Here is a 57,671-nt window from a genome sequence, read left to right as displayed (position 1 = left end):
GTCTCTAGGTTATCGCGGATCAGTTGAGCAACCGCTTTGCAGGTTTTTTCCAGAAGCTCGCGTTTTGCTTGCGCAATTGAATCTGTAACTTGATCAATACCCTGGCTCGCACTTTCGAGTGCTCGGCCAATATATTGGATCCAACTCAGCGCAGGACTTTTTATAAAGTCTAAAGGATAATTGGCGCTGTTCAGTACAATGGCAGTGGGCTTGGACAGGTCAAATAGCGTCGCCAGCATCAAGCCGTCTGCACTGACGTGATCTTGAAGCCTCATCCACCCCAGTTTGGGTAGCCCTGGGTTGTAAGCATCGTTGCCTTTGCGGGTGCTGGCGTCGAGGCTAAAGTTGTTGTCGTCTCTGCGACCGTACGCAAGATCAATACCGCCAACGTAGCCAATCTTGTTGTCGATCACCACTGATTTTTGGTGATGGGAAAAGGCAACGCCCAAACCTTTCATGTCGCTTTGCTGGATAGCCGGTGTGCAAAAAGCTCTTGGTCCGCCTGCCAATCCAGCATTTAGCTGGAAAATGGTCAGCATTGTTTCAAAATCATAAGTGCCCATCGCCGAATTGGGACTCAGCCAAGGCATTACATAGACTTTCAGCGAAGTTGAACGTGTTAGCGCTTGATAAAGGCACTGCCAAAGGCTGCGTTTGCCATCAAGTAGTACGTCATAGTTGACCTGCCAGCCGGTAATGAAAATTGATTGAGTGGCTTGGTCAATTGCGCTTGCGAGGTTTTTGAAATAGTCCTCGCCCGTGGTAAAAAATTTAACCTCATTGCCCGTGCGCTTCGGGGCAAAAAGTCCTTGCCCTTTGAGGAAATAGTCCGGTGCGGAATACGCGATGAGCGCCTTGCCGTCTTGGGTATTAATTTGGCTAAGCTCTTTTGCTCGAACGCCATTGTAAGCAGGATTGGTCGCCATGATTGATTAGCCTTTGGATTGAAGGTGGGTGTAGAAATCAGTCGTACAGGCGGTGTCCTGCTTACTGCGTTCGTGATCAAGTAACGATGGCGTGCCTCGGTTTGGTGACACGCAGTCATTGAAGTCCAGCGCGCTAAGGGCATGGTGTTCGCTGTCCCACTGAGGCTGCTCAAGGAACAAACGCAAACTGACTTGCTGGCCTGGATAGGCGAGAAAAAGGCTTTGCGAGGCACTTGCATAGGCTTTGGACAGGGTGGTTTGTTGGTCTGAGTCGAGCACTATTTGCCCTTGCTCATTGGTTTGACCTTGCAACAATGCTTGCTCTTTTCCTGTTTGCAGAATACGCCAAGGAGTAAACGCTAATGGGAAACCGTCTTCACCTGGTACATCGCGCAACTCAATATTGAATACATAATCGCGCGGCTCAATCTGGTCGCGAGGTTGTAGCGTGCCAGGAGTGGCGTTCTTTAAAAGCTCTCCCGCCTTATCCATATCTGCCGGCAATGGGATTGCGGGTAATAATGCGGCAATCCCCGTCCCCTTACCCGGGGCGCCACCGGCGTTGTAGCGGATGATTGGGCCGACCATGCTGATGCCGCTTGGGTCGAGCTTGATAAAGCTGCCGCCTGCTTGCAGGGTGAGTTCAACGCCCGCTTCGATGACCATTTTCTGCCCGGCCTTGAGGTGGATTTCGCGTCCGGCTTTGGTTAGTTGGGCGGTGCCGAGTTGGGTGTGTTGGCTGACGCCGATGCTCAGGTGGTCGTTGGCTTTGGTTTCGACTTTGCGGTCGCTGGTAACGGTGATGTGTTCTTCGGCCTTGAACTCACTAAAGCTGTTGGCTTCGACTGTGTCGTGGCGTTCGTTGCCGATGTGGATTTTCTGTTCGTGTTCGATGTTTTCAGCGAGGTCGCGCTGGGCGTGGATAAATTTTTGTTCCTCGCCCTTTTTGTCTTCCAGGCGCACTTCGTTGTAACCGGCGCCGCCCGGTGAACTGAGGGTTTTAAAGGTGCTGCGGGTTTTGTTGGCGGGCAGGGCATAAGGCACATTGTTTTCTGCGTGGTACAGGCAGCCGGTGACCAGGGGTTGGTCGGGGTCTGCCTCAAGAAAAGTCACCACCACTTCCATGCCGACACGAGGGATGGCGATGCCGCCATATAGATCGCCTGCCCAGTTTGAGGCGACCCGCAGCCAGCAACTGGATTTGTCGTCGCCGCTGCCTTCGCGGTCCCAGTGGAACTGCACCTTGATGCGGCCGTATTGGTCGCAGTGAATCTCTTCGCCCGCCGGGCCGGTGACCACGGCGGTCTGGCTGCCCAGCACCTGCGGCTTGGGATGCAGCAGCGTAGGGCGGTAGGGAATGTCCCAGGGGGTTGCGACAAAGCTGTTGCGATAACCCTGCTGGAAGTCATCCGTGTCGCCAGTGTCATGGGTCATGGACTCTTCGAGCACTTGCGGCTGTTTGCCTTCATGGTGAACCTGATGAATCAACCATAAGTCATTCCACTCGCTGCGCGGGTGATCTGAAATCTCCAGGAAATGACCGCTGATCAATGCCGGTTGGTCACTCTTGCCCTCTGCCAGGCGATAGTCGCTGCGATGGCGCTCAAGCGCGCGTTGGCTCAGGTGCTTGCCGCGTTCGCGCTCGCTGAAGTGGCCAGGGTAGCTGTAGTCCTCCAAGTCCGGCAGCGCTTTGGCGTCTTGCTCCTGGGGCTGCTTGTAGGCCGCCTCTAGAAGCAGGCGCGGTGTTTCAAAGTTGTAGTCGCGCTGGGTAACACGGCTGCTGCGGGTGTGCTGGCGCATGGCAAAGCGGCGGATTGCCGGCTCATTGGCAACCATGCCGCTGCCGGGTAGATAGACGGTCGGCTGGCCCAGCTTGGGGAACACGCTCTGGTCGTCCCCGAACACCAGCATGTGGGCATCAGGGCTGTGCTGGAAGTGGTAATGGATACCTTCCTCTTCGCACAGGCGCTGAATGAAATGCAGGTCGGTCTCATCGTACTGCACACAATAGTCGCGGGGCGGATAGACAGTCGGGCCCAGCTGGAATTGGTAGCTATTGCTGAGAATGCCATGCTCTTCCAGCACGGTACTGATGATTTGCGGCACGTTCAGCGCCTGGAAAATACGCTGGTTGGTGCGCCGTGCCAGATAGCTGAGCTGGGGCGCGATATTCAACTGGTAACGGGTCAGACGCTTGCCCGACTCGCGCTGGGCAAAGCTTTGGATGATGCCGTGAATGCCCGCGCCTTGTGGGGTAAATGCTAGAAATACAGCCTTGCCAAGCAGGCTTTCAAGGTCGATATCGGGCTGCTCGCTGACCACCTCGACTTGAAACAGGTATGGCTGGCTGATGCGTTCAACACCCGTAAAGTTGAGTACCTGCAAATCGTGCGGCTGGTCTTTGATGTTCAGGCTGAAATGGGTCTCATTGGCCGGATTGAACATATCGGTTTCCTTGTGCAGTAATCATCCTTGGGTACCTTTTGACGAGAAATGATTAAGCCATCCCGTTCGTCTTGCAGGCTCGGGCCTTTGGAACGCATGCAGTAGTTCGGTGCAGCACTGGCTGCGGTGTTGCGGTTCGAAGGCTATCGCCTTGAGCAGCGCATCCCAGCAAAGTTGAGGGATCTTGTCGGGGCGTTGCAGTTGTTGATCAAGCTTTATGTTCATTGCCTGGCGTGCACTGAGGCGTTGGAACGGATGCTTGCCGTTGCTCAACTCAAGCAGTACACAGGCCAGGGCGTAGATATCGGCTGCCGGGGTGAGCGACTCGCCGTTGATCAATTCCAGGGCGGCATAGCGCGGCGTCCAGGCATTGAAGCGGGTGCGCGACAGGCGCGGCAGACCTGTTAGCAGGCCTTCCATCGGCTGCCCGAGACCGTAGTCGAACAAGCGCAAGCCATCATCGGCGAGCAGTACGTTGCTCGGTTTTATATCGCCATGAAGCACGCCTTTCTGATGCGAGTAGTGCAGGGCCTCGATCAGTGGAATGGCAATGCTGCGCAACTCATCCCAGGGTAAACCGTGGGGCTTGTCGCAGAGCAACTGATCCAGAGTCGGGCCTTTCAGCAGCTCAAGGGTGATGAAGGCCCGCTTGCTCGATATGTCTACATCAAAGTTGAATACACGCACCACATTTGCGTGTTGCAGCCGGGAAGTGAGGGCAAACTCACTAAACAACAGCGCATTGGCGTCGGGGTATTCAGCGAAGTCATCGCTTACGGTTTTGAGTGCAATGTAGGGATCGGGGTCGCCAAATTGCTCACGCAGCAGATCCCGCGCGCGATAGACCACGCCCATGCCGCCCACACCCAGCAGGCGCTCAAGCTTGTAGCGACTGCCCAATATCTCCGCCATCTCGCTTAACCCTTCTGGGGCTTGTGGCGGCGCCGATCTGGCGGCATTTTCAGCGAAGGCAAAGTAAGTCAGGTCGTTGGGCTCGTCATTGAGCGCCACTGGCTGGTCGGCGGCATTCTGGCTAGTCATCGAGCGTCCTCATTGGCGCACCAGTACGGCGCTGAGGTTGTCGCGGGCGGGACCATCAAGCACCTGGTCGAACATCCGGGAAATGGCCAGGTGCGGTGATGACAGGTTGAGCTGGGCGCTGATCGAGTCGGCGCTCAGGCTTTGGTAAAAACCGTCACTGCAGAGCAAAAACGCATCATTGGGAAACACGTCCAGCTCGATTGTTTCCAGTTGCAGGTCTTCATAGGCGCCAATGGCACGGGTCAGGGCATGTGAGCCGGGATGGAACCTGGCCTGCTCGGTAGTGATTTTTTTCTCGTCGATCAACTGTTGGGCGAGGGAGTGATCACGCGTCAGTTGGTAGAGCCGACTGCCGCACCACAAATAGCAGCGACTGTCGCCAGCCCAGACACAAGCCGCCCGTTCGCCATCAATCAGCAGCGCAACCACTGTGCTGCCGATTATGGCGTCGGGGCGTGCTGCGGTGACGGTCAGCTCCTGGCCGAGCCGTCGGTTCAATTCATGCAGGCATTTGCGTACATGCTTGAGACGCTCCTCCAGCGCGCACTCATGGGGTAGCTCGGCCAGTTGCTCGACAATCAGTCGGCTGGCCAGAGCCCCGTTCTGATGACCGCCCATACCGTCGGCGACCACCCACAGGCCACGTTCCGGCATGGCCAGGAACGCGTCCTCATTGCGTGCTCGCACTTTACCTGTCTCGGTCCGCGCCACGCTTCGCCAGCGGCTTGTTGCGCCCTGCATTAGAGCGCAGCCGGCAGTCTGAAACTGCGCAACATGTTGATGTCGAAAGGGTTTGGCGAGCGCTGGCTGTGTAGCAAATAGTTTGCGCGTAAGCCACCCAGGTCAGCTTTAGGCAACAAGACGTCGCGGCCGCTGTGGTAGTCGACACTCATCAGGTCAAGCAGGCGAAACAGTGACCAGGGCCCGTTGTTCTTCTCAATCCCAACACGGCGACCATCAAGTTCTTCAAGCACCAGGCTGGTGCGACCTTCGTTAGCCTGGGCTGGCCAGCTGAACGAGGTTTGCACTATTGGTCCGTGGCGATACTCGAGGTTTTCATCGCCAAAGCGGAAGTCGGCTCGTGCCAGGCTTGAGTCCAGTGAGTAAGGCTCCAGGGTAAACAGCACCTGAGGCTCGTTCGGATTCTCGGCAAAAAAGCTGCGGCGAATGGTTTGGGCATTGCCCATTTGACGCAGGAAGGATGCTGAAATCGGCATGCCTTGGTCATCGACTCGACGCAGTTGATACTTGCCGGCGCTGCCGCGAACAAAGGGTTTGAGGTAGCTGTCGAAGAAGTCCTGGGCAATACCACCGGCCTTGAAGAACTCCCGGAAGTCGGCAATTGCGACGTCGCTGTCACTGTCAGCGCTAAACGGATAGCGGTTGCGCAGTGAGTTGCGATAAGCACCGTACAGTTCGTTCTTGTAGCGCTTGTTGAGATAGCCGTAGGCCTCATTCAGGGTCAGCGTCCAACTGCCGATCGCCAAGGGTTGGATCCAGCCCTGGACGGGCATTGGCAAGCGTGCCGCGGCAGCTGTCACCTGGTCGATCGCATTCGAACGTCCGCCCATGCGGCCTTTGGCCTGCTCAAACGCCGATTGCTCCGGAGCGCTGGCATTGGCCAGGCTGTTGAGTTGGATCTGCAGCTCGCTCAACGCTTGCTGGGTCGCTGCCAGTTCAGGGCCGGGGCCGCCTTCCTTATCGAGCAGGCGATGCAGTGGCTCGAATTGGCGCTCGAGGGTTTTGCGCGCAGTGGCCGGCAAGCTGTCGGCCAAGGATGTCTTGGCTTGCTCTGCAGCGGCGGCAGCCAGGCGCGCGGCTTTACCAAGCTTACCGTTTACACCTTTGACTTTGCCTGCGGCGGCAACACCGTCTGCGACTTCGCCAAGGCCGGCAAAGCGGGTGTTGTCGCGAACTTCGACCAGCAGCTTGACCAGGGGTGAGTTGGCTGCGGTGAGTGCGGCCAGTTCTTGCGAGCCCTGCGTGGTGCCGGTGATGGGCTGTATGGAAATCTTCGCCAGTGCCTCGCTCCAGTAGTTGGCATAGTCGCGGAAGTACAGCTGTTCCATTTCGACCAGCAAGCGGCTCAAGTCCTTGCTGCTCAGCGTATCGGACTTGTCGTCGCCCAGGACCCAGTTGTCCTGCAAGATGTTGCGTACCAGGTCGGTGCCTTGAGCAACGAACATCTTCTGATAGCCCGTCTGGGTGTAGAAGCCGGGAATGGTGTAATCGCTGCCGATAAACAGTGGCGCTTGCGGGCCAAGATTCTGGCTTAAACGATACTCCGGAAGGCTGCGCGCCTGGTCGCGAAGCATGCGGTACACCACGTTTGCCAGGGATTCACTGCGCAGCATCTGGCGTGCTTGCGCAACCAGTTTGCTGTTTAGCGAGTAGGGCTTGAACGGGCCACTGAGCAAGCGTGCGAAGTGATCATTAAGTCGCTTTTGCGCGCTGCTGTTGCCTGAGTAGCTTACGGACCAGTCCGCGGCCATCCAGTCTTGCAGATACGCCGGATCACGGCGTGATTCCAGGTTGAGCATGAGGTAGGCGCGCAAGCTGTTGAGCAGCCGCTCGCGGTCGTTCATGTTGGCGCGGATTTGCGCTTCAAGCTGGCGTGCCACACGGGGCAGCAGGAGCTCTTCGAGTTCGGCTCGATAGGCGCTCTGCACCACCCGGCCTACCTCCTCGCCCTGGTACAAGCCGGTGCGCTGGAAGTAGGACACATCATCAATCGGCGGGAATACCCGGGTTGCCGCGTAGCTGTTATCAAGTGCTCCCAGGATGCGCAGCGCGTCGTCCTGGGGTGTGATTTCAGCACGTTGCTGGTCGAGATCCTGGGCAACGCTGCGTACTTGCTCCAGGCGTCCGTAGTTGGACGAGAAACCATTGGCCCAAAGGAAACCGAAAATGGCCAGACACGCAATAGCGCAGCCGTACATGATCCGATGGCCCCAGTCGATCCGGCGGATTTCGCGCTTATCCAGCCCCGCAAGATCTGACTCGGGAAAGATAACCCGGCTCAACAACTGGTTGATAAAGCGTGTGCGGCCTTTGCGGAAGGTCGGCAGGGCGCTGTTGATCAAGCCAAGGTTATCGCCAATGCTGGCGGTCGTGCCGTCCAGTTGGCTATCGAGCTCCGGCGCACTGGTGAAATAGAATCCACGCAGGCGGCTGGCGCGTTGGTAGCGGTTGCCGCTGAAGGCCAGTTCGATGAAAAGGCACAGGCGCTCGCCGACCTGACCAAGCTGGTGTGGGAAGTCGAGAATACGGCCCCGGCGCAAAGTATCGCGCTCTTGGTGCATGCGCAAAATGACTTGGCTGTTAAGGCGGGTCAGCAGGGCCTCGAATTCGCGGCGCACAACTGGGGTGTCGCTGCTATTTTGCCCCTTGCGGAAGCTGGCGCCGAGCACCTGGTCGCTTTCCTCGCGGGAGAGCTGGTCGAAGAACTCGTCGAAGCCGAGAATTTTATCGGCTTTGCTCACGGCCAGGTAAACCGGTACATCCGCGCCCAGGCGCTGGTGGATTTCCTGCAGGCGTTGACGGGTCTGGCGTGCCAGTGTTTCCAGGGCTTGCTCGGATTTGCCCTGCAGGTCGTCCAGCCCGATATTGATCAGAACCCCATTGAGCGGCCGAGCGCGTCGCTTGCGCAGCAAGTCGAGCAGGGTGGTCCAGGCGCTGCCGTCGACTTGTGGCTCAGGTTGAGTCAGGTAGCGTCCGGCGGTATCGATCAGCACGGCATGTTCGGCAAAGTACCAGTCCGCATAACGGGTCCCGGATACATTCTTGGTCATGCGCGAGGCGTCGCCACGGTTGAGTGGGAACTCCAGGCCGGAGAAATCCAGCAGGCTGGTTTTGCCGCTGCCTTGCGGGCCTATGACCAGGTACCACGGCAGGTCATTGCGCCAGCGTTCGCTACGGCCCTTGTACATGCTCGAGCGCTTGAGGGTGCGCAATGCATCTTTGAAACGGCGGCGCAATTCATGTTGCTCGTCGCTGATCTGGCCTTCGCGGCGCAAGCGCTCTTGAGCTTGTTCGTCGTTCTCGTCGGCTTTCTTTTGCGCAGAGGCTCGCCAACTGACGAATACCATCGTCAGGCCCCAGATCAGGAACAGCAGGCTGATGGTCAGCAGGCGGCTGGTGGCGGATGCCCAGAACTTGTAGTCGTTGACCGCAAACAATGGGCCTACGAACCAGACAATAAGGGCAATGAACAGAACCAGCAGCAGGCTCCAGACCCATGTTTTACGCAGGAATACGGCTAATTTTTCGAAAAAACTCTTCATTTAGGATCATCCATGACCGCAGCTGAGGTCGGTAGATTTTGCTGAAATGGCTCAAGCGTGGTGTCACGTTGTTCGCTCAATACCCAAGCGAAACCGCTGTACATGACACCCAGGCATATCAGGGTGAAAAGCGCGACCATCCACCACGGGACAATGCGTACCAGGCGATTGCGAGCATCCTTCAAGCCTTCCCAATGGGGTGAAATGTCCCGTGGGATGTCGCCGCGCAATTGACGAATTTGCCGGTAAAGGCTATCGCGCACCGCTTCGAGCTCAAGCATGCCGCGCGGTAGCACGCGGTACTTGCCTTCAAAACCGAGGGACAGGCACAGGTACATCAGCTCCAGCATCGGCAAGTGTTTGACCGGGTTGCGGGCGAGCCGCTCAAGCAGCATGAAGAACTTCTCGCCGCCGAAGGTCTCGTTATGGAAGCTGCTCAGCAGGCTCATTTTCGACCATTGGCTTTCATTGCCCCATGCCGTTGTAACCACCGCTTCGTCGACCACAGTGCACAGCACATAGCGCGCGGCCATGACCTGGCTGTTGTCAGCACCTTCGTTGAGTGATGTGTGCTCAAACAGGCGGATGGCGCTGCTCAGGCGTTGATGCAGGCTCGAAAGGTCTTCGTGTTCGTAGCTGTGCTTGAGCCTGACCACTTCGGAAAGCAGTGGCGAGGCAGCAGCCACCAGCGGATTGAGGCTGATGTTGAAGCTTTCCGAAGGGCGCAGGCGGGCGGCGTAGATCATCCGCTCCTCAAGCTGTTCGAATTTGGGCGCAGTGGCAAAGTCGGTCAGCGGACTTTGTGCGGGAGCGCCGCCATCTCGGCTCAGAATGACGGTCTGGTCACCCTGGCTGTAGTTATCATCCTTGTTGCTCATAATCAGTTCCTGATCGCCCAGAATTTCAGCTCAAGCTCGTTCAGCTCGCCGGAAACGTGAAACGCGAAGCCGCCAGAGCGCTCCAGTTGCGCACGTTCTTCGGTGGTCAATTCCAGTGCGAAATAAGTTTTGCCGGAGTGGAATGGAATCTGCCGTGGGGCCACGGAAAGTGGCTTAACCTTGATGCCTGGCAGATGCAGGTTTACCAGTTGGCGGATACGCTCGACCGGTGCGACCTTGAGGTGTGCAGGCAAGCGTCGGCGCAGTTCTTCGGAGTCACACTGGGCACTGGCTGCAAGTACGAACGACGAGCTGTTAAGCAGCTTGTGGTCGTGTAGCGGCGATACCTGAATGCCGTATTGACGCTGTTGCAAAAGCAATTCGATTGCGTGCTGCTCGAGCACCATCGACAGCAGCTGGCGCAGCGCATCCATCAGCTTGCTGAAGCTTTGTGCCTGGTCGCTGTGCAGGTAATAGCTGTCCAGCCGTGGGCGTTTCGTTTCGCCGGAGTAGGTTGCCAATTCGCCGAGCAAGGCCAGTAGTTCACGGTAGATATGTTCAGGGTGAACGTGCTCGATGTTCAGGTAATGGCGCAGCACCGGTTCTGCACGGTTGATCAGCTGCAGCATCAGGAAGTCACCAACTTCAGCGCCCGCGACCTTGCCCGACGCTCGAATCCGCTCAGCGAGGATGTCACCGCGATGGCCGAGCATGCTGATGACTTCTTTGAGGCACGACAGCAGGTAACCGGATGCCTTGAAATTGACATAGCTCGGCATGAACTCGGTGTCGAGGCTGATAACCCCGGCCGGGGTGCTGTCAAAAATCACGCACAACTGCAGTTTGACGAATGCCTGATCGCTTTGTTGGTCGCCCAACAGCAAGCGAAAGTCCGGACGCGCGCAGCTTACCTGGCTGCTGGCGGCATCATCGGCATTGGAGTCGGCCACATTTTCGACCACGGCGGTGTAGCGCGACAGTACATCCTGCTGTTCAGGCCGGCGGCTTTCGATGTGGTTGCCCGTGACCAGCGGCAGCGCGAGGTAAACCGGGGTATTGCCCGTGCTTGGTGGCACGTCGATGACCAGCGGTTCGCGCTCGTCGCCAAGGTCGAACAGGCTGCCGTCGGGCAGGACGCCGCTGGCCTTGCTCACTACCAACTTGCCCATATTGAGGAATTGGCGGTCGATCTCCAGTTCAAAGAAGCCCCAGGCATAGCTCTCGAGCTTTTGCGTGCGGGTCTTTAGCTGGTAGTCGTAGTAGCGGTCATTTTGTTGAAAATGCTGCGGGCGCAGCAGCATCCCTTCTTGCCAGACTACTTTATGTTGGCTCATGGTCAGTCCTTACCCGCAACTGCGTCGGACACCGCATGAATGCCTTGCTCATCAAGGCGCAGGTTGACCTGGTTGAGCGCTTTGTCTTGCAGCGGGATGATGAATTGCCACTCGGTTTCCGGCAGGTCACGGTAGGCTGCAAAAACCCCCACATAACGGCTGCCTTCATTGACTGTCAGCTTCAATTGACGGTTTTCGCCCGGACGTAACTCCAATTCTTCAAGCGCGACCAGGTCAGGCGAAAGCGCCTCTTTTGGACGTTCATAGAGCGAGAAGAAATCTGCATTCTCGAAGGCAACCGGGTGCTTGAGCTCCATCAGCCTGACCACGATTGGCGAAGGACGGTTGCTGATATCGGGGTTTAGGCCGCTGCTGCCCGACAGGTTCAGCTCCAACTTGGTGTAGTTCGAGTAAGGTGACAATGCCGAACAGCCTGCGAGGGACAACAGGGCGGCGATGACGAATAGGGAAATCAAGCGTTGCATGGAAATCATCCTTGGACGTCGTTGTTAAGTGTGGCGATCAGGCGGACCTGTTCTTCGTAGGTTGTGGAAAAGTCGCGGGCAAACAGGCGCTCGTTCCATTCATTGTTTTGTTCGAGACTGCTGTGCAGGCGTCGATACGCGCGCCAGCGGCTGCCCGAGGTGGCCACCAGCGGTTTGCGTCCGTCGCGTTCGAAGCGCAGGATCAATTGCTCGGGTGAAAGCTGCTCGAACACACCCTTTACCGCCGCGCGGCTGGCAGCCAGCCAAGCCACCTGGTGTGCCTGCAGGTCCCTAAAACCACGACCGATGGCTTGCTCGGCGGGCAGTTGCCCCGGCTTTTGTCCGCGCAGCAATGTATTCATCACTTCGCTGGTGTCGGTGCTGAGTTTTAGCGGGTTGTTACCTGCGCTCTGCACGGTGGTCAACGCCAGGCGCATTTCGTTTTTCAACTCACTGCGTGTGCGCAGGCTTTGCTGCAAGCTGCCAATGCTTTGCTTGAGCAGCTTGGCAGCCTTCAATGCCAAGGCTTCGCGGGCCGGCTCATCGAGGTCGTTGAGCGGAACCCCAAGTGCTTCGGAAAAGCGCTGCCAGAAATCGTTGGACATTGGCTGCGGGGTCGGTGCCTGGGCCTGACTGGTCGGCGCGGCCTGGGGTGTGACCAGCTCGGGAACCAGCAGGTTTTCGGTCTCGACCTGCGCGTAATCATGCTGCTGCACATCGGCCAGTTCTGGAACATCGAGGGCTGCCAGTTCGTCAGTTTGCAAATAGCCCTGTCTTTGCTCTTGCTGATCCATCGCGCTGAGCGGGTCCAGATCGAGAAAAGCGTCATCGGGAATGATGCTGCTGCCGGTTTCATACGGCCGGCCCAGGTCCGCCTCGAACTTGCTGGGGTCCTGGATCAGGCGTGCGCGCACCTCGAACTCACCAAGGCAATAGATGCTGCCGTGCTCAATGCGATGGGGCTCATGCTTGCGCAAGTTGGCGCCGCTGTCCTTGAGTTGAATGCCATTGCTGCTGATATCGGTCAGGTAGAAACCGCCATCGCGAAAACTGATCTCGGCATGGCGGCTCGAAAGCACGCGTTTACGGTCGGGAAGCACCCAGTCACAGGTCTCCGCACGGCCAATAATGCCGCCGGCTTGCTTGAAGGTTTTGCTGGTTGCAAGCCCTGGCAAAAATTGCTGGGCACTGACCACGTCGAATACCAGTTCCATGGTGCTAATACTCCTGAGATCAGTTACCGCGATCGTTAGCTTGCGGATCGCCCAGAGGGCGAAATTCATCGTCGTTAAACTTGTAGTTACCGGTGCAACCAGCAAGTGTCAGCACTACAGCTAGCAGTGCTATGGCCCATACATGCGGCTTCATATCGAGTCCCTCTTGTGTCATTGCTGGCAGTGCACAGCGGTTCTAAGTGGTGTGATTGAGTTATTTTCAAACGGCTCAAACATCGCCAGGGTTGATGTTCAAGCGCTCCATCCGGTACAGCAGGGTTCTTCGTGGCAGTCCAATTTCGCGAGCCGCCTTGCTCTGGTTGCCACGGTCCTTGCGCAGGCTGTCGAGCAAAAAGTTACGTTCGACCTGCTCCATGCGCTGGCGCAAGCTGGTTGCCGCGTCGGTGCCGGTTTCGCGATTGAGGTTGAAGTGTTCAGGCAACAACTCATTGCCTTCACAAAGCAGTACGGCGCGCTCGACCAGGCCCTTGAGCTGGCGCACATTGCCGGGAAAGCTGTATTGCGAGATAGACGCCAGGGTCTCGTCCGAGCAGGCACAGGGCTCACGCTTGAGGAATTCGCAGGTGTTATCCACAAAGTGCCGGGCAAGCAGCGCAATGTCGTCATTGCGCTCACGCAGCGGTGGTAATTCGATTGGGAAGTGCGACAGGCGAGAGAACAAGTCCTCGCGGAACAGGCCCTTTTCAACCTGGTCATGCAGGTCGAAATGGGTGGCGGCAATAATCCGAACATCCACTTTATGGGTATCGTTGCAGCCCAGCGGGCGAACCTCGCCTTCTTGCAGCACGCGCAGCAGTTTGGCTTGCAGGCTAAGGGGCATGTCACCGATTTCATCAAGAAACAGGGTGCCGCCATCTGCGGCATCAAACAGCCCTTTGTGATCGCGATCAGCGCCGGTGAAAGCGCCTTTGCGATAACCAAAGAGCTCACTTTCGAGAAGGTGCTCGGGCAGTGAAGCGCAGTTCTGGACGACGAAACTCTGGCTCCGGCGTGAGCCGCAATTATGAATTGCCTGGGCGACCAGCTCTTTGCCCGTGCCGGTTTCACCGGTGAGTAATACGCTCACGGGGTTGTGCAGCACCTTGCCGATCAACTGGTAGACATCGCGCATGGCCTGGCTATTACCGATCAGGCCATAACCGCTGGCGCAGGCCGGTTGCAGGCTTTCTGGTTGTTGCGTCTCGGTCTGCGACGGCTGCAGTCGATGCATCAGTTGCAATTGGTTGACCCCGAAGTTACCGAGTAGCCTCAGTGAATCGGCAAAACCGTTCAGGTCCTTGGCCTGGTAGCTGGCGCACAGTAGAAGACCGCTGACATGCTGCTGCTTGTCGACAATGGGCAGGCACAGCAAGCTGCGCCGTGACTGCTGTGTAACCGGTAGAAACTCGGTTTGATGCAGGCTGTTGTCGAGTTCGTTAAGGCTCAATACGCGGTTTTGGCACAGGCAATATTGCAGCAGCTGTTCGCCGTCGTAGTCACTTGGCAAGCTGTCTGCCGCACGTGGTTGCAAGACGCCATTGAGCCACTCGGCGGTGAGCGTCAGGCGTGTATGGGTGCTGTCCAGCAGGTATAGCTGGCTTAGCGCCGAACCCGTCAACTCAGCGGTCGCTGCAACCAGCCCATTGAGCAGGTTGTCGGCGTTGTTGGCTTGAACCAGGCTCGCCAAGCGCTGCAGCAGCCCTTCCGCATAGCGCAGTGGCTGCGGCACCTGGCCGAGAATGGATGGCAGGTTAAGCGAACTCACAAACCACAGCTCCGTGTTCATCAAGGGTGGCGTGGACCTTTTTCAAGGTTTCACCGTTGGCCATTGCCGCGAGCAGACGATCAACCACCAACGGCTGTAGATGCTGGTCGATCAAATGGTCGATCAGGCGTGCGCCACTTTCGCTATGGGTACAACGCGCGGCCAGGTTCTCGACCAGGGCCTGGCAGTGGCTGAACTGCAGTTGGCGACGTTGCAGGCGCTCGGCGAAACGCTCGAGTTTCAGGGTGGTCAGCTCATGCAGGACCTCGCCGCTCACCGGGTAGTAGGGCACCACGCGCATGCGCGCCAGCAGTGCAGGCTTGAAGTGCTGGCTGAGTATTGGCCTGATTGCCTGTTCGAGGTCCTCGGCTTCGGGGCGTTGGCCGTTTTGGCACAGTGAGTCGATGCGCTCGCTGGCCAGGTTCGAGGTCATCAGGATCAATGTATTGCGGAAGTTGATCTCACGTCCTTCGCCGTCGTTTGCCACACCTTTGTCGAAGATTTGGTAGAACAGATTGAGGATGTCCGGGTCGGCTTTTTCGACCTCATCAAGCAAGACCACCGAGTAGGGTTTTTGCCTGACCGCTTCGGTCAGCATGCCGCCTTCGCCATAACCCACATAGCCTGGTGGGGCGCCAATGAGCCGCGAGATGCTGTGCTTTTCCTGGAATTCCGACATGTTGATGGTGGTCAGGAAACGCTCGCCGCCATAGAGCAGGTCAGCCAAGGCCAAGGCTGTCTCGGTTTTGCCGACACCGCTGGGCCCGACCAGAAGGAACACACCGACCGGGGCATCTGGCCGGTTGAGGCCGGCAGCAGTTGCGCGCATGGCGCGGTCCAGGGCGCTGATGGCTTGTTCCTGGCCGCGCAGTCGCTGGCGCAAGTCCGCAGAGAAACTGATGACTTTGCTGTTGTGCTCACGGGCCAGTTGGCTGAGCGGTACGCCCGTCCAGTGGCTGATAACCTCAGCCACCAGGCGCGGACAGACTTCATAGCTGACCAGGCGCTGTTGGTTTTGCGCCGCGCTGAGCTCGGCTTGTGCGGCACGCAATTGAGCCTCGAGCTCTTCGAGATCGCTCGACTCGAAGTGTTCGTCCTGCTCCTCGGTTGCAACTGTGGCCGGGGTATTGAGTTGTTGACGAGCCTGCGCGCAGCGCATGCGCAGGCTGATCATGCGCTGGGCGAGGTCTCGTTGTATCGCCCAGCGGGTTTCCAGTTGCTCAAGCTCGGCGCGGGCCTCACGCAGGCGCTGCTCAAGTTGCTCGGCGGCCACATCATCGATGTTCAGGCCCGAGTCGCGATCGCGCTGCTGGGCTTGATCCTGACGCTCGCCTTCAGCGATTTCGTTACGCAGTTGCTCAAGGGCCTCGGGGGCGGCAGCAAGGCTGATACGTACGCGAGCGCAGGCAGTATCCAGTACATCCACGGCTTTATCCGGCAGTTGTCGACCTGCGAGATAACGCGCGGAAAGTTCAGCTGCGGCGACAACAGCATCGTCGCGCAGGTAGATGCCGTGGCTTTTTTCGTAGACCGGGGCGAGACCACGAAGGTTGGTCAGGGCTTCCGATACCGTGGGTTCGTGCAGCTGCACCGGCTGGAAGCGTCGCGCCAGGGCCGGGTCTTTTTCGAAGTATTTTTTGTACTCGCTCCAGGTGGTGGCTGCAATGGTACGCAGCTCGCCACGGGCCAATGCCGGCTTGAGCAGGTTCGCTGCATCACCGCTGCCCGCCTGCCCACCGGCACCGATCAAGGTGTGGGCTTCGTCGATGAACAGGATGATAGGTTTGGGTGAGGCCTTGACCTCATCGATCACCCCTTGCAAGCGCCGCTCGAATTCGCCCTTGACGCTGGCTCCCGCCTGCAGCAGGCCCAGGTCAAGGCACAACAGCTCAACGCCCTTGAGCACCTCAGGTACTTCATCAGTGGAGATGCGCAAGGCCAGGCCTTCGACAATCGCGGTCTTGCCCACACCTGCCTCGCCAACCACTATGGGATTGTTCTTGCGACGCCGGGCAAGAATGTCGATCATCTGCCGGATGGCTTCATCGCGGCACAACACCGGGTCAAGCTTGCCGTCGCGGGCTTGTTGGGTGAAGTTGTGGGTGAAGCGTTGCAGGTTCGACTCTGCACTGCCCGAGCTGTTTGCGCTGCTGGCCTGGGGTTGCTGCGATTGGGCAAAGTCACGCAACCGCTCGGCGTTGAGCTTGGCCAGCATGCTTTGATAATGACTGCCGGCATAGCGCATGGGATTGCGCAACAGGGCGAGAATCAGCGCCGCCTGATCAATTTGGCTGCTGCCCAACTCCAGGTTGGCGACCAGCAAGGCATCTTGCAACCACTGCACCAGCTCGGTGGAGAATACCGGGTTGCGCGTAGCGCTGTGTTCGCTGCTCGGTTGCAGGGCTTTGGCCAGCTCGCCAGCGTCAATTTCGGCATCGCTCAATGCACGCTGCAGCAGGCTTTCAGGGCGCTCCAGCAGGCCCAGCAGCATATCTTCCACAAGTACCTTGTTGCCGCCACGCACCACGCAACGCTCAGCTGCGATTTCCAGGTCGCGCTTAGTCTCGGCATCGAGTGCCTGCACCAGTTGTTGTAAGTCGACGTTTATCATTTCATCTGTCCTTAATGAGCTCTTTTGCCGAGCGTGACGATGCCATCGGCGTTGTCGCAGCCGAGCCAGCTGGTCCAGCCGAGACGGCACAAATTGTCATTGCCAATGCGCAGTTCTTTGATCTGGTCTTTGCGCAGTTGCAGGCGGATGTCGTAATCCATTGGATCACGCAGGGGGAAGCGGACCAATGCGCAAAGTGGGTTGTAGCCACTGCCCACGGGAAGAAATTGCTGGAACATGTCCCACTGCAGTTCGCGAATATGGACGCGGAACTTGCCGCCGCGATCGCGTACCCAGCCGCCCAGCACCAGGCTTTCGCCAAGCATGCTGTTGGCTGTACCGAGCTGGTTGCGCTGCTCGGCTAGGATCTCGACGCGACGCTCGATGAACTGCTCGATATACACATCGGAATGCTTGAAGTAGTAACGCAACACCGACTCGATCAGCGCTGCCGAGTGGGCACGCAAGCTGAGTAAGCCCAGGTACGGCAGCAGGCGTTTCCAGTTGAGTTCCGAGGTTGCGCGGATTTTTTCCCCACGCAAGCCGATCAATGAAAACAGCTGTTGCGAAAATTGATCCAGCGCCCCGGTCTTGAAGCGCGAGTGGTATCGGTATTTTTGCCAAACCGGCAGCAGCAAGCGCTGTAGACGGTTATTGAACAGGTCAAGAAAATCACGGGTTGGATTGCCGTCTTCACCGTCCCCCAGGGCTTGTTCGCCATAAAAGGCGGGCAGCGGCGAACCCGAGCCAATGAGGCTGACCAGGTTGATGCGCATGCGCGCTCGCAACTCACCGTTTTCCTCGATGAATTCAACGCGCTCGATGTCGCTCCCAGGGAAACCAAGGCTTGGGTTAGCCTGCAACTCAAGGTGCAGGTGCAAGGACTCCTCATCCAGCTCGGGATGCGCTTCTTGCAATCGTTTGAGCACCAACTGCACACCCTGGAACAGGCTGTACTCGCGGATGCCCCGGCTAAGCCGGCTTATAGCAGGGGCTGTAGCCCCATGCGTGGCGTCCCTGTGTAGACCTCTCCCTGAGTACTGTTTACGCGAAGCTCGTGGTAGGAATTCAAACTGGCGTAAAGGGCAAAAAATTCATTAAGTACCGATGCGAACAAAAACAGATCGCCTTCGCCGATGTAGCCATCTGGGTCGATGGTCATTTCGGTGCGCACGCCACGTATCGGCAGCCCGCGTTCCAGGCGGTCGACATGGGTGTGGCGAATGCTTTTCAAGCCATCAAGCAAGCGTTTGCTGACTTTCTCGGCGTGTTGGTCGTAGTAGCGCGGCAAGTCGTAGGTTTCGAGAATGACTTTCAGCGCCTCAACGTTGGCCAGTGACAAATAGTTGAGCGACATGTTGGAAATCAGCTTCCACAGGAAGTCGCGATTCAATGGCGGTGCGTAGCTTGGGGTCACGGCGCTGATGTTGCGAAAGTGCAGGAAACCCGGGGTTTTCTCGCTGGGTACGCAAATATCACCAAGGGCCAATTTGCTCGGCAGGCTCTGATTGGTGCAGGTCAACTCGATCGATAGTGTCTCGTGCTCGGCTTCATCGCGCAGGCCAAAACTGAGCCAGGTATCGGTGCCTTCCCTGAGCAGGGATGTTTCCTGGCGCACGCTGTAGTGGGGACGGGCGGTGCCGACATCGAAGCTTGCGTCGTGTTCGAAAGATTCGAAGGGCACATAGACCTCATAACCCTGGCCACCGGGTTTCCAGCCAGTCACCCGGTCAACCGAGAACACCCCGCAATGTTTGGTGCTTAGTTCGGCAGGCAGCAGCAGGTAGCGATCCTGTTTGCCGTCCAGGCGAATTGGTGTGGCGTCATGCTCGAACAGGTTGACCACCGGGGTGCAGTAGAGCCGCACGTTATCCAGGGTTGGACGAATTCGCTGCTCACCGGCCTTATTGATATCAAAACGCAACTCGATACCCCGGGCTTGCTCCATGACCTCCTGCGGAACCTGCTTCAAGCCGTCCAGGCCAAACAGATCAACAAACATGAACTTCTCTTGGAAAGCGAAATATTCCTGCAGGTAGCGGTAGCCGCGGAAGGTGTTGAGCGGATAGGGGATCAGTGCCTGGTCTTCGGCAAAACCAACCGGCTTGACCTGATTGGCGCTCAGGGTCAGGCTGGGCACCGCGACTTCTCTTGGGTCGCGCAGGATGGGCTTGCCTTTGTCGTCGAGCAGCACCACCTGGATGCTGCCCAAGTGATGTAGCAGGCTGAGGTACAGCATCTGGCTGATGTAGCGCTCGCCGGCCAGGTGCAGACGCAGCTTGGTCAGGTTCAGGTCAGCGATATTGCCGTCGGCGCTCATCTGCATTTTCAGGCTGAGCACCGCGCCCATTCCTTTGACCGAGTACTGCAGGGCGCTCATCGCCAGCGGTAACACATCGGTGTCGTAGGCTGTGCGGAATTGACAGGTAACACCCTCAATCGGCTTTGCTTCAACCGGTGTGTTACGCGGTACAGATTGAGCGGCGCCTGGACGTGTCAGGGGCTCGAACTGGAGCATGCTGAAACCCGGCAATGGGCGCATGTAGTTTGGCCACAGCAAGTGCATCAGCGAGTGGGTCAGCTCTGGCAGTTCATCATCAAGCTTTTGCCGCAAGCGCCCGGTGAGAAAGGCGAAGCCTTCCAGCAAACGCTCCACATCCGGGTCGCGACCGCTCTGCCCAAGAAACGGCGCCAACGCCGGATTGCGCTCGGCAAATCGCTTGCCCAGTTGGCGCAGGGCGGTGAGTTCGCTCTGGTAGTAGTGGTTAAAAGACACGGATCAATCCTTGATTGGGCAGTTAATGGAAAGGCGCTTCAGGGCTCTCGCGTCAGGGCGAGATTTTCCCAGTGGTGGTAATTGCCAATAATTTGAGCGCACCGCTTTTTCCTGCAAAAACCTGTACGAAGCGGATGTTGCGGCGCAGATAAAACAACATCGCGATTACTTGAACGTCGGTGACCGCAACCGTTATCTCCAAAATTACGCTGGGATACTTTGCTTTCGATCAATATCGCGCTTGTCTGGCCAAGGTATTAGCTGGAGGTATTGCCCTCCTTTGTGGCCATTTGCGCAGGCGCAATAAACTCCGCTGCTGTATGCGAACTGCCAATCACCACTGTGCCGGAGCCTGTTACGATCGGGTTGTTGTTATGGCTGGCCGTTGAGCCGAGCACCGCTGCGGGTTTGCCGTTGATCAGCACGTTCGGAATCACGGCGCTGCTGATCGCGCTGTCGCATGCGGTTTTGTCCCCGAGACGGGCGGCTCCCAGCCCATCAAACAGCACGTCGGAAGAACCTTCTACGATTGGGTTTTTGTTATGACCTGAACAGGCGGTCATATCGCTGATTCGCGCGGCGGGTTTACCAGACACGGGGCTCTCCTGCGTTAACGGTGACTTGGCCGCTGCCGTCCAGGCTGGCAGCGAAACTGACGCGGCGCTTGACGCCGGCTACTTCAAGCAGGCCTTCAATCGCGAAGGCCAAATTCAGTGGGTTATGGTCGCGCGGCATAGACACAACCTTGACCTCACGTAAACGGGGTTCGTACGCCTCGATAAAGCGTTCGATAGCGATACGCGCCTGTTGCAACGAGTCGTGCAATGACAAGCGCATATCGTTGAGATCGGGCAACCCGTAGTCGGCGAGCGTTTGCACGCTGCCGGCCCGGGTGCTGAGCATTTTTGCCAGGTGGGCAGCCACCGACGCCATGGCGCTTGCTTCACGCGTCCAACCGGCGCGTCGATCAAGTTCACCACCTATGCGTTCAAATAGACTGCCGTATGACATGGATGCTTATTCCTTATCCAGCTTGCCAACCAGCGACAGGGTGAAGTCCGCACCCATGTACTTGAAGTGCGGGCGCACGTTCAGGCTGACGCGGTACCAGCCTGGCTCGCCTTCAACATCGCTGACCACAACCTGAGCTGCACGCAGTGGACGACGGCCACGGATCTCTGCGTTCGGGTTTTCCTGGTCGGCGACAAACTGGCGAATCCACTTGTTCAGTTCCAGCTCGAGGTCGGTGCGCTCTTTCCACGAACCGATTTGCTCGCGCTGCAGCACTTTCAAGTAGTGCGCCAGGCGGTTGACGATGAACAGGTACGGCAACTGGGTGCCGAGCTTGTAGTTGAGCTCTGCGTTCTTGCCTTCTGCGCTGTTGCCGAAGAACTTTGGCTTCTGCGTCGAGTTGGCCGAGAAGAATGCTGCGTTGTCGCTCCCTTTACGCATGGTCAGGGCGATAAAGCCTTCTTCAGCCAGTTCGTATTCGCGACGGTCGGATACCAACACTTCGGTTGGAATCTTGGTTTCGATTTCGCCCATGCTTTCAAAATGATGCAGTGGCAAATCTTCAACCGCGCCGCCGCTTTGCGGGCCGATGATGTTCGGGCACCAGCGGAACTTGGCAAAGCTGTCAGTCAGCTTGCTGGCGAAGGTGTAGGCGGTGTTGCCCCACAGGTAATGCTCGTGACTGTTGGCGACGTTTTCCTTGTAAACGAAGCTTTTGACCGGGTTCTCTTCCGGGTCGTACGGGTTACGCAGCAGGAAGCGCGGTACGGTCAGGCCGACATAGCGGGCATCTTCTTGCTCGCGGAAGCTCTGCCACTTGGCAAATTGCGGGCCTTCGAAGTGATCCTTGAGGTCCTTGAGGTCAGACAAGCCGGTGAAGGCTTCCAGGCCGAAGAACTTAGGACGTGCGGCGGCAATGAATGGCGCATGCGACATCGATGCAACGCTGGCCACGTATTGCATGGTCTTGATGTCTGGCGAGCTTGGGTCGAAGTAGTAGTTGGCGATAATGGCCGCCACTGGCTGGCCACCGAACTGGCCATACTCAGCGGTGTAGACGTGCTTGTACAAGCCTGACTGAACGATTTCCGGGCTGTCTTCGAAGTCTTCGAGCAGGTCTTGCTTGGAGGCGTTGATCAGCTCCAGCTTGGTGTTCTCGCGGAAATCCGTGCGATCGACCAGCAGTTTCAGGCCGCGCCATGAAGATTCCAGTGCCTGGAAGTTCTGGTTGTGCAGAATCTCGTCCATCTGGCTGCTGAGCTTGGCGTCGATCTCCGCGATCATGCGGTCGACCATGGCCTTTTTGACCGGCTCATTTTGGTTTTGCGGTTTGAGTAACTCTTCAATGAACGCCGACACGCCACGCTTGGCGATGTCATAGGCTTCGTCGTCTGGCGTCAGTCGGGTTTCAGCGATGATTTGGTCCAGAAGACCGACTTCGGTAGCTTGGCCGCCGGTGTCTTTTGCTGCGCTAGTGCTCATCTAATAGCTTCCTTGTTAATTGCGATCAGGATTCAAGCTTGCCTTGGGCAGCGAGTCCGAGTTCACCGAGTACGCGGTCGCGAGAGTCATCGTCGGCCAATACGCTTTCGATGGCTTTGCGGAAGGCCGGGGCATTACCCAGCGGACCTTTGAGGGCGACCAGGGCGTCACGCAGTTCCATCAGCTTCTTCAGCTCTGGCACTTGCTCAACCACGTTGGCGGGGTTGAAGTCTTTCATCGAGTTGATGTTCAGCTTCACGGCGAGCTCTTCGTCGGCGCTGTCTTCCTGCAGGCGGTTAGGCACTGCAAAGGTCAGGCTCAACTCCTGCTTCTCGAGCACTTCGTCGAAGGTGTTCTTGTCGATGCTGATCGGTTTACGATCTTCGATCTTGCGGTCGTCCTGACGCTGAGTGAAATCGCCCAACACCATCAATTTCAGCGGCAGCTCGATTTCTTCCTGGGCATCGCCAGTGGCGGGCTTAAAAGTGACGTTAATCCGTTCCTTAGGTGCAACTGAGCCTTCTTTGGCCATGGGAGTTCTCCTATTCGGTTATGGCCCGAGGGCCTAGTCCAGCACCACTTCGAGGTCGAGGTGGCACAACCTGCGGTAGATCTCATCCTTGTGTTCGCGCACAGCATGGTTCTGCGGCAACAATTCGCAGCAGTTATGCAGCATGTGCAGGACTTCGAGGGCGAGATCGGGTTCCCAGGCAGCAATGCCTGAGCTTTGAATCATCTGGTCAAGGGTGTCGAGTTGGGTCTTGGCCAATTCATACTTTTTGGCGCTGAAGCACAGCCTGGCGAGCGTCAGTTGCCAGAAAAAGGTTTCGCGACCGCCACGGGCGGACTCCATGGCTTTCTTGATTTGTTGCACGGCTGGCTTCAAACCCTCTTTGCGCAACAGGGGTAAAGCCTCTTGCAGGGCTTCATCCCAGGCGCGCTGGCTATCGCCGCCGCTGGCAACCGGAGCACTGACTGGTTGCTGGGGCGTAACGTGGGGCATTACGTGTGAACTTAGCCAGGCCCGGGTTTGCTCGTCTGCAAAAGGCGTGGCGTCGTGAAATTGCAGCTCTTCGAGACCGCTCATGCGTTGCATGAACAAGGCCAGTTGGATTTCGATTTCAAGTGCCGCCGCTTCTGCATTCAGGCCTTGCAGGCATTGCCAGGCGAGATGCTGGCCATCAAGCCAGAAGGGAGCCCTGGCAATACTGGTTTCGAGGTCCACAAGCAGGTCGGCGTATTGCCCTTGCTGATAGCGCTCCTGATAGGCTTTCAACTTATCCACAGGCAGGCCACGCAGGCCGGTGACCTTGTCGGCATTGCGCTCCGGCAAGCTGTCGATGGGCAACCACAGCAGGGTCCTGGACAGCCGCAAGGCGCGCACGTCACTGACCTTTTGCTTGAGCCAATAGGCACACAGCGGGCGCGACTGGTCTTGCAGACTGCGCAACTGTTTGTGCGCGTCTTTTTCGCTATCGACCGATGTTGAGGCATGCAGCAGGCTGCTTGCGGTTTGCTTGACCTGGGCAAGCGCGCCGGCGACGCCTTTGTTTGAATCCTGCTTGCTTTGGCTTGCTCGCTTGATTTGTTCTTCTAGCCGTCTGCACAGTGGCAGCAGCAAGGGGGCATCAGTCCCAAGTTGTTCGGACAGATAGCCTTCAAGCTCGCGTAGTTTTGCCGCCAGATCACCGAACAGATCAAGCCTTTCGCCAACCGGGACGTCAGCGGCAAGGACTTGTTCCAGGCGTGGGGTCAACCAGCTGATTGCTGCAGCCCGGGTGCGTGCCTTTTGCGGGTAGAGATCGGCCCAATGGCGGGTGCAAAGTGCATGTAAAAGTACGATCCCCGCGTGCAGGCCGGCAAAGGATTCACGCTGGTAAAGCGCCCAGGCCAACCAGGCTGTTACCCGGATATCTTTGGAGTGGCTGGTAAGGATTAATTCGCTGGAGTCGAGTACTTTTTGCCAGTCAATCGTCGCCACTTCATGCAAAGCATTTGCTTTGCGAAGTTCGCTTTCGAGATGTTCGTATTCAGTTGAATAGCGAATATCGCTGCCAGCAAAGTTGTTGGCTGATATGGGCGTGTTTGCAAGCGATAGATAGCGTGCAGACAGCGTACTCGAATAGGTCATTCCCTGACTCGGTATAGTGTGGCGAACACATAAATGCAGCTTAGTTCACATTAATTGCTATAAGCTGACACTAAAAGTGCGCAACTTTTTGCGCACATTGTATGTGCAATAAGTTGCGCAAACGTCTCTGAGGCCCGCATCCTATAGGCCTCGCGTCTGATAGGCAATATATCATCGCCTGAATTTATTGGTACTAAAGTTCAGAACTTAAGCCTGTCTCAGTGGTGTCACCGCGCTATCAGGCGCTTATAGCTATTTAAGCCCAGGCTGATATCCTTTGGGTGGATATTTAATTATGTGAAACAGTACAGATCTAAAGGTAGGGTTAGGTCACAAATGACTTTTGAAGTTATAAGCCAAATAACTTGGCCGGAGCTTGCTGGTTGCAGTCAATAATGGCTTTTTGCCTTCAAATATGTTTTTAGGTTAATTGCTAGATGTAAATGGTTGATTATTGGTTATTTGTCGACCCAGATGTCGAGATGCAATTGATGTTCGCTTGCCGGGGCCAGCGTTACCATGTCCTCAAGTACGTTTGCATGCTCGATGCAGAGCATCCGTTGCCAGGCCGCGTCATTGAATTGTGATAAGCGCCGGGCTTTATCTATCCATGGATTCCAGACCACTGCCGATTGCGAGCCACTGCTGAGCAGGTTGATGGTGCGCTGCCAGCCAGGGTCGCAGATCTGCAGCTTGGCCGGCGGGTGCAGGTAAATCCGGTCGGTTTCACCGCTGAAATGCAAGGTTCCGGATTGGGTGAGGGTTTGCCAGTTGTCCAGCGTCTCGATGTAGTCGCAACCTTCTAGACCCTCAACGCCCACGGTATGGATGTCACTGACCGCGAAGTAAGTATGCAGCGCCTGGCTGAAGCTCAGTGGCTGTTCGCCAAGGTTGCGGCAGGCCAGACTGATGCTCAGATGTTCACCGAGGCGCACACTGAGTCTCAGTTCGGCTGCATGTGGCCAATGCGCTAGCGGCTGCTCAAGGGTGTTGTAGCTGAAGCTGATGCAGGCTGCCTGCTCATGCTGTTCAATTCCAGCCAGGGACCAGTCAATGCTGCGTACAAGGCCGTGTGCGCTGGCCTGTTGCGGCTGTTGGTGCATGGCTTGGATGCTTTGCGGGTTGCGTTGCAAATCGCCGAACCAGGGCCAGCACACGGGCACGCCGCCGCGCACGCTGTTACCGGGTTCCAGCCTGGCTTCTTCGCTGAGCCAGATGATTGGCCTGTCCCCTTCATGCCCGTAACAGAGGATTTGGGCGCCTTGCTGGGCAATCAGTAATTTGCTGTTGTTGAAGCGCAAGCTCCAGCAATCCAGCGAGCCCTGTTTAATACGTTCAACGCCTGACGTCATCAGATTCTCCTGCACATGGATATTCAATGCCCTGGTTGTGGGCAGCGGGCCTGTGCCTCAATGCAAAACGCCCGTAACAAGTACGGGCGTTTTGACCAAAGCGTGTTGCGTTAGTTGCCGTACACCTGCTCCGGCAGCCAAGTGATCAGCCCCGGGAATACGTAGGCGATGGCCAGCAGGAAGATCTGGATCAGGATGAACGGCAGCACACCTTTGTAGATGGTGCTGGTTGCAACCGATGCCGGTGTTACGCCCCGCAGGTAGAACAGGGCAAAGCCGAATGGTGGGGTGAGGAAGGATGTTTGCAGGTTGAGTGCAATCATTACCCCCAGCCAGATCGGGTCCAGGCCCATGGCCAGCAATACCGGGCCGACTATAGGCACCACCACGAAGGTGATCTCGATAAAGTCGAGAATGAAGCCCAGGAAGAAGATCACCACCATCACCAGGAAGAAGGCGCCAAGCACGCCACCTGGCAGCTGGGCGAAAACCTCCTCGATCAGGATTTCGCCGCCAAAGCCGCGGAAGACCAGGGAGAACAGCGAGGCGCCAATCAGGATCATGAACACCATGGAGCTGATTTCGGTGGTGCCGTAGGCAACTTCTTTCAACTGGGTGAAGTTCAGCTTGCCTTTGAGCGTCGCCAGGACCATAGCGCCCAATGCGCCAAGCGCCGCTGCTTCGGTTGGTGTTGCATAACCCGCGAGAATCGAGCCGAGTACTGCTGCAATAAGTATCAGCGGTGGAATCAGGGCGTTTGCCAGCTTGCCCCATTCAATTGGACCGAGCTCCTCTTGTGGCAGTGCCGGGAGTTTCTTTGGCTGAAAAATCGCCACGCCGATGATGTACAGAATGTACAGGCCAACAAGCAACATACCAGGCAGGAATGCCCCGACGAACAAGTCGCCGACCGAGACCGTCTTTGGCGAGAAGATACCCATCTTCAACTGCGCCTGCTGGTAGGCGCTGGACATGACGTCGCCGAGCAATACCAGGACGATCGAAGGCGGAATGATCTGCCCCAGTGTGCCGGTCGCGGCCAATGTGCCGGTTGCGATTGCCGGGTCATAGCCGCGACGCAGCATGGTTGGCAACGCAAGCAAACCCATGGTTACCACGGTTGCGCCGACAATACCGGTGCTGGCGGCAAGCAAGGCTCCGACCACGCACACCGAAATGGCCAAACCGCCGCGCAGGGTGCCGAACAGTCGCGACATGGATTCGAGCAGGTCTTCGGCGACACGGGATTTCTCCAGCATCACACCCATGAACACGAATAGCGGCACCGCCAGCATCGTCTGGTTGTTCATGATGCCGAATAAACGGTTGGGCAGTGCGCTGAGGTAGGTGGCGTCGAAAGTACCGGTGACTATGCCAATACCGGCGAACAGCAGCGACACGCCGCCCAGGGTAAATGCGACCGGATAACCGGCCATAAGCGCCAGACAGATGCAGATAAACAGCAGAATCGGCATTAACTCAACCATGCTTCACCTCCGGCTCGGGCAAACGACCGGCGAGCATGTAAAAAGCTTTGATGATGTCGGAGATTCCTTGCAGGACCAGGCCGGCAACCAGAATCAGGATGATGCTTTTTTGCAGGTAGACGAAGTGCAGGCCACCTGACTCGCTTGAGGCCTCTTTCGTGGCCCAGGAGTTGGCGACATAGTCCCAGCTACTCCAGCCCAGGAACAGGCAAAGCGGTAGTAGAAACAGCAGCGTGCCGAGAATATCCACCAGGGCTTGGCGTTTGCTGCTGAATTTCTGGTAAAAGATATCCACGCGTACGTGCGCGTTGCGCTGAAGTGTCCAGGCTGCTGCACCCATAAACACCAGGGCGTGTGCATACAGGACGGCTTCTTGCAGCGCCGTGGCGCCGATTCCCAGGCCGTAGCGCAGGACGACTACAATGGCTGTTCCGATAACCAGAAATGCCGTTAGCCAGGCACAGGCCTGGCCAAAGCGTTTGTTTAACGCATCGATAATGCGCGCAAGTTGGAGCAAAAGGGGGGGCTTGTCGGACATGGTGAGTCCTTATCGTTATGGGTGAGAAAGCGGGCAGGCCGGTGATTCTAGGCAGCTCGTGATCATGCAGCAATGGCACTACAACTTTAGTCGCATCTACTAGGCTTGAGAGTCACTTCGCCCTATGTTACTCAGGCGCGGTCTGCTGACAGTGATCCTGTACTAAGACCAATACAACAAGAAGGAGCATTGCATGAAACGTCGTCAAATTCTCGCAGCAGCTGGTGTGGGCTTTGCCGCCACTGCCTTGGCGGGTTGTAACAATGAAGCTGATTGCAGCAAAGAAGTCGCTGCAGGCAGCGCGGCCAAGCCCCAAGAAGGCGGCGGTGGAGAAACGTTCCATTGGAAAATGGTCACTTCTTGGCCAAAAAATTTCCCAGGTGTGGGTGTTGGCGCAGAAAATTTCGCCAAACTGGTTAATGAAATGAGTAAAGGCCGCCTGACCGTTAAAGTCTATGCGGCCGGTGAGCTGGTTCCTGCGCTGGAAGTATTCGACGCTGTTTCGCGCGGTACTGCAGAAATGGGTCATGGCGCTCCTTACTACTGGAAAGGCAAAGTGCCTGCTGCGCAGTTCTTCTGTGCCCTGCCATTTGGCCCCAACGCGCAAGAAATGAACGCCTGGCTGCACAAGGGCGGTGGCTTGCAGTTGTGGGAGGAGGTGTACAAGCCCTTTGGTGTCCTGCCGATGGCCTGTGGCGCGACTGGGGTGCAGACTGCGGGCTGGTTCAACAAGGAAATCAACTCGGTTGATGACTTCAAGGGCCTGAAAATGCGGACGCCGGGTCTGGGCGGCGAAGTGCTGACCAAGATGGGCGGTACCGTGGTCAACATGCCGGCCGGTGAGATTTTCACTGCGCTGCAAACCGGTGCGATCGATGCTACCGAGTGGATTGGTCCTTACAACGACCAGGCGCTGGGCCTGCACAAGGCAGCCAAGTACTACTACACGCCAGGTTGGCAGGAGCCGAACGTCACCTTCGAGCTCGACGTCAACATCAAGGCATGGGAAATGCTGCCTGCCGACTTGCAAGCTATCGTGCGCGCCGCTGCGCGTGACATCAATGGCGACATGCTCGACGACTACAACGCCCGTAACATGGAAGCCATGGAGCAGCTCAAGAAAGAGGGCGTCGAAGTACGCCGCCTGCCTGATGATGTGTTGGCCAAGCTCAAGGGCATTTCGGCTGAAGTGGTTGATGCCACTGCTGCCGCTGACCCTGCCGCGACCAAGGTGTGGGCGCAACAGAAGGCATACCTCGAGCGCCTGTATAAGTATGCCGAGGAAAACGAAAAGGATATCTACAACATTCGCGGTTAATACCGGGGACCTTTGTAGCGCAATTAAAAACGCCGTCTCAATAGCCGGCGTTTTTGTGTGCGATTTGCTGGCTGAGGGTGGCGTTTACTTTGCTTAGCGCCGTGGCGGCACTGGACGGGTTCGTCCGCTGCCATCTATCGCGACGAAGACAAAAACGGCCTCGGTAACCTTGCGCCACTCGCTGGAGAGTGGGTCGTCGCTCCAGACTTCGACCAGCATCTGTATCGAGCTGCGGCCGACTTCAAGCTCCTGGGTGTAGAAGGATAACTGCGCGCCAACGGCAACCGGGACCATGAAGGCCATGCGGTCAACGGCCACTGTGGCCACGCGTCCCCCCGCGACTTTGCTCGCCATGGCGGTGCCCGCCAGATCCATTTGGGAGACGAGCCAGCCACCGTAAATATCACCAAAGCCATTGGTTTCACGGGGCAATGCAGTGATTTGCAGCGCTAAATCACCTTGTGGGATTGGGTCATCCTGTTCGAAGTCATTCATAGACGTAACAGCTCGCGGCGCGGTTGTTGTTATGGAGCGCTGAAGTCAAGCGCATGGCGAGTATACCGACTGAGTGGTCGCTGGGCGACTTTAAGCCATCAATAAGCCACAAATTCAGGTGCTGTGAGCGCTATTGCACTGCTGGACCCCGCAACAACTGGCTGATTCTGAATGTGTAGCCCCCGTATGTAATCGGTTTTCGCCTTGGTCATTGCTGATCTTGAGGGCCTCAGGTCCTGGAGTGGGCAGCAATGCAGGCAAATTAATAGTAGACGTCATCTAACTGTCACATTGTTTTCATAGATTGGTCACACGGCCTGAAGATACTTGGGCCCGTTCCATCCAACACTAATTCTGCTAGGAGCAAGGCATGAAACTTAAGCGTTTGATGGCGGCCATGACTTTTGTCGCCGCTGGCGTTACAACCGCCACCGCGGTTGCCGCTATCGACCCGGCTCTGCCGACCTATGAAAAAACGTCCGGCGTATCCGGTAACCTGTCGAGCGTCGGCTCTGACACCCTGGCTAACCTGATGACCCTTTGGGCCGAGAACTACAAAAAGTTCTACCCGAACGTAAACATCCAGATTCAGGCGGCAGGCTCCTCTACTGCGCCACCGGCGCTGACTGAAGGCACTTCCAACCTCGGCCCGATGAGCCGCAAGATGAAAGATGCCGAGCTGCAAGCATTCGAAGAAAAATACGGCTACAAGCCGACCCCGGTTCCGGTTGCTATCGATGCCCTGGCTGTGTTCGTACACAAGGACAACCCAATCAAAAGCCTGACCATGGCTCAGGTTGATGCGATTTTCTCGGCAACTCGCCTGTGTGGCGAAGCTAAGGAGATCAAGACCTGGGGTGACGCTGGCATGACCGGCGAGTGGGCGAGCAAGCCGATCCAACTGTTTGGCCGTAACTCGGTATCCGGCACTTACGGTTACTTCAAGGAAGAAGCGCTGTGCAAAGGTGACTTCCGTTCCAACGTTAACGAGCAGCCAGGCTCTGCCTCGGTGGTTCAGTCGATCTCCAGCACCGTTAATGCCATTGGTTACTCGGGCATTGCCTACAAAACCTCCAGCGTTCGCGCTGTAGCCCTGGTCGACAAGCAAGGCAAAGCCGAAGAGGCCACTGAAACCAACGCACTGTCGGGCAAATACCCGCTGTCGCGCTTCCTCTACGTCTATGTCAACAAGGCGCCGAACGAGCCTCTGAGCCCGCTCGACGCGCAGTTCCTGAAAATGGTTCTGTCCAAGCAGGGTCAAGAAGTTGTAGTCAAGGATGGTTATATCCCGCTACCAGCCAAAGTGGTTGAGAAAACCATGAAGGAACTGCAGCTCTAAGCAGCGCCTGGTTGCGTGAAATGATCTGATGTACCGACGCCCGCGCTCAGAGTTGAGTGTGGGCGTTGTCGCGTCATCGGGCTGTAACCTATCTGTCATATAAGACCGTTAGATTTGTGCCTCCGCTGACTCAAGGCGCGCGCCCACAACCGCCCAGAGATCCTCGAATGAACGACTTGGCCAATGAATTCATGAACACATCCCCCGATAGCAGCCAACGAATCGACTTCAATACGCCTGTCTTGCTGCGTAAGCGCCGTACACGTGCGCTCAAGGACCGTATGGCGCGGTGGTACGTTTCGATTGGCGGGCTGGCGGTGCTGGCAACCATCACCCTGATTTTCTTCTACCTCGCCTATGTGGTGATGCCGATTTTCTCCGGTGCTGATCTCACTGCACATAAAGCCCAGCAGCCAGCCTGGCTTGCAGATCAGGGCGCTCCGCTGATGCTTGCGGTTGAAGAGCAGAACAAGGTCGCGATGCGTTTGAACAGCAACGGCCATGTGCAGTTTTTCAAGCTCAAAGACAGCGCCCTGCTGAACAGCATTGATTTGCCAATCCCGGCAGGTGTAAGCATCTCCTCATTCAGTGAAGACCAGCCCGGCAGCCGCCGTACCGTAGTCGGCCTGTCTGACGGCAGCGCGCTGGTGTTCAAGCAGAACTATGCGGTGACCTACCCGAATAACGTCAAAACCATCACCCCGGTCATTCAGTACCCCTTTGGTGAAGAGCCAATCAAGCTCGATCCCCAAGGCCGTGCGCTGGAGCATGTAGCCGTTAGCATCAATGGCGACAATGTATTGCTGACCGGTTCGACAGGCACCGAGTTGCACGTACTGTCGATCGTCAATGAAGAAAACCAGTTCACCGGTGAAACCAGCCAGGAGCAGCAGGCTGTTGATTTACCGCAGATCGCGGAGCCGATCAAGGCGATGATTATCGGCCCACGCCACCAATGGCTGTATGTGTTCAATGGCAAGGGCACCGCCGATGTGTTCGACCTGCGCAGCAAGACCCTGAACGGCCGATACCAGCTGCTTAAAGGCGATGCCGAGGTGACTACAGTCAGCCCGCTCCTGGGGGGCATCTCGCTGTTGGTCGGCGATAGCAAAGGTGGCATCGCCCAGTGGTTTATGGTGCGTGATAACGACGGCAAGTCTGTGCTGACCCATATCCGTGGTTTCCAGATGAAGGACAGCCCGATCACTCAGTTCATGCCCGAAGAGCGCCGCAAGGGCTTTATGGCAATGGACAGCCAAGGCAACCTGGGCCTGTTCCACAGCACGGCGCACCGCACATTGTTGATTGATCCTGTTGCAAAAGGGGCCAGCGTTGCGGCTTTGTCGCCACGGGCCAAACGCGTACTGATCGAGTCTGGCGGGCAGTTGCAAACGTTCAAGGTCGATAACCCCCATCCAGAGGTTTCCTGGAGCTCCTTGTGGGGCAAGGTCTGGTACGAAAGCTACGACGAGCCAAAGTACATTTGGCAGTCAACCTCAGCCAACAGCGATTTTGAGCCGAAGCTGAGCCTGGCGCCCCTGACCTTCGGTACGCTCAAGGCCGCGTTCTATGCCATGCTGCTGGCTGCACCACTGGCCATTTGCGCGGCAATCTACACCGCCTACTTCATGGCACCGGCCATGCGCGGCAAGATCAAGCCGGTCATCGAGCTGATGGAAGCACTGCCAACGGTCATCCTTGGCTTCTTTGCCGGACTCTTTCTCGCGCCTTATGTCGAGGGGCACCTGCCCGGAATATTCAGCTTGTTGTTGCTGACGCCGATAGGGGTGCTGGTTGCCGCTTTCCTATGGAGTCGCCTGCCTGAGCGCATCCGCCTGGTGGTGCCGGAAGGTTGGGAAGCTGCGCTGCTGATCCCGGTGATTCTGCTGATCGGCACGGTTTCATTGTCGATGAGCGGGCACATGGAAAACTGGTTCTTCGGCGGCGATATGCGCTCATGGCTGAGCAACGACCTGGGCATCGCATTCGACCAGCGCAACGCCTTGGTCGTTGGCCTGGCAATGGGTTTTGCAGTGATCCCGAATATCTACTCCATTGCTGAAGATGCCGTGTTCAGCGTGCCCAAGAGCCTGACATTCGGCTCGCTGGCACTCGGCGCCACGCCGTGGCAAACCCTGACTCGCGTGGTGATCCTGACCGCCAGCCCGGGCATTTTCTCGGCACTGATGATCGGCATGGGGCGCGCCGTGGGCGAAACCATGATCGTACTGATGGCCACCGGTAATACGCCCATTATGGACATGAACATTTTTGAGGGGTTGCGGACCCTGGCCGCCAACGTTGCGGTCGAGATGCCTGAATCGGAAGTCGGCAGCAGCCATTACCGAATTCTGTTTCTTTCTGCGCTGGTGCTGTTGAGCTTTACCTTCGTGATGAACACGTTGGCAGAAGTCATTCGAACCCGCCTGCGTAAGAAATACGCCTCGCTCTAAGACTCAGGAAGGTAGACGTCCGTGAACGTGAAAAAGCAAAATCTCAAATCCTGGTTCAAGAGTGGTTCGCCCTGGGTCTGGATGACCGCCAGTGGTGTATCCATTGCCGTGATCATGACCGTAGGCCTGCTTGCCGTCATTGCTACTCGCGGTTTGGCGCACTTTTGGCCTGCTGATGTGATCCAGGCCTCCTATCAAGTACCGGGTGAAGCGCCGCGCTTGATGGCAGGCGAACTGGTCCAGGCTGAACAGGTAACGCGTGCGCGCCTGGCCTCTGCAGGCTTGCCTGTTGATGTGCAGGGCGGCGAATTTATGACCCGTGAGCTGTTCAAGGTCGGTAACCGTGACATCAACGGTGCGGACTTCAGCTGGGTTGTCGACGAGTGGATGAAAGATGCCAGCACGCCGAAAGACATAGTGGCGGTAGAGCGCCGTGAGTGGGGCAACTTCTACGGTTACCTGGTCAACGTCAAGGAAAACGGCAAGTTGGTCGCTGAGGGCGATGCTGCCTGGGATGAGCTGCAAAAGCGAATAGCCCGGATCGACCAGTTATACAGCCAAATCTCGACGCTGCAGAAGAAGGACATTGGTCGGATCAACTACGGTCTTGAAGGCTTGCGCCTTAAACAGCGCAAGCTGGAGCTGGATAAGCAACTGGACGCAACCAGCCAGGCCAACCTGGATGCCGAGCGTGCGCAGTGGGATGCCGAATACAAAGTGCTGGAAGCACAACTGCTCGACCTGCATAACCAGTTCAATCGCGACAGCGTGACCCTCAAGACGGTAGACGGCACAGAGAAGGAAATGAGCCTGGGCACTGTGGTTCGCGCCTATATGCCCAATGCCATGGGTACCACTGAAAAGTTGGGTTTCTACTTCTCCAAGGTATGGGAGTTCGTCAGTGACGAGCCTCGCGAAGCTAACACCGAGGGTGGTATTTTCCCGGCGATCTTCGGCACCGTGATGATGACCTTGATCATGGCGGTGATTGTTACCCCATTTGGCGTTCTGGCCGCGATCTATCTGCGCGAGTATGCCAAGCAAGGGCCAATGACCCGCATCATCCGCATTGCGGTGAACAACCTGGCGGGTGTCCCGGCGATTGTGTACGGGGTGTTTGGCCTGGGGTTCTTCGTCTACGTGCTGGGCGGGTCGATTGACTCGCTGTTCTTCCCGGAAGCTGCGCCAGCGCCAACCTTTGGTACTCCAGGCTTGCTTTGGGCATCCTTGACCCTGGCTATTCTTGCCGTGCCAGTGGTGATAGTCGCGACTGAGGAAGGCTTGGCGCGTATCCCGCTTGCATTGCGTGAAGGTTCGCTGGCATTGGGGGCAACCAAGGCCGAAACCCTTTGGAAAGTAGTGTTGCCAATGGCCAGTCCGGCGATGATGACAGGCTTGATCCTGGCCGTGGCCCGCGCGGCGGGTGAAGTTGCGCCGCTGATGCTGGTGGGTGTGGTCAAGCTGGCCCCGGCGCTGCCGGTGGATGGTAACTATCCCTACCTGCACCTGGATCAGAAGATCATGCACCTGGGCTTCCATATCTATGACGTGGGCTTCCAGAGCCCGAACGTTGAAGCCGCACGGCCTTTGGTGTATGCCACTGCGTTGCTGCTGGTGCTGGTAATCGCGCTGCTTAACCTCAGTGCAGTGTTTATTCGTAACCACCTGCGCGAGAAGTACAAAGCGCTGGATCATTAAGCATTTTGAGCGCTGCACCCTGGTGTGCAGCGTCCGATCAACGAACTATCAGGAACCTTGAAAACGGAGCAAACGCAGTCGTTTTCAGTGGTTCCTCAGCGTAGGGAGCGTCTCATGCAGCACAGTACACCGACCCATGGTATCGACATCTCCGCCCTTGGCCGTGAGAAACAGGGCCTAGATCTAAGTAAAGAAACCACTGCCATCCAAGTGCCGGGCCTGAACCTGTACTACGGTGATAAACAGGCGCTGTTCGATGTCAAGATGGACATCCCCAAGCAGCGCGTTACTGCGTTTATTGGCCCCTCGGGTTGTGGTAAATCGACCCTGCTGCGCACGTTCAACCGGATGAACGACCTGGTCGATGGCTGCCGCGTTGAAGGTGAGGTCAACCTCGACGGCACCAATATCTACCGCAAGGGCGAGGACGTGGCTGACTTGCGCCGCCGTGTCGGCATGGTGTTTCAGAAGCCGAACCCCTTCCCGAAAAGCATCTACGAGAACGTGGTCTACGGCCTGCGCATCCAGGGTGTGAACCAGAAGCGTGTGCTGGATGAAACCGTCGAGTGGGCGCTGAAAAGCGCAGCCTTGTGGGATGAAGTCAAAGACCGCCTGCACGAGTCCGCATTGGGTATGTCCGGCGGCCAGCAGCAACGCCTGGTGATTGCCCGCACCGTGGCGGTCCAGCCAGAAGTCCTTCTGCTGGATGAGCCATGCTCGGCGCTCGATCCGATCTCGACCCTGAAAGTTGAAGAGTTGATCTACGAACTGAAGTCCAAGTACACCATCGTTATAGTGACCCATAACATGCAGCAAGCGGCGCGGGTGTCCGACTACACCGCGTTCATGTACATGGGCAAGCTGATCGAATACGGCGACACCGATACCCTGTTCACCAACCCGGCCAAGAAGCAGACCGAGGACTACATCACCGGTCGCTACGGTTGATCGCCCCGGCCATGCCTGACGTCGCTGAGCTGCGGCGGCGATGCTAGTACTGCCTGCGATCGCCTTCTTGCTCGGCGCCCCAAGCAAAGGCCGGTTTTGGAATCGTTGGAGGGGTAAGAGCAAAAGCTCGATCGGCATTGATGTTTAGCAAGTAACCCTTTTGTATTTAACTAATTTCGCGTCGCAAGGGCTTGAGCATGATTAATAAAGACAGTCTTACTCATCACATTTCACAGCAGTTCAACTCCGAGCTCGAAGAGGTGCGCAGCCACCTTCTGGCAATGGGTGGCCTGGTTGAGAAGCAGGTCAATGACGCGGTCAACTCGCTGATCGAGGCCGACTCGGGCCTGGCTCAACAAGTGCGTGAAATCGATGACCAGATCAACCAGATGGAGCGCAATATCGATGAAGAGTGCGTGCGCATCCTGGCCCGCCGTCAGCCTGCGGCCTCTGACCTGCGCTTAATCATCAGCATCTCCAAGTCGGTTATCGACCTTGAGCGTATTGGTGATGAGGCGACCAAGATTGCCAAGCGCGCCATTCTGCTCTGTGAAGAGGGCGAGGCGCCTCGTGGTTATGTTGAGGTACGCCATATCGGCGGCCAGGTACGCAAGATGGTGCAGGAATCGCTGGATGCCTTCGCCCGATTCGACGCGGATCTTGCGCTGTCCGTGGCGCAGTACGACAAAACGGTCGACCGCGAATACAAGACCGCACTGCGTGAGTTGGTGACCTACATGATGGAAGACCCGCGCTCGATCGCGCGCGTGCTGAATATCATCTGGGCCTTGCGTTCGCTGGAACGCATTGGCGACCATGCTCGCAACATCGCTGAGCTGGTCATCTATCTGGTGCGTGGCACCGATGTTAAGCACATCGGCTTGAAGCGCATGCAGGAAGAAGTCGAAGGTACGGGTAAAGCCAAGTAATCCGTTTCTGGCGCACACAAGGCCAATTGTCTGTTGGCCTTTAGCTACTCTCCCGGACTATGCTAGTCGAGGTAGATAGGGAGGGGTAGATGAGTAAAGTCCGCGTTCTGATTGTTGATGATGCAAGCTTCATCCGTGATCTGGTCAAGAAAGGTTTGCGCGATCACTTTCCCGGTGTGCAGATCGAAGAGGCTGTGAACGGTCGTAAAGCGCTGCAATTGTTGAACAAGCAGAGCATCGACCTGATCCTCTGCGACTGGGAAATGCCGGAGATGTCCGGGCTTGAACTCCTCACCTGGTGCCGCGAGCAGGATAACCTCAAGGCCACGCCGTTCATCATGGTCACCAGTCGCGGTGACAAGGAAAACGTGGTCCAGGCGATCCAGGCTGGCGTTTCGGATTTCATCGGTAAACCCTTCTCCAATGAGCAATTGGTCACCAAGGTCAAGAAAGCATTGCATCGCGCCGGCAAGCTTGAGGCATTCGCGCCGAACCAGAAACCTGCCAGCAATGCCTTTGCCAATGACTCGCTCGCCGCGTTGACCGGCGGCAAGGCCGAGGTGCTCAAGCCCGCTGCGCCAAGCACACCAGTGGCAACACCAGCCCCGGTTGCCAGCCCCAAGCCGAGTGCGGCGCCTGCAGGTCGGGGCCAGGGTAGTTTGCGCCTGCCAGGTGGCAGCATGGCGTGCGTTATCAAGGCGCTGAGCCTCAAGGATGCACAGTTGCTGGTCAAGCGCGGCCAACTGTTGCCGCAAGTGCTGGAAAGCGTCGTGCTCGACCTGGAGCAGGGCGAAAGCTCAGAGATTGCCCGGCTCAATGGCTACTTGCACGCGGTTGCAGCCTTTGAGCCCAAGGCCGACAGCGAATGGTTGCTGCTGACCTTGCGCTTTGTCGACAGTGACCCGCAAAAGCTGGATTACCTTTCGCGCCTTATCGCCCGCGGCACCGCGCAAAAGCATTTCACTCCAGGCGGCTGATAGCGCTTGCTGGCCAGCCTTTGCCTAGCTGGCGAGCATACGACCGCATTCTTCCAGATTGATATGCCAGCTCATGGCTTCGCGCAGGAGGTGCGGCGTGTGGCCGCCCTTGGCGCAGGCTCGCTCAAAATAGTCGAGCAGCGGGGCACGGAAATCCGGATGCACGCAATTCTCAATGATTGTGCGGGCGCGCTCACGCGGTGCCAGGCCGCGCAGATCGGCAAGCCCCTGTTCGGTCACTAGAATATCGACGTCATGCTCGGTATGGTCGACATGGCTGACCATGGGTACCACGCTGGAAATTGCGCCAGCTTTGGCAATCGACTTGGTAACGAAAATCGCCAGGTGTGCATTGCGGGCAAAATCGCCTGAACCGCCAATGCCGTTCATCATCCTGGTGCCGCCCACGTGGGTCGAGTTGACGTTGCCGTAGATGTCGAACTCCAGGGCGGTATTGATCCCGATGATGCCCAGGCGGCGAACCACTTCCGGGTGGTTGGAGATTTCCTGCGGGCGCAAGACCAACTTGTGCTTGTACCTGTCCAGGTTGTCGAATACATCGGCATTGCGTCGGCCAGACAAGGTGATCGAGCTGCCGGAGGCAAAGCGCAGCTTGCCTGCGTCGATCAGGTCGAATGTCGAGTCCTGCAGCACTTCGGAATACATGCTCAGGTTCTCGAATGGCGAATCAATCAGCCCGCACCTCACTGCTTTGGCGATGCTGCCAATACCTGCCTGCAATGGGCCCAGTTCATTGGTCATGCGCCCGGCGTCGACTTCAGCCTTGAAGAAATCGATCAGGTGATCGGCGATGCCCTGGGTTTCGGCATCCGGCGGCAGCACCGTCGAGGGAGAGTCAGGCTGGTTGGTGATGACAATGGCTGCAATCTTGGCCGGATCTATGACGATTGCGTTGGAGCCGATGCGCTGTTCAACCTCAACCAGTGGGATTGGGGTGCGGGTGGGCCGGTAGGTCGGGATGTATATGTCGTGCAACCCCTCCAGGTTGGGGTTGTGCGCCATGTTTATCTCGACAATGATGCGCTTGGCAAAGACCGCGAAACTGGCTGAATTGCCCACGGATGTGGTCGGCACTATATGCCCTTGCTCGGTGATGGCTACCGCTTCAATTACCGCGATGTCGGGTAACTTGAGTTGGTGGTTGCGCAACTGTTCGACTGTTTCCGAGAGATGCTGGTCGATAAACATCACCTGTCCCTCGTTGATTGCCTTGCGCAGCGTCGAGTCGACCTGGAATGGCATGCGCCGGGCCAGAACACCGGCCTCGGTCAGCTGTTTATCCAGATCGTTGCCCAGGCTTGCACCTGTCATCAAGGTAATTTGCAGTGGCTGCATGCGGGCGGGCTCGGCCAGCGCCTGGGGCACCGCCTTGGCTTCGCCTGCACGGGTAAACCCGCTCATCCCGACCGTCATTCCGTCCTCAATTAACAGCGCGGCGTCCTGCGCGCTCATTACTTTGTCCAGTAGGTCGGGGCGACGAACACGATTCATGCAAATCCTCAGGCAGGCCATAAATTAAGGGCCCGCAGTCTAGGCCCACATGGCCATAAAACCTCTAGTACCAAAGTCCAATGGAAAGCTCTATTGCAGGGGTTTTGGGCGACCGGTCGTCGGTTGTGGTAGAGATACAGCGCACATCTTTGGACAAAGCATCTCGTGCCACGTCTGTGTGGCTGCTAATCTGCCGATTCCGGACACTGAAAAATATAAGATCCGAACGATATGCTAGGGCGCTTACTACTTCTCTTCAGTTTTATGACTGTGGCCGTTGATGCTGCGGCCGTGACAATCTACAAGTACACCGATGCCAATGGCGTGGTGACCTACACCGACCAAAAGGCCGCCGGTGCGCAGGTGTTTGTGTTCCGTGACCGTATGGTTGAGAGCCTCGACAGCGAGGTAAAGCTGGAGACCCTCAAGCATGCTGCCGGTGAAACCCTGTTGGTGCGCAACGACCTCTATGCGCCGGTTCAGATCGAACTGAGCATCAACAACGCCGAGAACGCCGCTGGTGTGCCTGATAAGCCAATCAGCTGGATCCTGGCGCCGCGCAGCAAGATTCGCCTGGCCACGCTGGCGCCCTTGGATGCCGGCAAGCCGGTGCGCTACAAAACCAAGCTACGTTACGCCATGGGCGACCCACGGTTGATCCCGACGCAAAAGAAGTATCCGCTGCCTTGGCGTGGTGGCCCGTTTAGCCTGAGCCAAGGGGCCAACGGCAAGTACAGCCACTTCGGGCCTAAAGGCCGCTATGCATTGGATATCGCCATGCCTGAAGGCACGCCTATTGTCGCGGCGCGCGCAGGTGTTGTGGTCAAGATCGAGAACCAGCAGAGCGGGCGTGGCAACAACCCGGCCGGCAACTTCGTTCGGGTGCTGCACAAGGACGGCACCATGGGCGTGTACCTGCACTTGATGAAAGGCTCGGTCAAGGTTGCCGAAGGTACGCACGTCAAGGTTGGCACACCGCTGGCGCTCTCGGGTAATACCGGCAATAGCACCGGCCCGCACTTGCACTTTGTGATCCAGCGCAATGTCGGCCTGGCCCTGGAGTCGATTCCTTTCGACTTCTCGCAGCCAGTCAATACCCTGCCGAACTTTGCCGTGGGCGGCGATTAGCTAGCCTCGCAGGCAACCAAGCATGCCGAGCTTCAATCTATGTATACCCCAAAGCGCCATAAGTGGTGCTTTGGGGTGTGCTTGGTTTGATTGCGGGTTGTGACGCGAGTGGTTGGCGGGCTGGACTGCGGCCAATCAACCGCTCAGTCCAGCTTGACCACTTTGGCCAGCACTATCTTTGGCCCTTTCATCTTCTTGACGATGATGCGCAGGCCTTCGACTTCGAGCACTTCCTCTTCCTCGGGCATGCGCTTGAGCGTTTCGTAGATCAGCCCGGCCAGGGTCTCGGCCTCGATATGGTCGAGGTCGATATTAAGCAGTCGCTCGACCTTGAACAGGGGCGTATCGCCGCGTACCAGCAGTTTGCCTGGCTGGTAGGCGAGGATGCCGCGCTCGGTCTTGCGATGTTCATCCTGAATGTCGCCAACCAGGGCTTCGAGTACGTCTTCCATGGTCAGGTAACCAATCACCTTGCCGTCTGCTTCTTCAACCAGGGCGAAGTGCGAGCCGCCCATGCGGAACTGCTCCAGCAGGTCGGACAGGGGCATATGGCGACTGACCCGTTCCAGCGGGTGCATCAGGTCGCCAATCTTCAGTGCCGAAGGCAGCATCTCCAGCAACGACAAATGCAGCAGCAGGTCCTTGATGTGCAGCACGCCGACAAACTCGCCCTGGGTTTCATCGTAGATCGGGAAGCGGCTGTACTTGTGGCGGCGGAATACGCTGAAAACTTCATCCAGCGGCGCATGCAGGTCGATGTAGACCAGGTCTTCACGGGAGTTGGCCCAGTCGACCACCTCCAGTTCGCCAAGCTCAACGGCCGAGGCCAGCACGCGCATGTCCTGATCGCTCGGGTCGCGAGCGCGGCTCGAGTGCAAGATCAACTTGAGCTCGTCGCGGCTGTAATGGTGTTCGTGATGTGCGCCAGGCTCACCCTGGCCTGCAATGCGCAAAATCGCGTTGGCACTGGCATTAAGCAGGAAGATCGCCGGATACATCGCCCAGTAGAACAGGTACAGCGGCCCGGCAGTCCATAGCGACAGCAGCTCTGGCTTACGAATTGCCCATGATTTTGGCGCCAGCTCGCCGATGACGATATGCAGGTAGGAAATAATGAAGAAAGCGCTGAAAAAGGCGATGCCACTCACCAGTTTGGGTGAGTCTATGCCCAGGCTTGCGAGCAAGGGTTCGAGCACCTGTGCGAATGCTGGCTCACCGACCCAGCCAAGGCCCAGCGAGGCTAGGGTAATGCCCAATTGGCAGGCCGATAGGTAGGCGTCTAGTTGATTGTGGACGGTGCGCAGGATATGCCCGCGCCATCCATTCCTGGCGGCGAGTGTTTCAACCTTGGTCGAGCGCAGTTTGACCATGGCAAATTCTGCGGCAACGAAGAAGCCGTTAAGCAGAACCAGAAACAGAGCGAACAAAATGAGGCCGAAGTCGGCAAAGTAGCTTGCAGCAGAGTAACCAGTCGAGGGGTCCATACAGGATTCAGATAGCTAATGACCGCTAAAGGTTGGGGGCAGATGGTTCGCTTTGCAAGCCTGGTATCAGACTAAATTGCGTTGCGGTTTACCGCTGCTATTAAGATCCAGGCTCGAACGCGCGGCGCTAGGGACGTGGGCGCACCACCTGCATGGGCGGGAAATTGCAGGTGAAGGTACTGCCCTGGCCTTGAGTGCTCTTGATATCAAGCAGGGCGCGGTGACGCAGCAGTACGTGCTTGACGATGGCCAGGCCCAGTCCGGTTCCGCCGGTGCTGCTGGCGCGACTGGAGTCCACGCGATAAAAGCGCTCGGTCAGGCGCGGCAGATGCTTGGCTTCAATGCCCGGGCCGGTGTCCTGCACCGATAAATGGGCGCCGCTGGCATCGCCCCACCAGCGGATATGGATCTGGCCTTGTCCGGGGGTGTATTTCACCGCATTGAACACCAGGTTGGAGAATGCGCTGCGCAGTTCGGCCTCGCTGCCCTTGAGCTTCAGTTGCGGTTCCACTTGCAGCGTAATCTGGTGGTTTTTTTCGCCTGAAAGGGCCTGGGCATCGCTTTTTATCGATTGCAGCATCAGCTCAATATCGACCGGGTGATTATCCGATGGATAGTCAGTGGCCTCCAGCTTGGCCAAGAGCAGCAGGTCATTGAGCAGGTTCTGCATACGCCCGCCTTGCTCCTGCATCTGCTTCAGCGCCCGGGTCCAGCGCGGGTTTACCGCTTCGACATTGTCGAGCATGGTTTCCAGATAACCGGCGATCACGGTCAACGGGGTGCGCAGCTCATGGGAAACATTGGCCACGAAGTCTTTGCGCATTTGTTCGAGCTGGTACAGGCGGGTCACATCGCGTACCAGCAGCAGGTGTTCGTGATTACCGTAACGGGTGATCTGGATCTGTAGCCGGCGTCGATCGGTCAGGGGTGACGGCAAATCAAGCGGGTCATGGAAGTTGTTGCTCTCGAAGTATTCCTTAAAGCGTGGGTCGCGCACCAGGTTGGTGATGGGCTGGCCGCTGTCCTGGGGGGTTTTAAGGCCCAGCAGCGTCTCGGCGGCGATGTTCCACCAATCCAGGTTGCCCTGGCTGTCGAGCATGATCACCGCATCCTTGAGGGCCGCGGTTGACTCCTGGACCCGGTCGATGACCGCTTGCAGGCGACCACGCACTTTCTGGTCGCGGCGTTGCAGGTGATAAATACTGTCGAAGACTTCGCCCCACATGCCGTAGCCGTCTGGCGGCGGCTCTTCAGGTTTGTGCTCTTGCAGCCATTTGTGCAGGCGCAGCAACTGGCTCAATGTCCAACCCAGATGACCGGCTAGGCCAATGACCAGGGCCCAGGCGTATTCGCCAGTCACCAAGCCGACCAGCAAGCATGCACTGACCAGTAACAGGAGGCGGCGCAACACTGCGCCATGCCAGTTTCTATTCACCTAAGGCTCATCCGCCAAGCAATCCTTTTGCGTATCGCCGATAACGAAGGCGATGTGGGTTGATCAATTCAGCCAGGTTCAGCTTTTGGTGGAGAAACGATATCCGGTGCCGCGCACGGTTTGTACTAGATTTTCGTAGACCTCGCCCAGTGCTTTGCGCAGGCGCCGGATATGCACGTCGACCGTGCGCTCTTCCACGTAGACGTTGCCGCCCCAAACCTGGTCGAGCAGTTGGCCACGGGTGTAGGCGCGTTCCTGGTGGGTCATGAAGAACTGTAGCAAGCGGTATTCGGTCGGGCCCATTTCCGCCGGTTTGCCATCGATGGTCACCCGGTGGCTGACCGGATCGAGCAGCAGGCCACCAATTTCGATAGGGCCTTCACTGTCACTTGGTCCTGCACGGCGCAACACGGCCTTGAGCCGCGCAACCAGCTCTCGCGGCGAAAACGGCTTGGTGATGTAGTCATCCGCGCCAACTTCCAGGCCCTGGATCTTGTTGTCTTCCTCGCCCTTGGCGGTGAGCATGATGATCGGAATATCCCCGGTCATCTCGTCACGCTTGAGGCGCCGCGCCATTTCTATGCCTGATGTGCCCGGCAGCATCCAGTCGAGCAGAATCAAATCGGGCTTACGGTCAACGATGATGCTGTGGGCTTGTTGGGTATTTTCAGCTTCCAGGCATTCATAGCCCGCCATCTCCAGAGCGACCGCAATCATTTCGCGGATTGGAGCTTCGTCATCGACGATCAGGATATTCTTGCCAACCATGGTTCCCGCCTCGGTAGGTTCAACTGTCATGCGCTGCATTAGATAACGGAATTATTGCAGTCATATGACAGAAAAACGCAGCGCGCCGATAAATCAGCGCTGCAAAGGGCTTTCGTCAGGCCGCTACTGGTGCCGCGCGCAGCGCGTAATCGGCGACCAGGCCAATAAAAATGGCCAGTCCGGCCCAGTGGTTATGCAAAAACGCCTGGAAGCAGGCCATGGGTTCGCGCTCGCGCGTGCTCCAGAACTCCCAGGCAAAACAGCCCGCAGCGACCAACAAGCCCAGGTGGAAACAGATTCCCAGCTCGAAACGCGCAGCGGCCATGAGCAGGCACAACAGGGCCAGGCCCTGCAGTGTGGCAATGATGATGCGATCGGCTTCACCAAACAGAATGGCCGTAGAATTGACCCCGATCTTTAAATCGTCCTCGCGGTCGGCCATGGCGTAATAGGTGTCGTAGGCGACTGTCCACAGCAGGTTGGCGATATACAGCAGCCAGGCTTCGGGTGGAACCTGGCCGGTTTCTGCGGTGAACGCCATCGGCATGCCCCAGGAGAACGCCGCGCCCAGCACCACCTGTGGATAAAAGGTGTAGCGCTTCATAAAGGGGTAGCACGCCGCCAGTGCAACGCCACCAAATGACAGCCAGATGGTCGCCGGGTTGGTGAACAGCACCAGGATGAAACTCAGCGCCACCAATATGGCAAAGAAGATCAATGCCTCGCGTGGACTGATCTTGCCGCTGGCCAATGGTCGTTGCTTGGTGCGTTTGACGTGCCCGTCGAAGTTGCGATCGGCATAATCATTGATAACGCAGCCGGCGGCGCGCATCAGTATCACGCCGAATACGAAGATAAACAGGTTCTTCAGGCTCGGCATGCCTTCAGCTGCGACCCACAGCGCCCACAGGGTTGGCCAGAGCAGCAAATAGATGCCGATGGGCTTGTCCATGCGCGTGAGTTGAATAAAGTCCCAGCAGCGCGGGTGCAGGCGATTGAGTGATTGCAGCAGGCGGCTATACATCGAGCGCTTTCTCCGTGGCAGTTGCGCGGATTATACGGACAGTGCGAGCAAATGCCCGACACAGATGCAGAACCTGTGAAAGCTAGCGCACAGGGTATGGATTGCCAACCGCAGCCCTGGCTGCTGCATGACGGAGGCGGGCAGTGCGAATCAGATGGCGATCCCGAGCATTGAAGTCAGGTGATCGCGGTTCAGGGCTGATCGACCTGCGCGGCAGCCCAGAATGCAGGCAAGAATACTTCCGCGACCAGAATCGCCAGTTTGCCCCGGCTAAAGCACGAGCGCCGCGCCCACGGGCGCTGTGCGCGTACCTCGGCGGGCACGCAGGCCGCTGGATAATGGCAGGCTTGCAGTTCTCCGCGATCAAACGCATGTTCACTGAACAGCAATTCGCCGAGTGAGCGCGTGCCGAGTTGTGCCAGCGCCAGCCCTGAGCCTTCGAGCGCGCTGCGCGGGCTTACGCTGCGGGCGAACACCCAGGGTTCGCCATGGCCACGCAAATACACTTCGCGCACCCAGCCCTGGCTGCCATCTGCAACGCCCAGGGCTGCGCACTCATCATGGCGCATGCGCTGCCAGCCTTCGCTGATGGGCGTCACGCTGAAATGATCGGCAGACAGGCCGATCAACCTTTGAGTCAGCGAATCCTGGTTAACAAACAGCCAATCGTGCACCTGGATGCTCGGCGAGGGCTGTAGCTGGCTGGCGGTAAACCAGCGCGGTGGATGGGCTAGCGCAGCCTGGGGCACAAGATTGATCGGCACGGGGTTGGGTCTTGAGTGCTTTGGAGGTGCGCGAGTTTATCACGCACACCGTCAACCTCTGAACAATGTAGCGAGCGCAGTGGTTTGTAACTCATGCCCAGCCTTCGAGGCGCATGGTCGCCCGCACCAGGCGTTGCTCTTCAAGCTCGATGTCTTTGAGATTGTCACGGATGCTATGTATGTGTTCGCGCGCGGCGCGTTGTGCCTGTTCCGGCAAGCGCTCGATCACGGCGTGATACAGCCGTGAATGCTGGCGGTCGATCTGGCGCTTTTGCAGCGGCCGGTGATAAAGGTTGTTGACCGAGGCAAACACCGAGTTAAGCATCAGGTCAGTCAGTGATTGCAGGGTGTGCAGCAGCACCGGGTTATGCGATGCCTCGCAAATGGCCAGGTGGAACGCATGGTCGAGTCGTGCATGTTCACGGGCATCAATTTCGCGTGTGTCGCTATGGGCGGCAAGCATTTCCTCATAGCGCCGGGTCAACAGCACAAAATCCGCGTCGGTGCCGCGCAGAGCGGCCAGTCGCGCTGATTCCGCCTCCAGCAGGCCGCGCACTTCCAGCAGATCGAACAAGGTACGCGGTTGTGAGCTGAACAGGTGCATCAAGGGGCTGGCATCACGGGTGCCGGTAAGCTGCGCCACCCGTGAGTTGCGACCTTGAGCCGTGTCGATGATGCCGCGCCCGCGCAATACTTTCAGCCCTTCACGCAGGGCCGAGCGAGAGATACCGAGCTTCTCGCACAAGCGCCGCTCCGAGGGCAGCGGTTGGCCAACCTTGAGTACGCCATCGACGATAAGGCGTTCAATTCGCTCGGCGACCACATCGCAGACCTGACGTCGTGCCGGGGTGATTTCTCCTGACATTGGGTACCTTTTCAACTGGTAGGACCAGTTTTTAATTGTTGTTCAAGGGTCAATCAATATAAACCGAGTTGCCAATGATTGCGGGCTTTATAGCAAGGTATCAATAAGACCTATTGCTTAAAAACTGGTCGTACCAGTTGTTCCGGTGCTAGACGCTCGATCGCTGGCAGCTTAAACATAGGCGGCATAACTAGCCTGTGCATGTTTTGCATGGGCAATAAAAATAACGCTGCTGTTGAAATGAGCCTGCCATGAGCATTGTTTACGACGAGCGAGTCGATGGCGTGCTGCCTAAAGTTGATAAGGCCGCGCTATTGAGTGAACTGCAAGCGCGCCTGCCCGACCTTGATGTGCTGCATACTGAAGAAGACCTAAAGCCATACGAGTGCGATGGCCTGTCGATGTACCGCACCACGCCGATGATGGTGGTGCTGCCTGAGCATATCGGGCAAGTCGAAACCCTGCTGAAAATCTGTCACCAGCGCCAGGTTCCTGTCGTTGCGCGCGGTGCCGGCACCGGTTTGTCAGGCGGCGCCCTGCCTTTGGAGCAGGGGATTTTGCTGGTCATGGCACGTTTCAATAAAATCCTCGAAATCGACCCTGCCGGGCGCTTCGCTCGTGTGCAACCGGGTGTGCGTAACCTGGCGATCTCGCAAGCCGCCGCGCCCTATGAGTTGTATTACGCACCGGACCCATCCTCGCAAATTGCCTGTTCGATTGGTGGCAACGTCGCTGAAAACGCCGGTGGCGTGCATTGCCTTAAATAAGGCCTGACGTGCCTAAACCTGCTCAAGGTTGAAATCCTTGCCGTCGGGGGCGAGCGGATGACGCTGGGCAGCGATGCGCTGGACTCGCCCGGCTTTGATTTGCTGGCGCTGTTTACCGGCTCTGAAAGCATGCTCGGGATTGTCACCGAAGTGACGGTCAAGCTCCTGCCCAAGCCGCAGGTGGCCAAGGTCTTGCTGGCCAGCTTCGACTCGGTCGAGAAGGCCGGGCGCGCCGTGGGCGACATCATTGCCGCGGGGATTATTCCCGGTGGCCTGGAAATGATGGACAACCTGGCGATTCGCGCCGCCGAAGACTTTATTCACGCCGGTTATCCGGTGGATGCCGAGGCCATTCTGCTGTGTGAGCTCGATGGTGTAGAGGCCGATGTTCACGCCGATTGCGAACGGGTCAGGCAAGTGCTTGAAGCCGCAGGTGCAACCGAGGTGCGTCTGGCCCGTGACGAAGCAGAGCGCGTCAGGTTCTGGGCCGGGCGCAAGAATGCATTCCCGGCGGTGGGGCGTATTTCGCCGGATTATTACTGCATGGACGGCACCATTCCACGCCGCGAATTGCCTGGCGTGCTCAAGGGCATTGCCGATTTCTCCGAGGAATACGGCCTGCGGGTGGCCAACGTATTCCACGCCGGTGATGGCAACATTCACCCGCTGATACTGTTCGATGCCAACCAGCCGGGGGAGCTTGAGCGCGCCGAAGCCCTGGGCGGCAAGATTCTAGAGCTGTGCGTGAAAGTCGGTGGCAGCATCACCGGCGAACACGGGGTTGGCCGTGAAAAGATCAACCAGATGTGTTCGCAGTTCAACAGCGATGAGCTCACCCTGTTCCATGCGGTGAAAGCAGCATTTGACCCCAGTGGCTTTCTCAATACGGGCAAGAACATTCCTACCTTGCACCGCTGCGATGAGTTCGGCTCGATGCACGTGCATCACGGTCAGTTGCCATTCCCTGAACTGGAGCGTTTCTGATGGTTGTGCGCCATGATGCAGACGCCAGCAAGGCGCTGCTAGAACAAGTGAATCAGGCCCTCAATAGCGGCACCAAACTGCGTATTCAGGGCGGTAACAGCAAGGCATTTCTCGGCCGCAAGGTCGAAGGTGAAGTGCTCGATACCCGGGTCCATTGTGGCATTGTCAGCTACGACCCAACCGAGCTTGTAATTACCGCACGCGCAGGTACGCCGCTGGTTGATTTGCAAGCAGCGCTGGACGAAGCCGGGCAGATGCTGACCTGCGAACCTCCCCATTTTGCCGAAGATGCAACCGTTGGCGGCATGCTCGCTGCCGGTTTGTCCGGGCCGCGCAGGCCCTGGTCGGGTGCGGTACGTGATTTGGTGCTGGGCACTCGGGTCATCACCGGTTTTGGCAAGCACCTGCGCTTTGGCGGCGAAGTGATGAAAAACGTCGCCGGTTACGATGTTTCGCGCTTGATGGCCGGCAGTCTTGGTTGCCTTGGGCTGGTCACCGAGGTGTCGCTCAAGGTCCTGCCCAAGCCCCGTGAATGTGTCAGCCTGCGCTTTGAGGTCGATGTCGAGACGGCCCTGAAAAACCTGGCGGAGTGGGGCCAGCAGCCTATTCCGATCAGCGCTGCCAGCTATCACGACAATGCGCTGCACCTGCGTCTTGAAGGCGGCGAGGGTTCTGTCGCCTCGGCCCGTGAACGTTTGAGCTGCGAGTTGCTCGATGGCGATTACTGGCAGCAACTCAATGAGCATCAATTGCATTTTTTCCGCAGCGAAACGCCGCTGTGGCGTATCTCGGTACCGAACAACACCGGCGTATTGGCGCTGCCGGGCGAACAGCTGATCGATTGGGGCGGGGCGCAGCGCTGGCTCAAGTCCGATAGCGATGCCCAGACCATCCGCCGGATCGTCAGCGAAGTTGGCGGCCACGCCACCTGTTTCACCCCAGGCGGGTGCGACAGCCCGATGCCGCCGCTGAGTGCACCACTGCAGCGTTATCACCGTCAGCTCAAGGCCCAGTTGGACCCGCAAGGGATCTTCAATCCTGGCCGCATGTACCCCGAGGTTTAAGCCGTGCAGACCAATTTAAGCGAACAAGCCAAGCGTCTGCCGCGTGCCGAAGAAGCCGAGAGCATTCTGCGCTCGTGCGTGCATTGCGGTTTTTGCAATGCGACCTGCCCGACTTACCAGTTGTTGGGTGACGAACTGGACGGCCCGCGCGGGCGCATCTATTTGATCAAGCAAGTGCTCGAAGGCCATGAAGTCACGGCCAAAACCCAGCAGCACCTGGATCGCTGCCTGACCTGCCGCAATTGTGAAACCACCTGTCCTTCAGGCGTTGATTATCACAACCTGCTCGATATCGGCCGCGCCGTGGTGGATGCCGCCGTGCCGCGCCCAGCCAGCGATCGCATCTTGCGTGAAGGCCTGCGCTTGCTGACGCCGCGCCCGACACTGTTTAAATCCCTGACTCAGGTGGGGCAGGTGTTTCGTCCGCTGCTGCCGCAGACCTTGAAAAGCAAGTTGCCGCGAACCGTTCGCCCGGCCAAGGCCCGGCCTGCGGTTACCCATGCGCGCCAGGTGCTGATGCTCGAAGGCTGCGTGCAGCCGGGCCTGTCGCCCAACACCAATGCTGCGGCGGCGCGCGTGCTGGATAAGTTGGGCATTAGCGTCAAGCCGATTCAACAAGCCGGTTGCTGTGGCGCGGTGGACTGCCACCTCAATGCGCAGGATGCCGGTCTTTAGCGCCCCCGGCGCAATATCGATGCCTGGCTGCCAGCGCTGGAAGCGGGTGCCGAAGCGATAGGGCCAACCGCCAGCGGTTGCGGTGCATTCGTCAAGGACTACGGCCATATGCTCAGGCACGACCCTGTCTACGCGAGCAAAGCCGCGCGGGTCAGCGCCCTGACCAAGGACTTGGTCGAGGTGTTGCGCGATGAGCCGGTTGAAAGCCTCGGCGCTGATTCGGACAAGCGCCTGGCATTTCATTGCCCCTGCACCTTGCAGCATGCACAAAAGCTCGGCGGCGCGGTTGAAGCGGTGCTCGGGCGTATTGGTTTCAACCTCACCAGCGTGCCGGACAGTCACCTTTGCTGTGGCTCGGCAGGCACTTATTCATTGACTCAGCCGCAACTGTCGAAGCAGCTGCGCGACAACAAGATGAACGCCCTCGAGAGCGGTAAGCCCGAGGTCATTGTCACCGCCAATATCGGCTGCCAGACCCACTTGGATGGTGCAGGACGCACGCCAGTAAGACACTGGATCGAGCTGGTCGAAGAAGCCCTTAATTAGGATCTATGTCATGCAAACCAAAGCAATTTTGAGCCAGCAGGAAGTCAACCGGATCATTGCCGCAGCGCGTAGCGAGGCCCAGCAAAACCAGTGGGCGGTGAGCATTGCCGTGGTGGATAACGGTGGTCATCCACTGGCCCTGGAACGCCTTGATGGCTGCGCGCCGATTGGTGCCTATATCGCCACTGAAAAAGCGCGCACCTCTGCGCTGGGACGTCGTGAGTCAAAGGGTTATGAAGATATGGTCAATGGTGGGCGCAATGCATTTCTGTCGGCTCCGCTGCTGACCTCACTGGAAGGTGGTGTTCCGGTGATCATTGATGGCCAGGTGGTTGGCGCAATCGGGGTTTCCGGGGTGAAAGCCGAACAGGATGCACAAGTGGCTAAAGCGGGCGTACAAAGCCTGAATTGAGTGGCTTGCCGGCCTACCGCAATTAATGGAGATGTGAAGATGACTAATCAGCGCCTGCAAGTAGCTGCCAACCTGCAACGTTTTGTCGATGAAGAAGTACTGCCGGGCACCGGGATTGAACCCAAGGCTTTCTGGGCTGGTTTTGATGCGCTGGTGCAAGACCTGGCCCCGCTTAATCGTCAGCTTTTAGCTGAGCGTGACCGCCTGCAGGTCGAACTGGACAACTGGCACCGTGCCAATCCCGGGCCTGTCAGCGACATGCCTGCGTATCGCAAATTTCTGGAGTCCATTGGCTACCTCTTGCCGCAGCCCGAAGCGGTCAGCGTCAGCACCAGCAATGTCGATACTGAAATAAGCAGCCAGGCTGGCCCGCAACTGGTGGTGCCGGGAATGAATGCGCGCTATGCCTTGAACGCCGCCAACGCCCGCTGGGGCTCGCTGTACGATGCGCTTTATGGCACCGATGCCATCTCCGAGGCCGATGGCGCCAGCAAAGGGCCGGGCTATAACGAAGTGCGCGGCGCCAAGGTCATTGCCTTTGCCCGCAATGTGCTGGACCAGGCTGCGCCATTGGCCAGTGGCTCCCATGCCGACTCGGTGCGCTACAGCGTGGTCGAGGGTCAGTTGCAGGTTGCCTTGCAAGACGGCGCAACTGTTGGCTTGAAAGCCCCCGAGCAGTTTTTTGGCTTGAAAGCCCCCGAGCATTTTTTTGGCTTGCAAGGTCCGGCCGATACGCCCAGTGCGGTCTTGCTGAAAAACCATGGCTTGCACATTGAGATTCAAATCGACCCGAGCAGCCCAATTGGCAAGACCGATGCCGCAGGCGTCAAGGATCTGCTGATCGAGGCGGCGCTCTCGACGATTCTCGATTGCGAAGACTCGGTCGCGGCTGTCGACGCCGACGACAAGGTGGTGATCTACCGCAACTGGCTCGGCTTGATGAAAGGTGACCTGACTGAAACCCTGTAGAAGGGCGGCAAGCAGATTGTTCGTCGGTTCAATCCCGATCGCCAATATCAGACAGGCTCTGGCGCCGAACTGACATTGCATGGTCGTTCATTGATGTTCGTGCGTAACGTTGGCCACCTGATGAGCAATCCTGCAATTATCGACGGTGAAGGCAACGAGATCCCGGAAGGCATACTCGACGGGGTGATGACCAGCCTGATTGCCTTGCACGACCTGCAACGCAAGGGCAATTCCCGTACCGGCAGCGTGTACATCGTCAAGCCGAAAATGCATGGTCCGGCCGAGGTTGCCTTTGCCAATCAATTGTTTGCCCGTATCGAAACGCTGTTGGGCATGGCCAAGAACACCTTGAAGATGGGCATCATGGATGAGGAGCGCCGTACCAGCGCCAACCTCAAGGCCTGTATCGCTGCAGCCTCTGAACGTGTGGCGTTTATCAATACCGGTTTCCTGGATCGCACCGGTGATGAAATGCACACGGCAATGGAAGCCGGCCCCATGTTGCGCAAGGGCGATATGAAATCGACGCCCTGGATTCAAGCCTACGAGCGTAACAATGTGCTGGTTGGCCTGGCCTGTGGCCTGCGCGGCAAGGCGCAGATCGGTAAAGGCATGTGGGCAATGCCGGACTTGATGGCCGACATGCTGGTGCAAAAGATCGGCCACCCAAAAGCGGGCGCCAATACCGCCTGGGTGCCTTCGCCAACCGCGGCGGTATTGCACGCCCTGCATTATCACCAGGTTGATGTGCAAGCGGTGCAGCGCGAGTTGGAGCTGATCGACCTTGGCGCACAACGTGACAGCCTGCTCAAGGACTTGCTCACAGTGCCAGTCGCCGTTGCGCCAAGCTGGAGCGACAGTGATATCCAGCAAGAGCTGGACAATAACTGCCAAGGGATCCTGGGCTATGTAGTGCGCTGGGTGGAACAAGGCGTTGGTTGTTCGAAAGTCCCGGATATCCACAACGTTGGCTTGATGGAGGATCCCGCCACCTTGCGTATTTCCAGCCAGCACATCGCCAACTGGCTGCGCCACGGTATCGTCAGCCCGCAGCAGGTCGAGGCAAGCTTGCAGCGCATGGCGGCGGTGGTTGACCAGCAAAATGCGGGCGACCCGTTATACCGGCCAATGGCGCCTGATTTTGCCCAGTCCGCGGCGTATCTGGCGGCGAGTGATCTTGTGTTCAAGGGCCGTGAGCAACCGAGCGGCTATACCGAACCATTGCTGCATGCATGGCGACTGCGTTTCAAGCAGCAGCATGGCTGATCGACAAAAGTAATACCCGGCCCCGACCGCTTTTAGCTGTCGGGGCTTTTGAGCATTGGCGCCGACCTCGGCTAAACGCTGGGGTTGGCGTCACATAGTCCTGCGTAGACCACACAGGACTGAGTGCGTGGCGCCGGGCAAGACCCGGAAAATATGCGGTTCACAAAAAGAACAAGGAACCAAGCTAATGAGTCAAACACTGTTGTCCATATTGGCCTTTGTGCCATTGATACTTGCGGGCGTATTACTGATTGGCTTTCGTTGGCCAGCCAAGTATGCAATGCCCGTGGTCTTCTTCCTCACCGCAATCATCGGCCTGACCGCATGGGATATGTCCCTGGTCCGGGTTGTTGCCTCAAGCTTGCAGGGGTTGATCCTGACTGCTGCGATCCTGTGGATCATCTTTGGCGCGATCCTGTTGCTCAATACCCTCAAGCATTCGGGTGGCATCAGTGCCATTCGTCGCGGCTTTTCCGGCATCAGCCCGGACCGTAGGGTGCAGGCGCTGATCGTAGCCTGGTTGTTCGGTTGCTTTATCGAGGGTGCGTCAGGCTTCGGTACACCCGCTGCAGTGGCTGCACCTTTGCTGGTTGCGCTGGGCTTCCCGGCATTGGCTGGGGTGGTGCTGGGCATGATGGTGCAGTCGACACCGGTATCTTTCGGTGCGGTCGGTACACCAATGCTGGTGGGTGTTGTCGGGGGCCTGGACAAGACCGGGATGACTGCACAACTGGCGACAGTGGGCAGCAGTTGGGACATCTTCTTCCAGATGATCGTCTCGCGCGTGGTGATCATGCACGGCGTGATCGGGATACTGATGCCGCTGTTCATGCTGGCGATCATGACGCGCTTTTTCGGCAAGAACCAATCGTGGAAAGAAGGCCTGCAAATGGCTCCGTTCGCGATCTTTACCGGTTTGGCCTTCTCTCTGCCGTACATGGCTGCCGGGGTTTTCCTCGGGCCAGAGTTCCCATCGATGATCGGTGCGCTGGTTGGCTTGTCGATTGTGATTCCAGCTGCCAAAGCCGGCTTCTTGCTGCCCAAGCAGACCTGGGACTTTGCCGATGCCAAAGATTGGCCGGCGGAGTGGATGGGCAAGATCGAGATGAAAATCGAAGATATCGCGGGCAAGACCCCGATTTCCGTGCCAATGGCATGGGCGCCTTATCTGCTGCTGGCGGTGTTCCTGGTTGCATCTCGGGTGTTTCCCGAACTCAAGGCTGCCTTGAGTGCGGTCAGCTTTGGCTGGAGCGATATCCTCGGTGAAACCGGTGTTTCTGGCTCCATCCAGCCGTTGTTCCTGCCGGGTGGCATTCTGTGCATCGTGGTGCTGGTGACCTTCTTCCTGCATCGCATGCGTGCGTCGGAGATGGCGGCGGCTATCGGTGAGTCGAGCCGCACGCTGTTGGGGGCAGGTTTCGTGCTGATCTTCACCATTCCGATGGTGCGTATCCTGATCAACTCGGGCGTCAACGGTTCAGACCTGGTGTCCATGCCGGTGGCAATGGCTCAGTTTGTAGCCGATAGCGTAGGCGGTATCTATCCGTTTTTCGCGCCTGCCGTTGGTGGCCTGGGTGCCTTTATCGCAGGCTCCAATACCGTTTCCAACCTGATGCTGTCGCAGTTCCAGTACAACGCTGCCGGCCTGCTTGGGGTGTCCGGTGCGATGATGGTTGCCGCACAGTCGGTCGGAGCGGCGGCGGGTAACATGATTGCCATTCACAACGTGGTGGCAGCATCGGCCACAGTCGGCTTGCTGGGACGTGAAGGCATCACCTTGCGTAAAACCATGCTGCCAACCCTGTATTACCTCCTGGCGGCAGGTAGCCTGACGCTGATTGCGATGTACGGTATGGCCATCAGCGATCCACTGCTGGCAGCTGGCTAAGCCTTGATCTAGAAGGGGTTCTGCCCGTCTTTCGACGGGCAGTCCAGGGCTTTTATTGGCTCAGTGGCAATGGGCAGTCGTCGCTCAACCGCTTGGCGCACTGGCGCATTTACGGTAGTTTCCCGCGCATAGCCCTGAGATTCACCTGAGGTTGACATGAAGAAGTGGCAGTGCGTGGTATGTGGTCTGATTTACGATGAGCGTCTGGGCTGGCCAGATGAAGGCATTGCGCCTGGAACGCTGTGGCAAGATGTGCCGGAAGACTGGCTATGCCCGGACTGCGGCGTAGGCAAGGCAGATTTCGAGATGATCGAGATCGGTTGATCCACTATCAGCGGAGCCCCGCATGGGGGCTGCGCTGGCCAGTGCTGCAAAGCAAACGGTGACCCATGAGGTCGCCGTTTTTTTATGGCGGCTTTTCAGCGCCATGTGTTTGATTTGGAGGCTGAAGGATAATTGGTTATGGTCGTCTGGTATTGCCCCGTGTCTTGGCTGTATCAGTGCACATGGCATCTTCGCTCCATTGGCTCTTCTCAAGCAGCAACGCGCATGCGCGGGGTATGCATTAACTCAAAGGAAATATCGTATGAGCGCACCTGTAGTTATCGTCGGTACCGGGCTGGCCGGTTACAACCTGGCCCGTGAGTTTCGCAAGCTCGACAGCGAAACGCCGCTACTGCTGATTACTGCCGATGACGGTCGCTCTTACTCCAAGCCGATGCTGTCGACCGGCTTTGCCAAGAACAAAGATGCCGATGGCTTGAGCATGGCCGAGCCTGGTGCCATGGCAGAACAGCTCAATGCTGAAGTGCGCACCCATACCCGTATTACCGGTATTGATGCCGGACACAAGCAATTGTGGGTCGGCGAGGAAGCCATCGCCTACCGTGACCTGGTGTTGGCGTGCGGCGCCCAGGTGATTCGGGTTCCGGTTGAGGGTGATGCGCAAGACGCCATTTACTCGATTAACGATCTTGAGGATTACGCCAGGTTCCGTGGCGCCTCGGTGGGCAAGAAGCGGGTGTTGATAATGGGCGTAGGCTTGATTGGCTGTGAGTTCGCCAACGACCTGACGCTTGGCGGCTACCAGGTTGAATTGGTCGCACCTTGCGAGCAAGTCATGCCGGGCCTGTTGCATCCAGCTGCCGCTACAGCCGTGCAAACAGCACTTGAAGGCCTTGGCGCTCGCTTTCACCTGGGGCCGGTTCTGGCCAGCCTTAACCATAAGGCTGCGGCGCTTGAGGCACATTTATCCGATGGCACTGTGATTGAGTGCGACCTGGTGCTTTCGGCCATTGGCCTGCGTCCGCGAACCGAACTTGCTACCGCCGCTGGCTTGCAGGTCAATCGCGGGGTAATGGTCGACCGCCAGTTGGCGACATCCCACGCCAATATCTATGCATTGGGCGATTGCGCGGAAGTTGATGGCCTTAACCTGCTCTATGTCATGCCACTGATGACCTGCGCACGCGCCTTGGCACAGACCTTGGCTGGCAATCCGACAGCTGTCAGCTACGGCGCCATGCCGGTGACGGTTAAAACCCCGGCGTGCCCACTGGTGGTATCACCCCCGCCCCTGGGTAAACACGGCGAGTGGACAGTTGCAGGCAGTGGTTCTGATATTAAGGCGCTGTGCCATGGCCCCTCTGGCGCGCTCTTGGGGTACGCGCTAACCGGTACGTCCGTGCAAGAAAAGTTGGCTCTAAATAAGGCCCTCCCAGCCCTGTTGGCGTAAATAGCAGTCGATCTGTCGGTTACGCCACAAAATTGCTTGATTTAACTGCCGAGCAGTACTGGCGCTGCTTGTAAACGCATGCCATTCTCCTTGTGTCTGCCGCAGCGCAGAGCTGTTGCGGCGCCTTGGGCGCTGCTCATGGAGAAGCACGGACACAACAAAAACAAACCGTCAAAGGGGCAACTATGCGTAAACCAGAATTGGCCGCTGCAATCGCGGAAAAAGCTGATCTGAGTAAGGATCAAGCAAACCGTGTACTCAACGCCGTACTTGAAGAAATCACTGGCGCGCTGAACCGTAAAGACAGTGTGACTTTGGTTGGCTTTGGTACTTTCATACAGCGCCATCGTGGTGCTCGTACTGGTAAGAATCCACAAACCGGTGAGCCAGTAAAAATCAAAGCCAGCAACACTGTTGCTTTTAAACCGGGCAAGTCCCTCAAAGATGCGGTAAATTAAACACAGAGTGT

The 57,671-nt window shown here is 57.5% G+C and carries 44 protein-coding genes and 3 pseudogenes (1 of these 47 running past the window's edge); 17 read left to right on the top strand and 30 right to left on the bottom strand.

Annotated elements, in window-relative coordinates; translation table 11 throughout:
* The 22 genes from PSES9_RS0113635 to PSES9_RS0113530 all read right to left on the bottom strand — a co-directional run.
* On the bottom strand, positions 1-926 hold the start of the coding sequence (locus tag PSES9_RS0113635; RefSeq protein ID WP_010487735.1) for a phospholipase D-like domain-containing protein. 2,272 nt of this gene lie to the left of the window's left edge; only the first 926 of its 3,198 coding nucleotides appear in the window; its start codon is at positions 924-926; its stop codon lies beyond the left edge, outside the window.
* A 6-nt stretch (positions 927-932) separates the two neighbouring features.
* Positions 933-3,371 carry a type VI secretion system Vgr family protein gene (locus tag PSES9_RS0113630; RefSeq protein ID WP_010487734.1) on the bottom strand — a complete coding sequence of 813 codons (2,439 nt, stop codon included), beginning with the start codon at positions 3,369-3,371 and terminating at the stop codon, positions 933-935.
* Positions 3,372-3,392: 21 nt separating this feature from the next.
* Positions 3,393-4,412 (bottom strand): serine/threonine-protein kinase, encoded by a 1,020-nt coding sequence (locus tag PSES9_RS0113625; RefSeq protein WP_010487733.1) that lies wholly within the window; start codon positions 4,410-4,412, stop codon positions 3,393-3,395.
* Between the two features lie 9 nt (positions 4,413-4,421).
* Entirely contained in the window at positions 4,422-5,153 is a 732-nt protein-coding gene (locus PSES9_RS0113620; protein ID WP_010487732.1) for a PP2C family protein-serine/threonine phosphatase, read from the bottom strand.
* Positions 5,153-8,695: a type VI secretion system membrane subunit TssM gene (gene tssM, locus PSES9_RS0113615; RefSeq protein WP_010487731.1), complete on the bottom strand. Its 3,543-nt coding sequence runs from the start codon at positions 8,693-8,695 to the stop codon at positions 5,153-5,155. Before tssM ends, PSES9_RS0113620 begins: the two co-directional genes overlap by 1 nt.
* Positions 8,692-9,573 (bottom strand): type IVB secretion system protein IcmH/DotU, encoded by an 882-nt coding sequence (gene icmH, locus PSES9_RS0113610; RefSeq protein ID WP_010487730.1) that lies wholly within the window; start codon positions 9,571-9,573, stop codon positions 8,692-8,694. Before icmH ends, tssM begins: the two co-directional genes overlap by 4 nt.
* A gap of 2 nt (positions 9,574-9,575) precedes the next feature.
* Entirely contained in the window at positions 9,576-10,907 is a 1,332-nt protein-coding gene (gene tssK / locus PSES9_RS0113605) for a type VI secretion system baseplate subunit TssK (protein ID WP_010487729.1), read from the bottom strand.
* A 2-nt stretch (positions 10,908-10,909) separates the two neighbouring features.
* Positions 10,910-11,392, bottom strand: a complete 483-nt coding sequence (gene tssJ, locus PSES9_RS0113600) for a type VI secretion system lipoprotein TssJ (RefSeq protein ID WP_010487728.1) — start codon at positions 11,390-11,392, stop codon at positions 10,910-10,912.
* Between the two features lie 5 nt (positions 11,393-11,397).
* Complete coding sequence (gene tagH / locus PSES9_RS0113595; protein WP_010487727.1) at positions 11,398-12,606, bottom strand: type VI secretion system-associated FHA domain protein TagH; 1,209 nt, start codon at positions 12,604-12,606, stop codon at positions 11,398-11,400.
* Positions 12,607-12,625: 19 nt separating this feature from the next.
* Entirely contained in the window at positions 12,626-12,760 is a 135-nt protein-coding gene (locus PSES9_RS0113590) for a hypothetical protein (RefSeq protein ID WP_010487726.1), read from the bottom strand.
* Between the two features lie 75 nt (positions 12,761-12,835).
* On the bottom strand, positions 12,836-14,347 hold the full coding sequence (locus PSES9_RS0113585; protein ID WP_036988249.1) for a sigma-54 interaction domain-containing protein: 1,512 nt from the start codon (positions 14,345-14,347) through the stop codon (positions 12,836-12,838).
* A 10-nt stretch (positions 14,348-14,357) separates the two neighbouring features.
* Positions 14,358-16,982: a type VI secretion system ATPase TssH gene (tssH, locus tag PSES9_RS0113580; RefSeq protein WP_010487724.1), complete on the bottom strand. Its 2,625-nt coding sequence runs from the start codon at positions 16,980-16,982 to the stop codon at positions 14,358-14,360.
* 11 nt (positions 16,983-16,993) lie between these two features.
* Complete coding sequence (tssG, locus tag PSES9_RS0113575) at positions 16,994-17,968, bottom strand: type VI secretion system baseplate subunit TssG (protein ID WP_029529549.1); 975 nt, start codon at positions 17,966-17,968, stop codon at positions 16,994-16,996.
* Positions 17,965-19,758, bottom strand: coding sequence for a type VI secretion system baseplate subunit TssF (gene tssF, locus PSES9_RS0113570; RefSeq protein ID WP_010487722.1), 1,794 nt, complete (start codon positions 19,756-19,758; stop codon positions 17,965-17,967). Before tssF ends, tssG begins: the two co-directional genes overlap by 4 nt.
* Before the next feature lie 257 nt (positions 19,759-20,015).
* Positions 20,016-20,354 carry a PAAR domain-containing protein gene (locus tag PSES9_RS23575; RefSeq protein WP_010487721.1) on the bottom strand — a complete coding sequence of 113 codons (339 nt, stop codon included), beginning with the start codon at positions 20,352-20,354 and terminating at the stop codon, positions 20,016-20,018.
* A complete protein-coding gene (tssE, locus tag PSES9_RS0113560) occupies positions 20,344-20,769 on the bottom strand; it encodes a type VI secretion system baseplate subunit TssE (RefSeq protein ID WP_010487720.1) in 426 nt (141 codons plus the stop codon). Before tssE ends, PSES9_RS23575 begins: the two co-directional genes overlap by 11 nt.
* 6 nt (positions 20,770-20,775) lie before the next feature.
* Positions 20,776-22,251 (bottom strand): type VI secretion system contractile sheath large subunit, encoded by a 1,476-nt coding sequence (gene tssC / locus PSES9_RS0113555; protein WP_010487719.1) that lies wholly within the window; start codon positions 22,249-22,251, stop codon positions 20,776-20,778.
* Between the two features lie 25 nt (positions 22,252-22,276).
* Positions 22,277-22,783, bottom strand: coding sequence for a type VI secretion system contractile sheath small subunit (tssB, locus tag PSES9_RS0113550; protein ID WP_010487718.1), 507 nt, complete (start codon positions 22,781-22,783; stop codon positions 22,277-22,279).
* 33 nt (positions 22,784-22,816) lie between these two features.
* Positions 22,817-24,382 (bottom strand): type VI secretion system protein TssA, encoded by a 1,566-nt coding sequence (gene tssA / locus PSES9_RS0113545; protein ID WP_010487717.1) that lies wholly within the window; start codon positions 24,380-24,382, stop codon positions 22,817-22,819.
* 458 nt (positions 24,383-24,840) lie between these two features.
* A complete protein-coding gene (locus PSES9_RS0113540) occupies positions 24,841-25,737 on the bottom strand; it encodes a D-hexose-6-phosphate mutarotase (RefSeq protein WP_029529548.1) in 897 nt (298 codons plus the stop codon).
* A 107-nt stretch (positions 25,738-25,844) separates the two neighbouring features.
* A complete protein-coding gene (locus PSES9_RS0113535) occupies positions 25,845-27,221 on the bottom strand; it encodes a TRAP transporter large permease (RefSeq protein ID WP_010487715.1) in 1,377 nt (458 codons plus the stop codon).
* Entirely contained in the window at positions 27,214-27,759 is a 546-nt protein-coding gene (locus PSES9_RS0113530) for a TRAP transporter small permease subunit (RefSeq protein WP_010487714.1), read from the bottom strand. The genes PSES9_RS0113535 and PSES9_RS0113530 overlap by 8 nt, the downstream gene beginning before the upstream one ends.
* Before the next feature lie 193 nt (positions 27,760-27,952).
* Between PSES9_RS0113530 and PSES9_RS0113525 the strand changes: the two genes are divergently transcribed.
* A complete protein-coding gene (locus PSES9_RS0113525) occupies positions 27,953-29,077 on the top strand; it encodes a TRAP transporter substrate-binding protein (protein WP_010487713.1) in 1,125 nt (374 codons plus the stop codon).
* 93 nt (positions 29,078-29,170) lie between these two features.
* Here PSES9_RS0113525 and PSES9_RS0113520 read toward each other — a convergent pair whose 3' ends face one another.
* Positions 29,171-29,572: an acyl-CoA thioesterase gene (locus tag PSES9_RS0113520; RefSeq protein ID WP_010487712.1), complete on the bottom strand. Its 402-nt coding sequence runs from the start codon at positions 29,570-29,572 to the stop codon at positions 29,171-29,173.
* Between the two features lie 370 nt (positions 29,573-29,942).
* On the opposite strand from PSES9_RS0113520, the gene PSES9_RS0113515 reads away from it, so the two are divergent.
* The 6 genes from PSES9_RS0113515 to PSES9_RS0113490 all read left to right on the top strand — a co-directional run bounded on the left by PSES9_RS0113515 (position 29,943) and on the right by PSES9_RS0113490 (position 37,916).
* A complete protein-coding gene (locus PSES9_RS0113515; protein ID WP_010487711.1) occupies positions 29,943-30,911 on the top strand; it encodes a phosphate ABC transporter substrate-binding protein PstS family protein in 969 nt (322 codons plus the stop codon).
* A gap of 167 nt (positions 30,912-31,078) precedes the next feature.
* Positions 31,079-33,364, top strand: coding sequence for an ABC transporter permease subunit (locus PSES9_RS0113510; protein ID WP_010487710.1), 2,286 nt, complete (start codon positions 31,079-31,081; stop codon positions 33,362-33,364).
* An 81-nt stretch (positions 33,365-33,445) separates the two neighbouring features.
* Positions 33,446-35,062, top strand: coding sequence for a phosphate ABC transporter permease PstA (pstA, locus tag PSES9_RS0113505; RefSeq protein ID WP_425439603.1), 1,617 nt, complete (start codon positions 33,446-33,448; stop codon positions 35,060-35,062).
* 114 nt (positions 35,063-35,176) lie between these two features.
* Entirely contained in the window at positions 35,177-36,010 is an 834-nt protein-coding gene (gene pstB / locus PSES9_RS0113500) for a phosphate ABC transporter ATP-binding protein PstB (protein ID WP_010487708.1), read from the top strand.
* A 197-nt stretch (positions 36,011-36,207) separates the two neighbouring features.
* Positions 36,208-36,939, top strand: a complete 732-nt coding sequence (gene phoU, locus PSES9_RS0113495) for a phosphate signaling complex protein PhoU (protein WP_010487707.1) — start codon at positions 36,208-36,210, stop codon at positions 36,937-36,939.
* 89 nt (positions 36,940-37,028) lie between these two features.
* Complete coding sequence (locus PSES9_RS0113490) at positions 37,029-37,916, top strand: response regulator (protein WP_010487706.1); 888 nt, start codon at positions 37,029-37,031, stop codon at positions 37,914-37,916.
* Between the two features lie 24 nt (positions 37,917-37,940).
* Here the strand turns inward: PSES9_RS0113490 and PSES9_RS0113485 are convergent, their stop codons facing one another.
* On the bottom strand, positions 37,941-39,434 hold the full coding sequence (locus PSES9_RS0113485; protein WP_085987593.1) for an acetyl-CoA hydrolase/transferase family protein: 1,494 nt from the start codon (positions 39,432-39,434) through the stop codon (positions 37,941-37,943).
* Between the two features lie 225 nt (positions 39,435-39,659).
* On the opposite strand from PSES9_RS0113485, the gene PSES9_RS0113480 reads away from it, so the two are divergent.
* Complete coding sequence (locus tag PSES9_RS0113480) at positions 39,660-40,556, top strand: peptidoglycan DD-metalloendopeptidase family protein (RefSeq protein ID WP_010487704.1); 897 nt, start codon at positions 39,660-39,662, stop codon at positions 40,554-40,556.
* Between the two features lie 143 nt (positions 40,557-40,699).
* On the opposite strand, the gene PSES9_RS0113475 is transcribed toward PSES9_RS0113480, so the two are convergent.
* The 6 genes from PSES9_RS0113475 to glcC form a co-directional block, all read right to left on the bottom strand.
* Complete coding sequence (locus tag PSES9_RS0113475) at positions 40,700-42,040, bottom strand: hemolysin family protein (RefSeq protein WP_010487703.1); 1,341 nt, start codon at positions 42,038-42,040, stop codon at positions 40,700-40,702.
* Between the two features lie 127 nt (positions 42,041-42,167).
* Positions 42,168-43,475, bottom strand: coding sequence for a phosphate regulon sensor histidine kinase PhoR (gene phoR / locus PSES9_RS0113470; RefSeq protein WP_010487702.1), 1,308 nt, complete (start codon positions 43,473-43,475; stop codon positions 42,168-42,170).
* Between the two features lie 78 nt (positions 43,476-43,553).
* Positions 43,554-44,243: a phosphate regulon transcriptional regulator PhoB gene (gene phoB / locus PSES9_RS0113465; protein WP_010487701.1), complete on the bottom strand. Its 690-nt coding sequence runs from the start codon at positions 44,241-44,243 to the stop codon at positions 43,554-43,556.
* Between the two features lie 115 nt (positions 44,244-44,358).
* Complete coding sequence (gene ubiA / locus PSES9_RS0113460; protein ID WP_010487700.1) at positions 44,359-45,267, bottom strand: 4-hydroxybenzoate octaprenyltransferase; 909 nt, start codon at positions 45,265-45,267, stop codon at positions 44,359-44,361.
* A gap of 191 nt (positions 45,268-45,458) precedes the next feature.
* Positions 45,459-46,016, bottom strand: a complete 558-nt coding sequence (locus tag PSES9_RS0113455; RefSeq protein WP_029529547.1) for a chorismate--pyruvate lyase family protein — start codon at positions 46,014-46,016, stop codon at positions 45,459-45,461.
* A gap of 106 nt (positions 46,017-46,122) precedes the next feature.
* Positions 46,123-46,896, bottom strand: coding sequence for a transcriptional regulator GlcC (gene glcC / locus PSES9_RS0113450; RefSeq protein WP_010487698.1), 774 nt, complete (start codon positions 46,894-46,896; stop codon positions 46,123-46,125).
* A gap of 251 nt (positions 46,897-47,147) precedes the next feature.
* On the opposite strand from glcC, the pseudogene glcD reads away from it, so the two are divergent.
* From glcD to PSES9_RS0113405, 9 genes and pseudogenes are all read left to right on the top strand, one after another.
* A pseudogene (glcD, locus tag PSES9_RS23570) lies at positions 47,148-48,647 on the top strand (glycolate oxidase subunit GlcD).
* Positions 48,647-49,711: a glycolate oxidase subunit GlcE gene (gene glcE / locus PSES9_RS0113440; RefSeq protein ID WP_010487697.1), complete on the top strand. Its 1,065-nt coding sequence runs from the start codon at positions 48,647-48,649 to the stop codon at positions 49,709-49,711. Before glcD ends, glcE begins: the two are co-directional and overlap by 1 nt.
* A gap of 3 nt (positions 49,712-49,714) precedes the next feature.
* A pseudogene (gene glcF, locus PSES9_RS23565) lies at positions 49,715-50,932 on the top strand (glycolate oxidase subunit GlcF).
* 10 nt (positions 50,933-50,942) lie between these two features.
* Positions 50,943-51,344 carry a heme-binding protein gene (locus PSES9_RS0113430; RefSeq protein WP_010487694.1) on the top strand — a complete coding sequence of 134 codons (402 nt, stop codon included), beginning with the start codon at positions 50,943-50,945 and terminating at the stop codon, positions 51,342-51,344.
* A 39-nt stretch (positions 51,345-51,383) separates the two neighbouring features.
* A pseudogene (locus PSES9_RS23560) lies at positions 51,384-53,579 on the top strand (malate synthase G).
* Positions 53,580-53,766: 187 nt separating this feature from the next.
* Complete coding sequence (locus tag PSES9_RS0113420; protein WP_010487693.1) at positions 53,767-55,467, top strand: L-lactate permease; 1,701 nt, start codon at positions 53,767-53,769, stop codon at positions 55,465-55,467.
* Positions 55,468-55,623: 156 nt separating this feature from the next.
* Positions 55,624-55,791 (top strand): rubredoxin, encoded by a 168-nt coding sequence (locus PSES9_RS0113415; RefSeq protein ID WP_010487692.1) that lies wholly within the window; start codon positions 55,624-55,626, stop codon positions 55,789-55,791.
* A gap of 262 nt (positions 55,792-56,053) precedes the next feature.
* The gene (locus tag PSES9_RS0113410) at positions 56,054-57,202 is read left to right on the top strand and encodes an NAD(P)/FAD-dependent oxidoreductase (RefSeq protein ID WP_010487691.1); all 1,149 of its coding nucleotides are present in this window, start codon (positions 56,054-56,056) and stop codon (positions 57,200-57,202) included.
* 185 nt (positions 57,203-57,387) lie between these two features.
* Positions 57,388-57,660 (top strand): HU family DNA-binding protein, encoded by a 273-nt coding sequence (locus PSES9_RS0113405; protein WP_010487690.1) that lies wholly within the window; start codon positions 57,388-57,390, stop codon positions 57,658-57,660.
* The last annotated feature ends 11 nt before the right edge of the window (positions 57,661-57,671 follow it).

The organism is Pseudomonas sp. S9, from assembly GCF_000222125.1.
GTDB classification, from domain to species: domain Bacteria; phylum Pseudomonadota; class Gammaproteobacteria; order Pseudomonadales; family Pseudomonadaceae; genus Aquipseudomonas; species Aquipseudomonas segetis.
This window is presented reverse-complemented; position numbering and strand designations above follow the sequence as displayed.

Excerpts from the sequence above, each read along its gene's own strand:
- ubiA (WP_010487700.1), bottom strand. The coding sequence starts at position 45,267 with ATGTATAGCCGCCTGCTGCAATCACTCAATCGCCTGCACCCGCGCTGC.
- PSES9_RS0113490 (WP_010487706.1), top strand. The coding sequence starts at position 37,029 with ATGAGTAAAGTCCGCGTTCTGATTGTTGATGATGCAAGCTTCATCCGT.
- icmH (WP_010487730.1), bottom strand. The coding sequence starts at position 9,573 with ATGAGCAACAAGGATGATAACTACAGCCAGGGTGACCAGACCGTCATT.
- PSES9_RS0113475 (WP_010487703.1), bottom strand. The coding sequence starts at position 42,040 with ATGGACCCCTCGACTGGTTACTCTGCTGCAAGCTACTTTGCCGACTTC.
- PSES9_RS0113480 (WP_010487704.1), top strand. The coding sequence starts at position 39,660 with ATGCTAGGGCGCTTACTACTTCTCTTCAGTTTTATGACTGTGGCCGTT.
- PSES9_RS0113510 (WP_010487710.1), top strand. The coding sequence starts at position 31,079 with ATGAACGACTTGGCCAATGAATTCATGAACACATCCCCCGATAGCAGC.
- tssC (WP_010487719.1), bottom strand. The coding sequence starts at position 22,251 with ATGAGCACTAGCGCAGCAAAAGACACCGGCGGCCAAGCTACCGAAGTC.
- PSES9_RS0113420 (WP_010487693.1), top strand. The coding sequence starts at position 53,767 with ATGAGTCAAACACTGTTGTCCATATTGGCCTTTGTGCCATTGATACTT.
- tssH (WP_010487724.1), bottom strand. The coding sequence starts at position 16,982 with ATGATAAACGTCGACTTACAACAACTGGTGCAGGCACTCGATGCCGAG.
- phoU (WP_010487707.1), top strand. The coding sequence starts at position 36,208 with ATGATTAATAAAGACAGTCTTACTCATCACATTTCACAGCAGTTCAAC.
- glcC (WP_010487698.1), bottom strand. The coding sequence starts at position 46,896 with ATGTCAGGAGAAATCACCCCGGCACGACGTCAGGTCTGCGATGTGGTC.
- tssM (WP_010487731.1), bottom strand. The coding sequence starts at position 8,695 with ATGAAGAGTTTTTTCGAAAAATTAGCCGTATTCCTGCGTAAAACATGG.
- PSES9_RS0113520 (WP_010487712.1), bottom strand. The coding sequence starts at position 29,572 with ATGAATGACTTCGAACAGGATGACCCAATCCCACAAGGTGATTTAGCG.
- PSES9_RS0113405 (WP_010487690.1), top strand. The coding sequence starts at position 57,388 with ATGCGTAAACCAGAATTGGCCGCTGCAATCGCGGAAAAAGCTGATCTG.
- glcE (WP_010487697.1), top strand. The coding sequence starts at position 48,647 with ATGGTTGTGCGCCATGATGCAGACGCCAGCAAGGCGCTGCTAGAACAA.
- tssB (WP_010487718.1), bottom strand. The coding sequence starts at position 22,783 with ATGGCCAAAGAAGGCTCAGTTGCACCTAAGGAACGGATTAACGTCACT.
- pstA (WP_425439603.1), top strand. The coding sequence starts at position 33,446 with ATGACCGCCAGTGGTGTATCCATTGCCGTGATCATGACCGTAGGCCTG.
- phoB (WP_010487701.1), bottom strand. The coding sequence starts at position 44,243 with ATGGTTGGCAAGAATATCCTGATCGTCGATGACGAAGCTCCAATCCGC.
- PSES9_RS0113535 (WP_010487715.1), bottom strand. The coding sequence starts at position 27,221 with ATGGTTGAGTTAATGCCGATTCTGCTGTTTATCTGCATCTGTCTGGCG.
- PSES9_RS0113630 (WP_010487734.1), bottom strand. The coding sequence starts at position 3,371 with ATGTTCAATCCGGCCAATGAGACCCATTTCAGCCTGAACATCAAAGAC.
- PSES9_RS0113515 (WP_010487711.1), top strand. The coding sequence starts at position 29,943 with ATGAAACTTAAGCGTTTGATGGCGGCCATGACTTTTGTCGCCGCTGGC.
- PSES9_RS0113530 (WP_010487714.1), bottom strand. The coding sequence starts at position 27,759 with ATGTCCGACAAGCCCCCCCTTTTGCTCCAACTTGCGCGCATTATCGAT.
- PSES9_RS0113590 (WP_010487726.1), bottom strand. The coding sequence starts at position 12,760 with ATGAAGCCGCATGTATGGGCCATAGCACTGCTAGCTGTAGTGCTGACA.
- tssK (WP_010487729.1), bottom strand. The coding sequence starts at position 10,907 with ATGAGCCAACATAAAGTAGTCTGGCAAGAAGGGATGCTGCTGCGCCCG.
- pstB (WP_010487708.1), top strand. The coding sequence starts at position 35,177 with ATGCAGCACAGTACACCGACCCATGGTATCGACATCTCCGCCCTTGGC.
- PSES9_RS0113620 (WP_010487732.1), bottom strand. The coding sequence starts at position 5,153 with ATGCAGGGCGCAACAAGCCGCTGGCGAAGCGTGGCGCGGACCGAGACA.
- PSES9_RS0113525 (WP_010487713.1), top strand. The coding sequence starts at position 27,953 with ATGAAACGTCGTCAAATTCTCGCAGCAGCTGGTGTGGGCTTTGCCGCC.
- tssA (WP_010487717.1), bottom strand. The coding sequence starts at position 24,382 with ATGACCTATTCGAGTACGCTGTCTGCACGCTATCTATCGCTTGCAAAC.
- PSES9_RS0113430 (WP_010487694.1), top strand. The coding sequence starts at position 50,943 with ATGCAAACCAAAGCAATTTTGAGCCAGCAGGAAGTCAACCGGATCATT.
- tagH (WP_010487727.1), bottom strand. The coding sequence starts at position 12,606 with ATGGAACTGGTATTCGACGTGGTCAGTGCCCAGCAATTTTTGCCAGGG.
- PSES9_RS0113625 (WP_010487733.1), bottom strand. The coding sequence starts at position 4,412 with ATGACTAGCCAGAATGCCGCCGACCAGCCAGTGGCGCTCAATGACGAG.
- tssE (WP_010487720.1), bottom strand. The coding sequence starts at position 20,769 with ATGTCATACGGCAGTCTATTTGAACGCATAGGTGGTGAACTTGATCGA.
- PSES9_RS0113415 (WP_010487692.1), top strand. The coding sequence starts at position 55,624 with ATGAAGAAGTGGCAGTGCGTGGTATGTGGTCTGATTTACGATGAGCGT.
- PSES9_RS0113410 (WP_010487691.1), top strand. The coding sequence starts at position 56,054 with ATGAGCGCACCTGTAGTTATCGTCGGTACCGGGCTGGCCGGTTACAAC.
- tssJ (WP_010487728.1), bottom strand. The coding sequence starts at position 11,392 with ATGCAACGCTTGATTTCCCTATTCGTCATCGCCGCCCTGTTGTCCCTC.